The 57048-nt window shown below is 56.6% G+C and carries 58 protein-coding genes (2 of these 58 running past the window's edge); 22 read left to right on the forward strand and 36 right to left on the reverse strand.

The genetic code is table 11. The features are described 5' to 3' along the window. Together ampD and K325_RS0116600 are read right to left on the reverse strand one after the other, a co-directional pair. Window positions 1-262, reverse strand: partial view of a 1,6-anhydro-N-acetylmuramyl-L-alanine amidase AmpD gene (gene ampD, locus K325_RS0116595; RefSeq protein ID WP_029655380.1) — the start only. Its footprint begins 290 nt before the window's first position; only the first 262 of its 552 coding nucleotides appear in the window; its start codon is at window positions 260-262; the stop codon falls past the left edge of the window. A gap of 159 nt (window positions 263-421) precedes the next feature. Further along, entirely contained in the window at window positions 422-2740 is a 2319-nt protein-coding gene (locus tag K325_RS0116600; protein ID WP_029655381.1) for a DUF1631 domain-containing protein, read from the reverse strand. Between the two features lie 213 nt (window positions 2741-2953). On the opposite strand from K325_RS0116600, the gene nadC reads away from it, so the two are divergent. Then, window positions 2954-3793, forward strand: a complete 840-nt coding sequence (nadC, locus tag K325_RS0116605; RefSeq protein ID WP_029655382.1) for a carboxylating nicotinate-nucleotide diphosphorylase — start codon at window positions 2954-2956, stop codon at window positions 3791-3793. A 15-nt stretch (window positions 3794-3808) separates the two neighbouring features. Here nadC and K325_RS0116610 read toward each other — a convergent pair whose 3' ends face one another. The 5 genes from K325_RS0116610 to K325_RS0116630 are packed head-to-tail and all read right to left on the reverse strand — an operon-like array spanning window position 3809 to window position 7570. Next, on the reverse strand, window positions 3809-4150 hold the full coding sequence (locus tag K325_RS0116610; protein ID WP_029655383.1) for a YqcC family protein: 342 nt from the start codon (window positions 4148-4150) through the stop codon (window positions 3809-3811). A gap of 13 nt (window positions 4151-4163) precedes the next feature. After that, a complete protein-coding gene (locus K325_RS0116615; protein WP_029655384.1) occupies window positions 4164-4961 on the reverse strand; it encodes a ParA family protein in 798 nt (265 codons plus the stop codon). Between the two features lie 42 nt (window positions 4962-5003). Beyond that, on the reverse strand, window positions 5004-5702 hold the full coding sequence (gene hda / locus K325_RS0116620) for a DnaA regulatory inactivator Hda (RefSeq protein ID WP_029655385.1): 699 nt from the start codon (window positions 5700-5702) through the stop codon (window positions 5004-5006). Continuing rightward, the gene (locus K325_RS0116625) at window positions 5699-6259 is read right to left on the reverse strand and encodes a CDP-alcohol phosphatidyltransferase family protein (RefSeq protein WP_029655386.1); all 561 of its coding nucleotides are present in this window, start codon (window positions 6257-6259) and stop codon (window positions 5699-5701) included. The genes hda and K325_RS0116625 overlap by 4 nt, the downstream gene beginning before the upstream one ends. Window positions 6260-6280: 21 nt before the next feature. Then, window positions 6281-7570, reverse strand: coding sequence for a DUF2066 domain-containing protein (locus tag K325_RS0116630; RefSeq protein ID WP_029655387.1), 1290 nt, complete (start codon window positions 7568-7570; stop codon window positions 6281-6283). Between the two features lie 189 nt (window positions 7571-7759). On the opposite strand from K325_RS0116630, the gene purM reads away from it, so the two are divergent. The 3 genes from purM (at window position 7760) to K325_RS0116645 (ending at window position 10292) form a co-directional block, all read left to right on the forward strand. Continuing rightward, window positions 7760-8824 (forward strand): phosphoribosylformylglycinamidine cyclo-ligase, encoded by a 1065-nt coding sequence (gene purM / locus K325_RS0116635; RefSeq protein ID WP_029655388.1) that lies wholly within the window; start codon window positions 7760-7762, stop codon window positions 8822-8824. Continuing rightward, on the forward strand, window positions 8821-9483 hold the full coding sequence (gene purN, locus K325_RS0116640) for a phosphoribosylglycinamide formyltransferase (protein WP_029655389.1): 663 nt from the start codon (window positions 8821-8823) through the stop codon (window positions 9481-9483). Before purM ends, purN begins: the two co-directional genes overlap by 4 nt. 74 nt (window positions 9484-9557) lie before the next feature. Beyond that, window positions 9558-10292, forward strand: a complete 735-nt coding sequence (locus K325_RS0116645) for a DUF3108 domain-containing protein (protein WP_029655390.1) — start codon at window positions 9558-9560, stop codon at window positions 10290-10292. Here the strand turns inward: K325_RS0116645 and K325_RS0116650 are convergent. The 4 genes from K325_RS0116650 to apbC all read right to left on the reverse strand — a co-directional run bounded on the left by K325_RS0116650 (window position 10289) and on the right by apbC (window position 14067). Further along, entirely contained in the window at window positions 10289-11566 is a 1278-nt protein-coding gene (locus K325_RS0116650; protein WP_029655391.1) for a valine--pyruvate transaminase, read from the reverse strand. The two genes, K325_RS0116645 and K325_RS0116650, sit on opposite strands and share 4 nt — an antisense overlap. A gap of 64 nt (window positions 11567-11630) precedes the next feature. Next, the gene (locus K325_RS0116655; RefSeq protein ID WP_029655392.1) at window positions 11631-12230 is read right to left on the reverse strand and encodes a YjaG family protein; all 600 of its coding nucleotides are present in this window, start codon (window positions 12228-12230) and stop codon (window positions 11631-11633) included. Beyond that, complete coding sequence (dcd, locus tag K325_RS0116660; RefSeq protein ID WP_011784457.1) at window positions 12227-12793, reverse strand: dCTP deaminase; 567 nt, start codon at window positions 12791-12793, stop codon at window positions 12227-12229. The genes K325_RS0116655 and dcd overlap by 4 nt, the downstream gene beginning before the upstream one ends. A 173-nt stretch (window positions 12794-12966) precedes the next feature. Further along, entirely contained in the window at window positions 12967-14067 is a 1101-nt protein-coding gene (apbC, locus tag K325_RS0116665; RefSeq protein WP_029655393.1) for an iron-sulfur cluster carrier protein ApbC, read from the reverse strand. 182 nt (window positions 14068-14249) lie between these two features. Here apbC and metG point away from each other — a divergent pair, with 182 nt between their 5' ends. The 8 genes from metG to nth are packed head-to-tail and all read left to right on the forward strand — an operon-like array spanning window position 14250 to window position 22461. Beyond that, window positions 14250-16286, forward strand: coding sequence for a methionine--tRNA ligase (metG, locus tag K325_RS0116670; protein WP_029655394.1), 2037 nt, complete (start codon window positions 14250-14252; stop codon window positions 16284-16286). Between the two features lie 22 nt (window positions 16287-16308). Next, window positions 16309-16890, forward strand: a complete 582-nt coding sequence (rsxA, locus tag K325_RS0116675; RefSeq protein WP_029655395.1) for an electron transport complex subunit RsxA — start codon at window positions 16309-16311, stop codon at window positions 16888-16890. Window positions 16891-16903: 13 nt separating this feature from the next. Next, a complete protein-coding gene (rsxB, locus tag K325_RS0116680) occupies window positions 16904-17482 on the forward strand; it encodes an electron transport complex subunit RsxB (RefSeq protein ID WP_029655396.1) in 579 nt (192 codons plus the stop codon). Then, entirely contained in the window at window positions 17482-19311 is a 1830-nt protein-coding gene (gene rsxC / locus K325_RS0116685) for an electron transport complex subunit RsxC (protein WP_029655397.1), read from the forward strand. Before rsxB ends, rsxC begins: the two co-directional genes overlap by 1 nt. Before the next feature lie 19 nt (window positions 19312-19330). Further along, window positions 19331-20383 carry an electron transport complex subunit RsxD gene (gene rsxD / locus K325_RS0116690; protein WP_029655398.1) on the forward strand — a complete coding sequence of 351 codons (1053 nt, stop codon included), beginning with the start codon at window positions 19331-19333 and terminating at the stop codon, window positions 20381-20383. 2 nt (window positions 20384-20385) lie between these two features. Next, window positions 20386-21087, forward strand: coding sequence for an electron transport complex subunit RsxG (gene rsxG / locus K325_RS0116695; protein WP_029655399.1), 702 nt, complete (start codon window positions 20386-20388; stop codon window positions 21085-21087). 2 nt (window positions 21088-21089) lie between these two features. Beyond that, window positions 21090-21806 carry an electron transport complex subunit E gene (locus K325_RS0116700; RefSeq protein WP_029655400.1) on the forward strand — a complete coding sequence of 239 codons (717 nt, stop codon included), beginning with the start codon at window positions 21090-21092 and terminating at the stop codon, window positions 21804-21806. A 16-nt stretch (window positions 21807-21822) separates the two neighbouring features. Next, window positions 21823-22461 (forward strand): endonuclease III, encoded by a 639-nt coding sequence (gene nth / locus K325_RS0116705; protein WP_029655401.1) that lies wholly within the window; start codon window positions 21823-21825, stop codon window positions 22459-22461. 53 nt (window positions 22462-22514) lie between these two features. On the opposite strand, the gene K325_RS0116710 is transcribed toward nth, so the two are convergent. From K325_RS0116710 to K325_RS0116790, 17 genes are all read right to left on the reverse strand, one after another. Continuing rightward, a complete protein-coding gene (locus K325_RS0116710) occupies window positions 22515-23090 on the reverse strand; it encodes a chalcone isomerase family protein (protein WP_029655402.1) in 576 nt (191 codons plus the stop codon). Between the two features lie 195 nt (window positions 23091-23285). Then, window positions 23286-24281: an RNA polymerase sigma factor RpoS gene (gene rpoS / locus K325_RS0116715; RefSeq protein WP_029655403.1), complete on the reverse strand. Its 996-nt coding sequence runs from the start codon at window positions 24279-24281 to the stop codon at window positions 23286-23288. 189 nt (window positions 24282-24470) lie between these two features. Continuing rightward, a complete protein-coding gene (locus K325_RS18890) occupies window positions 24471-25214 on the reverse strand; it encodes a peptidoglycan DD-metalloendopeptidase family protein (protein WP_211218171.1) in 744 nt (247 codons plus the stop codon). Between the two features lie 310 nt (window positions 25215-25524). Continuing rightward, window positions 25525-26499, reverse strand: a complete 975-nt coding sequence (locus tag K325_RS0116725; RefSeq protein ID WP_036193749.1) for a DUF368 domain-containing protein — start codon at window positions 26497-26499, stop codon at window positions 25525-25527. Continuing rightward, entirely contained in the window at window positions 26499-27155 is a 657-nt protein-coding gene (locus tag K325_RS0116730; RefSeq protein WP_029655406.1) for a protein-L-isoaspartate(D-aspartate) O-methyltransferase, read from the reverse strand. The genes K325_RS0116725 and K325_RS0116730 overlap by 1 nt, the downstream gene beginning before the upstream one ends. Next, entirely contained in the window at window positions 27152-27922 is a 771-nt protein-coding gene (gene surE, locus K325_RS0116735) for a 5'/3'-nucleotidase SurE (RefSeq protein ID WP_029655407.1), read from the reverse strand. The genes K325_RS0116730 and surE overlap by 4 nt, the downstream gene beginning before the upstream one ends. A 20-nt stretch (window positions 27923-27942) precedes the next feature. Then, a complete protein-coding gene (gene truD / locus K325_RS0116740; protein ID WP_029655408.1) occupies window positions 27943-28998 on the reverse strand; it encodes a tRNA pseudouridine(13) synthase TruD in 1056 nt (351 codons plus the stop codon). Next, a complete protein-coding gene (gene ispF, locus K325_RS0116745) occupies window positions 28995-29474 on the reverse strand; it encodes a 2-C-methyl-D-erythritol 2,4-cyclodiphosphate synthase (RefSeq protein ID WP_029655409.1) in 480 nt (159 codons plus the stop codon). Before ispF ends, truD begins: the two co-directional genes overlap by 4 nt. Before the next feature lie 37 nt (window positions 29475-29511). Next, entirely contained in the window at window positions 29512-30213 is a 702-nt protein-coding gene (ispD, locus tag K325_RS0116750; RefSeq protein WP_029655410.1) for a 2-C-methyl-D-erythritol 4-phosphate cytidylyltransferase, read from the reverse strand. Between the two features lie 93 nt (window positions 30214-30306). Further along, window positions 30307-30579 (reverse strand): septum formation initiator family protein, encoded by a 273-nt coding sequence (locus K325_RS0116755; RefSeq protein WP_029655411.1) that lies wholly within the window; start codon window positions 30577-30579, stop codon window positions 30307-30309. A 195-nt stretch (window positions 30580-30774) separates the two neighbouring features. Then, a complete protein-coding gene (eno, locus tag K325_RS0116760; protein ID WP_029655412.1) occupies window positions 30775-32070 on the reverse strand; it encodes a phosphopyruvate hydratase in 1296 nt (431 codons plus the stop codon). A 246-nt stretch (window positions 32071-32316) separates the two neighbouring features. Continuing rightward, the gene (kdsA, locus tag K325_RS0116765) at window positions 32317-33162 is read right to left on the reverse strand and encodes a 3-deoxy-8-phosphooctulonate synthase (RefSeq protein WP_029655413.1); all 846 of its coding nucleotides are present in this window, start codon (window positions 33160-33162) and stop codon (window positions 32317-32319) included. Window positions 33163-33164: 2 nt separating this feature from the next. After that, window positions 33165-34793, reverse strand: coding sequence for a CTP synthase (locus tag K325_RS0116770; RefSeq protein ID WP_029655414.1), 1629 nt, complete (start codon window positions 34791-34793; stop codon window positions 33165-33167). Between the two features lie 88 nt (window positions 34794-34881). Further along, window positions 34882-36219 (reverse strand): tRNA lysidine(34) synthetase TilS, encoded by a 1338-nt coding sequence (tilS, locus tag K325_RS0116775; protein ID WP_029655415.1) that lies wholly within the window; start codon window positions 36217-36219, stop codon window positions 34882-34884. Continuing rightward, window positions 36203-37156, reverse strand: coding sequence for an acetyl-CoA carboxylase carboxyl transferase subunit alpha (accA, locus tag K325_RS0116780; protein WP_029655416.1), 954 nt, complete (start codon window positions 37154-37156; stop codon window positions 36203-36205). Before accA ends, tilS begins: the two co-directional genes overlap by 17 nt. A gap of 102 nt (window positions 37157-37258) precedes the next feature. Next, window positions 37259-40741: a DNA polymerase III subunit alpha gene (gene dnaE, locus K325_RS0116785; RefSeq protein ID WP_029655417.1), complete on the reverse strand. Its 3483-nt coding sequence runs from the start codon at window positions 40739-40741 to the stop codon at window positions 37259-37261. A gap of 2 nt (window positions 40742-40743) precedes the next feature. Continuing rightward, window positions 40744-41214 carry a TlpA family protein disulfide reductase gene (locus K325_RS0116790; protein WP_029655418.1) on the reverse strand — a complete coding sequence of 157 codons (471 nt, stop codon included), beginning with the start codon at window positions 41212-41214 and terminating at the stop codon, window positions 40744-40746. A 68-nt stretch (window positions 41215-41282) separates the two neighbouring features. Between K325_RS0116790 and arsC the strand changes: the two genes are divergently transcribed. The 4 genes from arsC to tfpB are packed head-to-tail and all read left to right on the forward strand — an operon-like array spanning window position 41283 to window position 44495. After that, window positions 41283-41636 (forward strand): arsenate reductase (glutaredoxin), encoded by a 354-nt coding sequence (gene arsC / locus K325_RS0116795; RefSeq protein ID WP_029655419.1) that lies wholly within the window; start codon window positions 41283-41285, stop codon window positions 41634-41636. Window positions 41637-41652: 16 nt separating this feature from the next. Next, entirely contained in the window at window positions 41653-42264 is a 612-nt protein-coding gene (wrbA, locus tag K325_RS0116800; protein ID WP_029655420.1) for an NAD(P)H:quinone oxidoreductase, read from the forward strand. Window positions 42265-42305: 41 nt separating this feature from the next. Beyond that, window positions 42306-42665, forward strand: coding sequence for a DUF2069 domain-containing protein (locus K325_RS0116805; RefSeq protein ID WP_029655421.1), 360 nt, complete (start codon window positions 42306-42308; stop codon window positions 42663-42665). 24 nt (window positions 42666-42689) lie between these two features. Then, complete coding sequence (gene tfpB, locus K325_RS0116810; protein ID WP_029655422.1) at window positions 42690-44495, forward strand: type IV pilus assembly ATPase TfpB; 1806 nt, start codon at window positions 42690-42692, stop codon at window positions 44493-44495. A gap of 11 nt (window positions 44496-44506) precedes the next feature. Here tfpB and K325_RS0116815 read toward each other — a convergent pair whose 3' ends face one another. The 8 genes from K325_RS0116815 to smrA form a co-directional block, all read right to left on the reverse strand. Beyond that, on the reverse strand, window positions 44507-45571 hold the full coding sequence (locus K325_RS0116815) for a DUF3080 domain-containing protein (protein WP_051146694.1): 1065 nt from the start codon (window positions 45569-45571) through the stop codon (window positions 44507-44509). A 10-nt stretch (window positions 45572-45581) separates the two neighbouring features. Then, entirely contained in the window at window positions 45582-46274 is a 693-nt protein-coding gene (gene mtnC / locus K325_RS0116820; protein ID WP_029655424.1) for an acireductone synthase, read from the reverse strand. After that, window positions 46274-46831 carry a 1,2-dihydroxy-3-keto-5-methylthiopentene dioxygenase gene (locus K325_RS0116825; protein ID WP_029655425.1) on the reverse strand — a complete coding sequence of 186 codons (558 nt, stop codon included), beginning with the start codon at window positions 46829-46831 and terminating at the stop codon, window positions 46274-46276. The genes mtnC and K325_RS0116825 overlap by 1 nt, the downstream gene beginning before the upstream one ends. Next, window positions 46828-47454, reverse strand: coding sequence for a methylthioribulose 1-phosphate dehydratase (locus K325_RS0116830; protein WP_029655426.1), 627 nt, complete (start codon window positions 47452-47454; stop codon window positions 46828-46830). The genes K325_RS0116825 and K325_RS0116830 overlap by 4 nt, the downstream gene beginning before the upstream one ends. Window positions 47455-47543: 89 nt before the next feature. Beyond that, window positions 47544-49739: a xanthine dehydrogenase family protein molybdopterin-binding subunit gene (locus K325_RS0116835; protein ID WP_228128479.1), complete on the reverse strand. Its 2196-nt coding sequence runs from the start codon at window positions 49737-49739 to the stop codon at window positions 47544-47546. A gap of 7 nt (window positions 49740-49746) precedes the next feature. Next, window positions 49747-50235: a (2Fe-2S)-binding protein gene (locus K325_RS0116840; RefSeq protein ID WP_029655428.1), complete on the reverse strand. Its 489-nt coding sequence runs from the start codon at window positions 50233-50235 to the stop codon at window positions 49747-49749. A 61-nt stretch (window positions 50236-50296) separates the two neighbouring features. Continuing rightward, entirely contained in the window at window positions 50297-50488 is a 192-nt protein-coding gene (locus tag K325_RS0116845; protein WP_029655429.1) for a hypothetical protein, read from the reverse strand. Between the two features lie 51 nt (window positions 50489-50539). Beyond that, window positions 50540-51121 carry a DNA endonuclease SmrA gene (gene smrA, locus K325_RS0116850; RefSeq protein ID WP_029655430.1) on the reverse strand — a complete coding sequence of 194 codons (582 nt, stop codon included), beginning with the start codon at window positions 51119-51121 and terminating at the stop codon, window positions 50540-50542. Window positions 51122-51303: 182 nt separating this feature from the next. Here smrA and K325_RS0116855 point away from each other — a divergent pair, with 182 nt between their 5' ends. From K325_RS0116855 to K325_RS0116880, 6 genes are all read left to right on the forward strand, one after another. Continuing rightward, entirely contained in the window at window positions 51304-53220 is a 1917-nt protein-coding gene (locus K325_RS0116855; RefSeq protein WP_029655431.1) for a putative nucleotidyltransferase substrate binding domain-containing protein, read from the forward strand. A 15-nt stretch (window positions 53221-53235) separates the two neighbouring features. Continuing rightward, window positions 53236-53943 (forward strand): 3'-5' exonuclease, encoded by a 708-nt coding sequence (locus K325_RS0116860; RefSeq protein WP_029655432.1) that lies wholly within the window; start codon window positions 53236-53238, stop codon window positions 53941-53943. A 211-nt stretch (window positions 53944-54154) separates the two neighbouring features. Then, on the forward strand, window positions 54155-54418 hold the full coding sequence (locus tag K325_RS0116865; RefSeq protein ID WP_029655433.1) for a DUF4212 domain-containing protein: 264 nt from the start codon (window positions 54155-54157) through the stop codon (window positions 54416-54418). A gap of 6 nt (window positions 54419-54424) precedes the next feature. Next, window positions 54425-56221: a sodium:solute symporter family protein gene (locus K325_RS0116870; RefSeq protein WP_029655434.1), complete on the forward strand. Its 1797-nt coding sequence runs from the start codon at window positions 54425-54427 to the stop codon at window positions 56219-56221. Window positions 56222-56322: 101 nt separating this feature from the next. Further along, window positions 56323-56829 (forward strand): hypothetical protein, encoded by a 507-nt coding sequence (locus K325_RS0116875; protein WP_029655435.1) that lies wholly within the window; start codon window positions 56323-56325, stop codon window positions 56827-56829. A gap of 28 nt (window positions 56830-56857) precedes the next feature. Beyond that, window positions 56858-57048 carry the 5' portion of a PAS domain-containing hybrid sensor histidine kinase/response regulator gene (locus tag K325_RS0116880; protein ID WP_029655436.1) on the forward strand. The gene runs 3328 nt beyond the window's last position, so 191 of the gene's 3519 nt are visible here — the first part of the coding sequence; its start codon is at window positions 56858-56860; its stop codon lies beyond the right edge, outside the window.

Consider the following 57048-nt stretch of genomic DNA (forward strand, 5'->3'; position numbering starts at 1 on the left):
GAAGGACAGTGCCGTCTCTTTGCACCAAAGCATGGGCCGACACCTGAAGTTCGGCGATCGTCTCGAAGTACGGGTGCACCCCGGTATCCAGGCGATTACAGAAAAAATTCTCGATATGAGGCCCGCCAAACTGGCCTGGCGGCAGGCTGATGTTATGAACCACCAGAAGTGAGATGGGCGCTCCGTCCGGGCGGGCACCAAAATTCGGAGACGGACACCAGCGGGCCCCCGGGAACCGGCCACTGGTTTTCAAAACCGACACCTCATCGGGGTCTGCCGGAAATCTTGGGCAAGGGCTGTCAGAAAGAGTGGGCAACTTGGCTCCGCAGGCTCAAGGGATTCATACCGGGGATTGAATCACAAAGTGCTCCCGGATGCCACGCAGCTCAATGATGGGTAAAGGAAACCTCAACCCGGTCAATCAGTCCTTTCGGTTGTGCCGGAGGTTATCAATAATGGACTCCAGTGCACGGTCGAAGATCAGCCCGTCGTCCAGCATGGTGATGTCCCGCTTCTGCAATGCCAGGGCGAGATCATCCCGGTGATACTCAGCCACTTTTGCTCCGCTCCGGTTCACAAAAATGTATTTCCCGGTTGCCCGGATAAAAGCCGCCAGCTTGCACCTCACCCGAGTGTCATCGCGGGCCATTTCAACCCAGGAACCCACACGAAGACTGTCAGCCTTATCCATCCATTCGGCAGAGGCTGAATCGACCAGATCAGGACTCGACGCCTGCGTCGCAGACTCCTCCACAGACGCCGGTTCGACGACCTTCTGATCTGGCTGAGCGACGTCGTGATCAATTACCTCCGGCTCAGCCGGCTCACTAATTTCAGCGGTCTCCGCAGGCTCAGGCGATGCCTGCCGTTCCGGAGCGGGATCAACCACTTCAAAGTGCTCGATGACAGACGCTTTCTCGTCAACAACAGGCGCTGTTACCAGTTTCTGGAAAACGTCGACATGAGCGAGCTCCAGGTCACGAATCGCCGCATCGGTTGCAAAGGGGTCCCAGGAAATTTCCTGAAGCGCCTTTCGGAACTCTTCCACAATGCCAGGAATCGTTCTAAGCAGTTCAGCACGTGTATCAGCAGAGACCGGCCGGGGATCAACACTCCATACCAGGCGCGCACATAAGCCCCGGGCATGCTGCCACCGTTCGCTGTCTTCCCCTTCCCGCAACACAACCCACTGCAGATAACGCGTCCAGGGCTCGTTGAGGACCTGAAGGACCGGCTCAGGAACCTCCCTGCCCGCCGTATGCTCACGCATAAGCTCTGTCGCTGCCAGACTGGCACGCTCCTGGCGGGCCCGCCCCTCTTCGGCATCCCTCAGACGCTGTTCCACCAGCTCCCGACGCCGGCGATCCAGGTCCATGAAATGCCCGAAATCACGCAACAGCTCATCAAACAGATCGACCCGGTCTGTGTATTCAGAGAGCACTCTGCCAACCACTTCCTCGATCTTATCCCTGAGCGGGTCTCTCATGCCGGCACGTTTCTCGCTCCAGCCAATTGCAGCCAGCGCCAGCTCGTTCAGCAATTTTCGAACAGGATGACCACCACGGTTAAAAAAGTTCTTGTCACTGAGCGCTACTTTCAGGACCGGAATCTGCAACCGGCCAATCAGCGCCTTCATCACAGGGTGCAGTTGCCGGTCTTCCAGAATGAAATCGAACAGCATCGATACCAGATTGATGACGTCGCTATCCACCTGGGCCACAGACAGGGACTGGCCTTCAGAACCGTTCAGGAGGGGTTTAAGCTGCTGGCGCAACGGAACCACGTCCTGACTGCCAGAGCTTGCCTGCGCAGTCCCCTGAAGCTCATTAAGCCGTGCCATCAGACGATTTGTATCCAGAACCAGACCTTCAGACCGGGCGACCGTCTCTCCTTGCTCTTCCCTCTGGTGCAACAGCGCGCTTAACTCACTGAATGTTGCTGACGGGGGCTGATCCCGCCCTTCCACGCCGGAAGGACCACCCTCGTGCTCAGTCGGTTCCACGCCCCCACCCGTTACCAGCGGCCTCTTCGCTGTGCCAGCGTCGCCAGTCGGAGGACGCTTCATGTCGACCAGCACCCCCGCTGAAATCAGCGTCTTGTTGCTGGCCTGATAGAAATCACTGAGCTTATCCACCAGCAAGCGCTCAAACAGCTTCAACACCACCAATTTTGCCCGGATGTCGATATCCAGATCCGTGCAGGCGTCTGCGATAGCGCCACAGATCACCTCGGGGCTTAACGGCATCTGATCGTCGGTTAATCGGAGCTGGGGCACCAGGTGACGAATCCGTGCCGCCAGCATCCGGACCGGCTCCTGGTAGCGATTGCGTAACCGGTTGGTGAGATTGTCGATGGCCACCTGCTGCTCAAGATCTGCATGGTCCACCAAACTGAGCGAATCCTGATCCACTTCCTCAAGAGATCCACCAGACCGGGCCGGCCTGAACTTGCCCAGTTCATTGAATGCCTGGCTGACATACTGCAACATCGACACGGTCATGGCCTTTCGGCGCAGACGCAGCTCACGCATGGCATCGAAGTAAGCCGTCTGATCCTGATTCGAGCCCGCACGATCGGCAAGCGCGAACAGACTGTCGTCAGCCTGCTCAAAGAAGCTTGCCAGAACCATTTTCAGGGACTGACCGGAGGTGTCACGCAGCCGAACCAGCTCTACCGGCAACGAGAACCGGCTTACCGGCTTCTGGCTGGCCAGGCGGATAACCTTGTTGTCGTTTGCCATGGGAACGCTCCGGAATCAATCAGCAGATGGTACGGAAACTTTTTTACGCTTACATCATACGCGCAGGCTGCGTCACCTTGTGTCAGAATTTGTCACCTTTTGTGTCATCCGGAACTGCATCACAATTCTCTCGTGAATCAGGGCATTTGGCGAAACCATCACCCTGGCAGTAGAATTGCTCACCACATCACTTCACAGCCTCTGGATGACTCAATGACCTCAGTAGAACTGCTTCGCCAGGCCCGTATCGAATCTGTTGCCCAGAGTCTGAGGGAGGACATAGGCGATGGCGACATCACGGCCCAGCTGATTCCAGCCGAAAAACATGCCAGCGGCCGCGTTATCACCCGCGAAAACGCTCGACTGGCGGGCAAGGCCTGGGTTGACGAAGTGTTCCGCCAGGTAGACCCTTCTGTCAGGCTGACCTGGAACGCCAATGACGGCGAAGACATTCCCGCCAATGAAGTTATCTTCCGCATGGAAGGCCCTGCGCGTTCTCTTCTGACGGCAGAGCGAGCAGCCCTGAACTGGCTACAGACACTATCAGGGGTCGCAACGGCCTGCGCCGGCTATGCCAGCCGGGTCGCCCACACCAAAGTCCGATTGCTTGACACCCGCAAGACCCTGCCAGGCCTGAGGCTGGCACAAAAATACGCGGTAACCTGCGGTGGGTGCGACAACCACCGGCTTGGGCTCTGGGATGCGTTCCTGATAAAGGAAAATCACATTGCCGCCTGCGGCTCTATCGCCAATGCCGTTGCAGAGGCGCACCGGGTTGCTCCGGGCAAACCGGTTGAGGTGGAAACCGAATCCCTGGAAGAACTGGATCAGGCCCTCAAAGCGGGGGCAGACATTATTATGCTGGATGAATTCTCGCTTTCAGACATGGCGGAAGCCGTCCGCCTGAATGCTGGCAGAGCCCGGCTTGAAGCATCGGGCGGAATCAACCAGCAGACGCTGGTTCCCATTGCTGAAACCGGCGTAGATTACATTTCGATCGGGAGTCTGACAAAAGACCTCCGCGCCATTGACCTCTCCATGCGCCTGGAATAACCAGGCGCAGGCCAACTACCGGCCTTTGGCCGACAGCAGACGGTCCATCTCCTCCAACGCCCTGACCAGGGACTGCCCGCTTTTTTCCCGCCCCCGGAAATGCTCCTCCGCCATCGGCGCAATACCCGACACCGCGGGCAGGGGATGCCCTCGCTCAACCAGGACTTTCATCCGGTTCAGAAAGACAAACTGCAGCCACTGCGTGAACTCCATGGTATCGAGACAGAATGGCTGAGTACTCCGAAAAGCTTCCGAAGGGGGCGGCTCAAGCTCCCAGACCCCCAACTGCCGGAGTTCTATTTCAATCCTCAGCAAACCATCCGTTACCTGATCAAGCTGCTTCGCCTTCTCGCTCACCCAACACGCCCCTTCAATCGGCCAAAGGCTCCAGCTCAACCGACTCACCATGAAGCACCCTGTACAGATCCTCATACTGGCGTGTGAGGGCGTGTTTCGGGGCCATATGAATCAACGGCTGGCGACTCTGGTGTGACTCTTTCATCTTGACGGAGCTGGACAGGCGCACAGGCAAGACAGGCAACCCCTCCTCCGTCAACTCTCTGACCAGTTGTCGCGGTAAACTTGCCCGCGGCTGGAACTGGTTCGCGATGATCCCTTCAACCACAAGCTCTTCATTATGATCCTCCTGCAACTCGCGGATTTCATGGAGGATGTTATAAAGCGCCTGACGGGAAAAATCATCGCAGTCAAATGGAATCAGGCAACGCTGAGCGGCAATCAAGGCTGAACGCGTGTAAAAATTCAGAGCTGGCGCTGTGTCGATGTAAATTTCGTCGAAGCTGTCACTCAGTTTCTTCAGAAACTCTCTGAGCTTGTAGATCTTGTGCTTTGCCTCAAGCTTGCGCTCCAGAAAATCCAGTTCCGGGCTTGAAGGCAGCACAAACAGGTTATCAAACGACGAAGCGTGTACGAATTCGTCTGGCCGGCGATTGAACACACTGAATGCAACCGTCTGCTCAAGCAGGTCGGCAACCGTATCTTTCAACCCTGCCGCCGGCTTCCCCAGCAGGTAATGGGTCGAGTTGCCCTGAGGGTCCAGGTCCACCACCAGCGTCCGTTTACCCCTGGAGGCGCTGATGGCCGCCAGATTACAAGTGATACTGGACTTGCCAACACCACCTTTCTGATTGAATACCACCCGTCTCATGTCGTCTCTCCATTGGCTTTTATCGTTATTTATTCTTGACGGTTACCACCCCATCACCGCTTTCACAAACGGAATGGTCAAGCGCCGCTGAGCCTGAAGGGAGTTTTCATCCAGTGTATCCAGCAATCCCAGGAGATCGCCCAGCTTTCTTGGCGCACGGCGCATGATAAAACTGGCGACATCCTCGCTCATCACCAGCCCTCGCTGCTCCGCCCGCGCCATCAGAATCCGTTGCCGGTCCTCGTCCCGATAGACACCCAGCTGCAGCAATAACCCGTGTGCAATTCTGGACCCCAGATCCGCCAGCTCAAAGGATAACGAAGCCGGCACTTCCGAGAGACTGATCACCAACAAGCCTCGGCGGTCCAACACACGATTATAAAGGTGAAAAACGGCCTCTTCCCAGCCGGGGTGACTCGCCACACGCTCCAGATCATCCAGACAGACCACATCATACGCATCCAGGCCCGACAAGGTCTCCGGCCCAAACGGCAGCAGCTCTTCAATGCTGATGCAGACCGCGGTCTTACCCATCTGTTCCGACTCGTGACACATCGCCTGCAACAGGTGGCTTTTACCCGTATCAGAATCACCACAGATTACAACGGCAGGGAGCCCTGCTGGCTCCCGGCACACAGACTTGAGGCGATCAGCGACAGAGCGATTGCGATCCCCGTGGAAGTTATCGAACCGGGCATCGTCCCGGAGCTTAACGCCCAACACCATCTGCGAGGCTTTCATGACCGCTTTGCCCTCCAGGCCCGCATACTCCATACCGCAACGTAATGACCACCACTAAGAACGGCAAAAACGGCAACCAACCAGGTGCCGACCTCAATCACCCATGGCTGCATGGGCAGCCCGGCCAGCAGAATGATGATGGCAAGAGCCACGAGGATCTGGACAAACGTATTGAGCTTTCCGGGAATGCTCGGTTCCATATCAAAACGGCCGATCCCGTAATGAAATGCCAACGCCCCACAGACGATCACAAGATCTCTGCCCAACACCAGAACAAACAGCCAGACGGGCAGCACGCCGGTCACCGTGAGCATCAGGTAGGCGGAAATCAACAGAGCCTTGTCCGCCAACGGATCGGCCACCGCACCCAGCCGGGAGCGCCAGTTAAAGTAACGCGCCAGAAACCCGTCAAACGCGTCCGTCAGTGCGGCAACGAAGAAGATCACCAGCGACAAGCGGTAATTCCCTTCCAGCAACGCACCGGCGAATGGCGCAATCAACACCATCCGAAGGAATGTCAACGCATTGGGAATCCAGCGCCACCGCTTAGAACTCACCAGGCCGCCTCCACCAACCGATCAGCTGCGATCACCGCCATCCACTCCGGGAGCAGGCTGCCAGCGATAATAAAGAACCTCATACAACGACTCGAAAGCTTGCTCCGAATCCTCCTCATCACCCGGCGCCAGTGGCTGATAGCTGAATCCGGCCGCCGCGCCCTCTGCCGACAGAGAGCCTTCACCAGCCGTTTCAGAAGATACCTGAGATTCGCTGGAAGGCGTCGCCGCCGCACTCTCGTCGGATGCCGACCGCGTCACCGGCTCAGAGGGCCGCTCTGCCACAACATATCTCGGGTCGAGTGCGATATGCTCCTGCAACTGATCCAGCTCTCCGGAGAAAGTCACTTCGACGGTCAGGCGCTCTCCACGCACACGGGACGCACCCACCGACATTACCGGCGTCATACCTTGCAAGGCCTGGGTGACCTGGCCATAGTCGGAGAGCGTTGAAACCCCCTCAAGAACCATAGCAACCGTGGGCGCTTCCCCCACCTCACCAGCTGTGACGGCGTAGCGGCTTGAATACTGTTCTGTCCAGCGATCAATCACCGCTTCAACCAGTTGTTCGGGGGTTCCGGCACTCACCGACTGTTCACGGGCATCCATCCCCATACCATCAATTACCCAGCCGGCACGCCACTGGCCGCCAGACCGACTGATGCGCACGAGCGCGAGCGCATCGTGAGACATTTCTTCAGAGGCTTGCTGAATACGGCCAACAAACTGACCCCAAAGATCCGAGAGCAATGCCCGATCTCCGGCAAAGGCTTCTGAGGGAAACACGATCGGGAGCCCCCGGTCTGCAGCCGCCCGGGATAACAACTGCACCCAACGATTGTCGGAGTCCGGCCCGGCCGCCCGGGTCAGTAGCTGCCGGTTACCCCGGTCCTCCACCGCTACCCAGAGCGCCGTCAGCGGTCGATTGGCACCCCAGACCGGTGCCTGAATAGACGCCAGCGCACGGTTCACACCAACGGCACCAAAACTCATCTGCAAACGGGCCGCACCGCCAACGCGGTTCACCTGATAAGACAGCAACATGGATTCCGCTCCGGACAGCACCTCGTCCAGGCCATCCAGCTTAAGCACATCACGAGTACCGGAGACCCGAACCATTACCTGTCGAAGCCCTTCCTGGTATCCGTCTTCAAGCGCCCGGCCGGACGTTCCCGAAACCGGCACATCCACCGTGTACAGTCCCGACACGGTCACCGCCGACGCCTGGCCGGCCAACAAGCACCAGAAGGCGACCGCAAACAGAACGGATACCGCTCCTCTGCGCCTGGCTGTATATACTGATTCGGTCATGAAACACCTTGCCATTCCCATGGTTGGCGCACAGGATACACCATCACCAGAGTGGAGAGTAGCAAGGGCTGATTGCAGCTTGGCAATCTGAATCGTCCAATATTGCACTATCCCGGAATTCGAGTTGGAGCGCCCGGGCGCACCTGTTAAAATCCGCGCCTTGACCCATAGGCCTAACGGTTATTTTCCATGAGCGAACAGAAGCCTTCCCTGACCTACCGCGATGCTGGCGTGGATATCGACGCCGGTAACGACCTTGTTCACCGAATCAAGAACACGGCGGCACGCACCCGCCGCCCGGAAGTTCTTGGAGGCCTGGGCGGCTTTGGCGCCATGGTCTCGATTCCCTCAGGGTATAAGGAGCCAGTACTGGTTTCCGGCACGGACGGCGTAGGCACCAAGCTTCGCCTGGCCATGCAACTTCAGAAGCACGACAGCATCGGTATCGATCTGGTTGCCATGTGCGTCAACGATCTGGTCGTTGGCGGAGCAGAGCCGCTGTTCTTCCTCGACTATTACGCCACGGGCAAACTGAATGTCGAGGTGGCTGCACAGGTTGTCGAAGGTATTGGCCAGGGCTGCGAACTGGCCGGCTGTGCTCTGGTGGGCGGTGAAACCGCAGAGATGCCGGGCATGTATGAAGGTGAAGACTACGACCTGGCCGGATTCTGCGTTGGCGTGGTCGAGCGTGAGAGCATCATCGATGGCAAACGCGCCCAGGCAGGTGATGCCCTGCTGGCACTGGCATCCTCTGGCCCCCATTCCAATGGTTACTCACTAATTCGCAAGATCATTGAAGTCAGCGGCGCTGATCTCAACCAGGCTCTGGGCGAGACCACGCTCGGTGACGCCCTGATGGCCCCCACAAGAATCTACGTCAAGAATCTTCTCCAACTGATTCGCGAAGTCGATGTCCGGGCCCTGTCACACATTACCGGTGGCGGCCTGCCTGAAAACATTCCCAGAGTCCTTCCGAAAGGCACGATTGCAGCAATCGACACCGAAAGCTGGGAAATGCCCCCGGTATTCCAGTGGCTAAAAGATGCCGGCGGCGTTGCGCAGGAGGAGATGTACCGCACCTTCAACTGCGGTGTGGGCATGCTCGTCTGCGTACCTGAGGAACAGAAAGCTCTGGCCATCGACACGTTGACTGCCATGGGCGAAAACGTCTGGCAAATCGGCGTAATGGAGTCCGCCGAGACCAGTGACGCAGAGCCGGTCGTTCGCTATGCACCGGGGCTCCTGACGGCATGAAGGCAGATCCCGCCCCCGTCCCTAAGATTCTGGTACTTGCCTCTGGCAGCGGCACCAACCTACAGGCACTGATCGAAGCCACCCGGGAACGGAATTTCCCGGGTGAACTCATCGCTGTGGGTTGCAACAAGCCTGGCGCATTTGCCCTGGAACGCGCCGCGCAGGCCAACATCAAAACCTTTGTTGTTGACCACACCAGATATGGCTCCCGCGAGGAATTTGATGCCGCGCTGCTGGCTGAAATCATGCAGCACAGCCCCGACGTAGTGGTGCTGGCCGGCTTCATGCGCATCCTCACCCGCGATTTTGTCCGGGCATTCCGGGGCAGAATGCTGAACATTCACCCCTCGCTGTTGCCCGCCTATACCGGGCTGAACACACACCAGCGGGTTCTGGACGCTGGCGACCGGACTCACGGCGTGTCGATTCACTTCGTGACCGAAGAGCTCGACGGCGGCCCTGTCATTGCGCAGGCGGAAGTGACCGTGGAAGAGGCTGACACTTCGGAGTCACTCGCCGAAAAAGTTCAGCGACAGGAACACATCTTGTATCCAATCGTCGTTCGCTGGTTCTGCGAAGGCCGGGTTCAGCTTGGCTCAGAAGGTGTTTTGTTTGACGGCGAGCCCATCAAAAACCCAATGAGACTTCCGGCGAACTGAACAGATTGTCATCCCATTGCCTCCCCGAACCAACTAAACTGTCGCTATAACCGACCGTAAACGAGGCCCTCAGGATGCAGATCAACGTGCGCCGAAAAATCCGTTGCCGGTTGCTGGCCGGCTTGATTGCCGGCCTCTCGGCTCTGCCGGCGACCGCAACGGAAAGCCCACAGCTCACACCTTACAAAGCCCACTACACCGCCGCGATGTCCAAAGGGGTCAGCCTCAATGGCGAAGGTGAGCGCGTCTTGTCCAGCCAGGGGAACAATGTCTGGCTATACCGAACGGATGTTGACTCTTTCATTGCGGATATTGACGAGTCCCTGATCTTTCGGTGGGAGGACGGCCAGGTCGTTCCGCTGCGCTACCGGTACCGCCTGTCTGGCTTTCTGATCAAGGATCGCGAGCAGTCGATCGATTTCGACTGGCAAGCTGGCCTGGCTTCCGGTAGTTATCGGGGAAAAGCGTTCGAGGTAGAACTCAGGGAAAACACTCTGGACCCGCTCGGCTACCAGTTGCAACTTCACCAGGACCTCAAAGCCGGAAAACGCGATGTCACCTATCAGGTCCTGGACAAAGGCGACTACGATGACGACCGGTTTGCCGTTATCGACGAGGACAGCCTCAACAAAGACGGCCAGAACAGAAATACCCTCAAAGCCGAGAAAGTCCGGGAAAAAGACTCCAGGCGGCAGACCCTGATGTGGTTTGACCCGGCCAGAGACTACCTCCTGGTACGACTGCTACAGGTGGAACCCGATGGCAGCGAATACGAACTAAAGCTCAAGGACGCAACGCTGGCGGACTAGGCACCCTGCCGGTGTTCGGCCCAGACGGCTTTCACTTCGTCCGCAATGATGCGCAACCCTTCCGCAACACGGTCGTCATCCTGCGAATAGGTCACCCGCAGGCACTCATGCCGGTGGCGCCAGTCGTCCTCCGGCAAACCAGGAAAGAAATAATGTCCGGACACCACCAGAACGCCCCGAGCCTTCAGGCGCTGGTAAAGCGTGAGACTCGAGACTGGCAAATCAGGGAACCAGAACCAGAGGAACATAGCCCCCTCGGGTTTATGGATGTACCAGCGACATTCATCCTCCCCCATCGCCTCATGGAAGACCGCCACAGCCCGCTCCATTTTCGCTTTATAGAACGGGCACACCACATCACGACTGAGTGACAGGATCTCGCCGGAACGAACCAAGGGCTCAGCCAGCATAGCACCAAAGCTGCCCGTTGCCAGATTCATGATGGCATTGATTCCGGACAGCGCCTTGATGACCGATTCCTCTGCAATCACAATCCCGGTTCTCGCGGCTGGCAATCCAAGTTTCGAGAGACTCAGGCAAAGAATCACCTGATCATTCCAGGTAGGCTGCGCATCCACGAATAGCAAGCTCGGGAACGGTGTTCCATACGCGCCATCGACAATCAGCGGGATGTCGTTTTGCCGGGCCAACCCCTCCAGCCGGGCCAACTCCTCATCGGTAATCACGTTGCCCGTAGGGTTGGTTGGGCGGGACACACAGATGGCCCCGGTCTCCCCCGTCACCTCTACGGCATCAAAATCTACCCGGTACTTGAATTCGTGAGCATCAGTGAACGAAATATCCGGTTGCACCGCCCGAAACAGCGCCTGCTCAATGCCCGCATCCGCATACCCGATATACTCCGGGGCCAGCGGCAACAGAATGTGCTTCCGATGCCCATCGCCGTAATCCCCGCCAAACATGTTGAAGAGCATGAAAAAAGCTGCCTGACTGCCATTGGTCAGGGCAATGTTCCCGGGCTTCAACCCCCACCCATACTCCTGATTCAACAGATCAGCCAGCGAGGCGATAAACTGTTTCTCACCCTGTGGAGGATCATAAATCCCTACCAGCCTGCGCACCTGGGCTTCATCAGCCGCCATGCCCGACAGAATCTCCTGCACCCTCTGCTGAATTTCGGGTATGTGCCCGGGATTACCGCCCCCCATCATGATCATGTCTTCTCCGGAGGCCATCGCGTTCCCCAAATCATCCATCAGGGACGTGATGCCGGCATCCGCAGTAAACTTACGACCAAAAGCAGAGAGTTTCATGATTCATTCCATTCCAGTAAAACAATTAGGCAGGTTTCAGGCACAACAGCCAAGGCACGTCGGATCAGCCTTCCAGGGAAATACCCAGATTACTGACACCACCGTTGGCAGCACCGGCTTGCAGCTCAGCAAGGAAGATTTCTGTCGGGGACCGCTGTTTTTTCAACGCCAATACAGTATCCCGCTGAAACTGCTTGTCGTCCTTAAGCAGCGGATGGTGCTCAAACACACTCACAAGCTCATTCTCGTCCAACCCTTCCCCATCAGACATCTCGACGAAGTCCATGACCGTCCGAGTCGCGAGCTGAGATGCCTCGGACGCCCGATGCTTGTTCGGGTTCAGGCGGTTCAGTAACGCCTGCTCCAGCAACTCACAGAAATCAACGGCCGGATATACGCCATAGGCATCGTATTCATCGACCGTCGGGCACAAGGATTCCAGCTTACTCAGCAACTGTGGGATGGCGGCGTCGGCAACGTCCTTCTGGAGCAGATCCCAGGCCAGATCCAGTAACTGACGCATCTTGCCACCAGTCTTCAGACCAACGGCATCAGCAAACAGCGCATAATTCGGAAATGAGCGCTCCGCCAGGGACAACAGAAAAGCGCATTCGCGCCAACCCTGTAACTGAGAGACGGCTTTAAGAAACTGGTTGGCGTTCATGTCCGGGGCAGAGTCACACCGGTTTGGCCAAGGTACTTGCCGCCGCGGTCTTTATAGCTGGTTTCACAAATTTCGTCAGACTCGAAGAACAACATCTGGGCAACGCCTTCGTTGGCGTAGATCTTGGCCGGCAGGTTCGTCGTGTTGGAAAATTCCAGAGTCACCTGGCCTTCCCACTCCGGCTCCAGCGGCGTGACGTTAACGATGATCCCACAACGCGCATAGGTGCTTTTGCCCAGACAGATGGTGAGCACGCTTCTGGGAATCCGGAAATACTCAACCGTGCGCGCCAGCGCAAAACTGTTTGGAGGGATGATGCACACGTCACCGGTGTAGTTAACGAAACTGTTTTCGTCGAAGTTTTTCGGATCAACCGTAGCACTGTGAACGTTGGTAAAGATCTTGAACTCGTTGCTGCAGCGCACGTCGTAGCCGTAGCTTGAAGTGCCGTAGGAAATGACTCGGCCTTTCTCGCTTTCCCGAACTTGCCCGGCTTCGAAGGGTTCGATCATGCCGTGCTGCTCGGACATCCGGCGGATCCACTTGTCGGATTTGATGCTCATGGGTGACTTCTCGTTATCCAGCTGGTGGGAAAATTGGGGCGTAGTTTACCCTGTCGCCCGGAGTCTGTCGAAGGCTGGGAATAGCCTTCGACAGCCTTCGCTTTAATAATCCGAAGGTATGCTGGCACCTTGGGAAAAATGCCCGGTGACACGCCGTCACCCCGCTGGCCTCCTTAGTGTTCCGCCACCGCAATACTGGAGATCGTTCCCCCAAGATTCCGCTCCCGGGTCGACAGGCCTGCGCCTACCCTTCTCGCGATATCCCGATAGCGTCTTGCCACTTCTGAATCCGGCTCAGCGACCACACTTGGGGCACCACTATCGGTTTGCTCCCGGATGGTCATGTGCAACGGCAACTGGCCCAGCAGCGTCGTGTCGTATTCTTCGGCTATCCGTTCGCCGCCGCCGTGGCCGAAGAGAGGCTCTTCATGGCCGCAACTGGAGCAGATGTGGACACTCATATTCTCGACCACACCCAGGACCGGGATGTCGACTTTCCGGAACATCTCGATGCCTTTTTTGCCATCCAGCAAGGCAATATCCTGAGGCGTAGTGACGATGACAGCGCCGGTGACCGGGACTTTCTGAGCCAGGGTAAGCTGAATATCGCCTGTACCGGGGGGCATATCGATAATGAGGTAGTCGAGTTCGTCCCACAGGGTTTGCTGAAGCAGTTGCATCACAGCACCGCTGACCATGGGGCCACGCCAGACCATCGGCGTTTTATCCGTCGTGACAAAGGCCATGGAGTTGGCTTGCAGGCCATGGGCTGCCATGGGCACAAAATACTTGTTTTCGCGCACATCCGGGCGCTTGCCTTCCGGAACCCCCAACATCATACCGATGCTGGGGCCGTAGATATCCGCGTCAAGGATTCCGACCCGGGCACCCTCGGCATGAAGAGCCAGGGCGAGATTCACAGCGGTGGTCGACTTGCCCACACCGCCCTTACCAGACGACACGGCAATAATATTTTTCACCCCAGGAACCGCTGGAAGGTCTTTGCTGACCTTATAGCTGTGGATTCGCTGACCAACGTGAACCTCGGCGCTGTCTACGCCGTCAACAAATTCCAGAGCGTTGGTCACGATCTGCTTCAGCCCTCCGGCGATGCCCTTGGAGGGGTATGGCAACTCCACCACCAAGGTGACCTTACCCTGGTCATCGGCCGTAAGGTTCTTTACCGCCCCCAGCTCATACAAGTCTTTGTTAAGGTATGGGTCCCGGTATTCTTTAATGGCCGTTTCAAGGGCCTGCTGCGAGATCTGGGTCATCAGGGTCTCCGGAATAAGTTCATAAACTTGAATGCAGGTGAAAAATGATGACTCGGAAGGTATCATCTGTGCCCGTTTCTGACCATATGGGGTCTTCACCTGGAACAAACAATTGCGATTGTCCAGACCGGCCCCATTTTGTCTTTCCAACCCGTGTCAACATTTAAGGTTCGGACATCATCATGACGCAAGCGAGCACGCAACAGCGCGATATTCTGGTTACCAGCGCCCTGCCCTACGCCAATGGGCCCATCCATCTGGGGCACCTGCTGGAATACATTCAGACCGACATTTGGGTGCGCTTCCAGAACATGCGTGGCCACAACTGCTATTACGTTTGCGCCGATGATGCTCATGGCACCGCCATCATGTTACGGGCCGAGCGCGAGGGCATTACCCCCGAGCAACTGATTGATCGTATTCGTCAGGAGCATCAGGAAGACTTTGCCGACTTCCATATCCGCTTCGACAACTATTACTCCACACATTCTGAAGAAAACCAGTACTTTTCGGAGTATATTTACCGTCAGCTCAAGGACAACGATCATATTGCTACGCGCAAGATCACCCAGTTCTTTGACCCGGAAAAAGAGATGTTTCTGGCAGACCGCTTTATTAAAGGCACCTGTCCGAAGTGCAAAACAGAAGACCAGTACGGCGATAATTGTGAAGCCTGTGGCGCTACCTACACGCCAGCCGAGCTGATTAACCCACGCTCCGCGGTCTCTGGCGCCACGCCGATAGAAAAACAATCCGAACACTACTTTTTCAAACTGCCCGAGTTCCACGACTTTCTGAGCACCTGGACCCGCAGCGGTGCGCTTCAGCCCCAGGTCGCGAATAAGCTTGCCGAATGGCTGGATGCCGGGCTTCAGGAATGGGACATCAGCCGGGATGCCCCCTACTTCGGGTTCGAGATTCCGGATGCGCCGGGCAAGTACTTCTATGTCTGGCTGGATGCGCCAATCGGCTACCTTGCCAGCTTCAAGAATCTGTGTAATCGCGAAAATATCGATTTCGAGCATTTCTGGAAGAAAGATTCCTCCGCCGAGGTCTACCATTTCATCGGTAAGGACATCATCAATTTCCACGCTTTGTTCTGGCCATCCATGCTCTACGACGCAGGATTCCGAACGCCCACCGCAGTCTGGGCTCACGGTTTTGTCACAGTGAACGGCAAGAAAATGTCCAAATCCCGGGGCACCTTCATCATGGCCCGCACCTATCTGGACCACCTCAACCCGGAATACCTCCGCTACTACTTCGCGGCCAAACTGACCGCGGGTGTAGACGATATGGACCTGAATCTGGAGGATTTTGCCGCCCGGGTGAATTCAGATCTTGTTGGCAAGGTGGTAAACATCGCCAGCCGCAGCGCCGGTTTCATCACCAAGCGGTTTGACGGTAAGCTGGGCAAAGTCACCGAACAGGACAAACTGAAAGAGTTTATCGATGCCGGCGAGCAAATTGCCGGGTTCTACGAAGCCAGAGAGTTCGGCAAAGCCATGCGTCGGATCATGGAACTGGCGGACATTGCCAATCAGTACGTGAATGATGAACAGCCCTGGGTTATTGCCAAGCAGGACGGTCAGGACGATAAACTGCAAGCCATTTGCACCAATGCGATCAACATGTTCCGCCTGCTGATGACCTATCTGGCCCCGGTCCTGCCCAAAACCGCCGAGGCAGCACAGTCGTTCCTGAACTCCCGTCTGAACTGGAACAACCGCGCCGCTTTGCTGGAAAATCATGGCATCGACAAGTTCAAACCGTTGATGAATCGTGTCGATCTGGCTCAGATTGAGAAATTGCTGGAGGCATCCAAAGAACAACTGCCCGCAGCGCAGGGTGATAATAAGCCTGCATCCACCGACAATCTGGAGCCCATTGCAGAAGAAATCGAGTTCCCGGATTTCGCCAAAGTCGACCTGCGCGTGGTCAGAATCGTCAAAGCCGAGCACGTGGACGGCGCGGATAAGCTTCTTCGCCTGACCCTTGACGTAGGACATGGCGAGCGCAACGTCTTTGCTGGTATTAAGTCCGCCTATAAACCGGAAGATCTCGAAGGCCGTCTGACGGTGATGGTGGCCAACCTGAAACCCCGGAAAATGAAGTTTGGCATGTCAGAAGGCATGGTTCTGGCCGCTGGTCCTGGCGGGAAGGACATTTTCATACTCTCTCCGGATTCCGGCGCTACGCCGGGCATGCGGGTGATGTAAACAGCAGAGGCTGAACGCTCCGATGACCGAGTATTTGCTCATTCTGGTCAGCACCATTCTGGTGAACAACTTTGTCCTGGTACAGTTTCTGGGGCTGTGCCCGTTCATGGGGGTTTCCGGAAAACTGGAAACCGCCATGGGCATGTCTCTGGCCACCACCTTTGTGCTGACGTTGTCATCGGTGTGCAGTTATCTGGCATACACCTACCTGCTGGAGCCCCTCGGTCTCGCCTTTCTGAAAACCATCACATTCATTCTGGTGATTGCCGTGGTGGTGCAGTTCACGGAGATGGTCGTCCGTAAGACCAGCCCTCTGCTGTACCGGGTTCTGGGAATTTTCCTGCCGTTGATTACCACGAACTGCGCCGTCCTCGGTGTGGCCCTGCTCAACCTGAACAAAAACAACAACTTTGTCGAGTCAGTGCTTTACGGTTTCGGTGCCGCACTCGGGTTTTCTCTGGTGCTTGTACTGTTTGCCGCCATGCGGGAACGGATTGCGGTCGCGGATGTGCCCGTGGCCTTCCGGGGCGCCGCGATTGGCATGGTGACCGCAGGGCTGATGTCACTGGCCTTCCTGGGGTTTACCGGCCTGGTCGCCGTCTGACGGAGCGGGTGTTATGTGGATGAGTTTCCTGATCGCCGTGGTGGTTCTTCTGGCCCTGGCCCTCGTATTTGGAGGTCTCCTGGGGTTTGCTTCTGAGAGATTCCGGGTGGAGGGCAACCCTCTGGTCGAGCAGATCGACTCACTCCTGCCCCAAACCCAGTGCGGCCAATGTGGCTTCCCAGGCTGCCGTCCCTACGCCGAGGCTATTGCCGATGGTGAAGCCATCAACAAATGCCCTCCCGGAGGCGAAAGCACCATCAAGGCACTTGCAGACCTTCTGGATGTAGAGCCCCAGCCCCTTGATGCCGAACATGGCGTGGAACAGGCAAAACGTGTCGCGGTGATCCGCGAAGACGAATGCATCGGCTGCACCAAGTGCATTCAGGCCTGCCCGGTAGATGCCATTCTGGGGGCCGCCAAGCATATGCATACCGTCATTGAAAGCGAATGCACAGGTTGCGATTTGTGTGTAGAACCCTGCCCCGTGGACTGTATCGACATGGTGACGATTGAGCCGGATATCCGGTCATGGACCTGGACCCCACCCGCATCTCAGATCATAGTCACCGACCGCCAGGGGGCGAGCGCCTGATGACTCAGTTGTGGGATTTCGCCGGCGGTATTCATCCACCCGAGAACAAACATCAATCCACCCTGCGCCCGATCGCCAAAACAACTCTGCCAGAGTACCTCGTACTGCCTTTGCAGCAGCATATCGGAGAGCCTGCAGAGCCCGTGGTTTCGGTGGGGGACCGGGTACTGAAGGGCCAACCGGTTGCCGAGGTAAGGAACGGCATGGGGGTTCCGGTGCATGCCCCCACGTCGGGGATTGTTGAAGCCATCGAGCAGCGGCCGGTCCCTCACCCATCCGGCATGTCAGACTGGTGTATTGTGATCCGGCCCGACCACGAAGATCAGTGGGTTGCCCTTGAGCCGGTTGAAGACTACAAACGGCTGGATCGTGAGCAGTTGCTGGAGCTTATCCGCCATGCAGGTATCGCCGGAATGGGCGGAGCAGGTTTCCCGACGGACATCAAACTCCGCCCCCCGAGAGACCGCAAAGTCGATACCCTGATTCTCAACGGTGCGGAATGCGAGCCGTATATCACCGCGGATGACATGACCATGCGCGAGCATGCCGGTGAGGTTGTCTCAGGCCTGGAAATCATGGCCTGGATTCTGAGGCCTTCCCGTTGTGTTATCGGTATTGAAGACAACAAACCTGAAGCCGTTGCAGCCATGCGACAGGCGGTGGAAGGCACCCAGATTGAAGTTCTGGTCATTCCAACCAAGTACCCATCGGGTGGCGAGAAACAACTGATCAGGATTCTGACCGGCCAGGAAGTCCCCAGTGGCGGCATACCAGCCGACATCGGCGTCATGTGCCAGAACATAGGAACAGCGGTGGCCGTCGGGCGGGCCGTGTTTGAGGGAAAGCCCCTGATTTCCCGCATCGTGACCATCACGGGCGACGCCGTCCAGGACCCCGGCAACTTTGAGGTTCTTATCGGCACCCCGGTACAAGACCTGCTGGCCGCCGCGGGCCTGCAACAAGAGCGCTTGAACCGGCTGATACTCGGTGGCCCCATGATGGGCTATACCCTCACCACCGATAACGTGCCACTGGTGAAAACTTCCAACTGCGTCATTGCTGCCACGGAAAAAGAGTTACCAGCGCCACCACCGGAACAACCCTGCATCCGCTGTGGCCAGTGCGCCGAAGCCTGCCCTATGGATCTGCTGCCACAGCAGTTGTTCTGGTATTCCAAGGCTGCCGAGTTTGAGAAAGCCGAGCACCTGAACCTGTTCGACTGCATTGAGTGTGGTGCCTGTTCTTACGTCTGCCCGAGCGCCATTCCGCTGGTTCAATACTATCGGTTTGCCAAAGGTGAGATCCGGACACAACGGGCCGAGCAGTTAAAAGCAGACCGGGCCCGTGAGCGTTTTGAAGCCCGACAGGCGCGACTTGACCGAGAGCAGCAGGAAAAAGACCAACGGCGCAAAGAACGTGCAAAGGCCGCAGCAGCAGCCCAGGCAAAGAAACAGGCCGAGGCTGACAACGCTGCAGCCGATGGGCAAGCCCCTGACGACCGCGCCGCCAAGGCCGCGCTGGTTCAACAGGCACTGGAGCGCAAGAAAGCCAAAACGGCCGCCCAGACCAGCGAGCAACCTGCACCAGCTGCTCCCGACATTGCCGAAGAGAAACCGGATGTTGACGCATTGGAGAAACAGCTTACGCAAGCTGAAGCGAAGCTGAATACCATGCAGGGTATGCTTGATGATGCCCGGGCGCAGCAAGCCGAAAATGTGGAGAAACTGGAGCGCGCCGTCGCCAAGAATCATGACCGGGTGCAGAGAGCCCGGCAAGCCCTTGAGCTGGCCCGCAAGCAGATCGCGGAACAACCCGCGTCGTCCCAATAATCTATTAGGCTGGAACTCCATGGCACTTGTTCAACAGTCCTCCCCCCACGCCCACAACGCCCGCCCGACCTCGCGGGTCATGCTCTGGGTGATTCTGGCGGCACTGCCCGGCCTGATGGCCCAGACCTTTTTCTTTGGCTGGGGCAATCTGATCAATGTCACCTGGTGTATTGCCTTGGCGCTGGTGTCAGAAGGTGCGATTCTGAAACTTCGCGGCAAGCCTGTAGCCTTTTTCCTGCGCGATAACACCGCCGCCGTGACAGGCCTTTTGCTCGGACTGTCTCTGCCCCAGTTCACCCCCTGGTGGGTATCGGCGATGGCCGTTTTCTCCGCCATTGTCGTTGCCAAGCAGCTCTATGGGGGCCTTGGGGCCAACCCCTTTAACCCCGCCATGGTGGGGTACGCTTTGGCGCTGATCTCATTTCCTGTCGCCATGACCACCAACTGGGCCGAAGCAGCCACACTCTGGGGAGACATTCCGGGCTTCGGCGACACGCTGGCCAAGATATTTACCGGCAGCCAGACCGCAGTAGATGGCTGGACCATGGCAACCCCACTGGATGAGTACAAGCACAAGATTGCCAGCCACACCTCAACGGAAGTCCTTACCCACCCGACGTTTGGCAACCTGATTGCGCTCGGGTGGGAGTGGGTAAACCTGGCGTTCCTGACTGGTGGTATTCTGCTGATCGCGCTCCGAATCATCACCTGGCACATTCCGGTCGCGTTCCTGGGCGGAATCACCGTCATGAGCCTTGCCTTCGGAAGCAACCCGGACCAGTATGCTCCGCTCCAGCTGCACCTGCTCGCCGGGGGAACCATGCTCGGCGCTTTTTTCATCGCGACGGACCCGGTATCAGCCGCCTCCAGTCATCAGGGCAAGCTTATCTACGGCGCTGGCATAGGCATCCTGGTTTATCTGATCCGCAGCTGGGGAAACTACCCGGATGCCGTCGCCTTCAGCGTTCTGCTGATGAACTTTGCGGTACCGTTCATCGACCACTACACCCCTCCCAGAACCTACGGCCATCACAAGGCCCGTAGAGGTCTGCCGGGCAGGAACGGAGGCTGAATATGAGCGCTGTGACCAAGGCGGTTCGCCGCAGTGCCATCGGGCTAGGGCTGTTTGCCATCATCACCGGTGGCACCATTGCCCTGACCCAGGGGCTGACAGAGACACGGATTCAGGAGCAAGCGGCCCGGGCCGAAGCCAGAGCGCTGTTCGAGATCATCCCGGAAAGCCGGCATGACAACAACTTGCTGAAAGACGTTGTTACCCTGCCTTCCAGCGACCGCTTGCCCATCGACGGCCCGGTCAAAGCCTGGGTCGCCCGCAAGGGCGGTAATCCGGTCGGTCTGATTATCCCGGCGCTGGCTCCCGACGGTTATTCCGGAGACATCCATCTGCTCGTTGGCCTGGATCTTGAGGGGCGGGTTCTGGGTGTTCGTGTCACTGGTCACAAAGAGACACCCGGGCTCGGCGACCGAATCGAAACCCGTAAATCTGAATGGATTCACGCTTTCAAAGGCAAATCTCTGGGTAACCCGCCCCCCAAAGCCTGGAATGTCCGAAAGAATGGTGGCACGTTCGACCAATTTACCGGAGCAACCATTACCCCAAGAGCAGTGGTGAAAGCCGTTCAGAGAACACTCGTCTATTTCCGCCAACATCACGCCACGATCCGGGAACGTGTCAACGCACCTGCAAAGCCCGGCAAACGACGTCCGACACCGGAAGCCATTGCCAGCGACACCCAACCAGCGGAGCATTCCTGACCATGAGCACGAAAACGTCCCGCGAAATCATCATGGATGGCCTCTGGCACAATAACCCGGCTCTGGTCCAGGTGCTCGGGCTCTGTCCTCTGCTGGCCGTTACCAGCACCGTCGTCAATGCAATCGGCCTTGGGGTGGCCACGCTCCTGGTATTGGTCGGCTCCAACCTGTCTGTGTCCATCATTCGAAATTTCGTCAGTGAATCGGTTCGGCTACCGGCCTTCGTGATGATCATTGCCTCTTTCGTGACTTGTGCGGAATTGCTGATGCAGGCTTTTACCTATGAGCTCTATCAGATTTTGGGCATCTTCATCCCGTTGATCGTCACCAACTGCGCTATTCTTGGGCGTGCCGATGCCTTTGCCTCCAAGAATCCCCCTTTACCAGCAGTCCTGGACGGCGCCATGATGGGGCTCGGTTTCCTGGCGGTACTGGTAACGCTGGGAGCCATGCGGGAGCTGATAGGGCAAGGCACACTGTTCACCGACATGCACCTGCTGTTCGGCCCCGGTGCGGCTGACTGGGTTTTCCGCCCTTTTGATCAGTATCCCGACATGTTGTTTATGGTGCTTCCTCCCGGTGCGTTTGTCGGCCTGGGGCTTTTGATCGCCCTGAAAAACAGCATCGATAATCACCTGAAAGAAAGGCAAAAGGCCCGGGACACGGCCCCTGTAAGCGCTGGTAACAAGCGCGTGCGAGTGACCGGAAATATTTCCTGAACCACACCTGGCAGATATGAACAAAGAAAAGCGTACCGAGATTTTTACCCGGCTGAGGGATGCCAATCCCAATCCGACGACCGAACTCAACTACACATCGCCATTTGAGTTACTGATTGCCGTAATCCTTTCTGCCCAGGCAACCGATGTCGGCGTCAACAAAGCGACAGACAAGCTGTATCCAGTCGCCAACACCCCTGAAGCCATCCTGGCGCTCGGTGTGGAGGGACTGAAGGAATACATAAAGACCATCGGCCTGTTTAACAGCAAAGCCGAAAATGTTATCAAAACCTGCCGCTTGCTGATCGAGAAACACGGCAGCAAAGTGCCGGACAATCGGGAAGACCTGGAAGCCTTACCAGGGGTGGGCAGAAAAACGGCGAATGTGGTGCTGAATACGGCGTTTCGGCAACCCGCCATGGCGGTCGATACTCATATTTTCCGGGTGTCCAACCGAACCGGTATCGCCCCCGGTAAAAACGTACTGGAAGTCGAGAAGCGATTGCTTCGACTGGTGCCCAGAGAGTTCCTGATGGATGCTCACCACTGGCTGATTCTTCACGGTCGTTATACCTGCACCGCCAGAAAACCCAAGTGCGGGGCCTGCATGATTGAAGATCTCTGCGAGTTCAGGGAAAAACGAGACTACCAGTAACCCGGAGACAAGAAAAAGCCGGCAAACGCCGGCTTTTTAGCTAAACAGACGACTTAACGCTGTCCCAGCATCTTTTCTTTCAGGTCTTCCTGAGCGGGTTTATCTGACAACCAGATACCAAACAACGCTTTTTTAAACTCAAGATCACCCACGGTATCTTTCTGCTCGCCATTTTTCAGAACGCGGACTCCCTCACCCGGCAAGTACACCAGATCGAAGACATCGCCTTCTTTGATCTCTTCCTTGAAAACCGACATAAACTGGTCAACATCTGACTGAATGGCGGAGAGATCTCCTGCAGTCGCGGCTTTGAAGCCATCCATCGTCGCGTCGGTCATCCGCTCGCTGGTAATCATGCCGGAGGTAATGTGCAGAGTAATCGCCTGTGGCTCATCCGCATTGATAACGGCCTCGCCATCGCTGACCTCTTCAGGAACATACAATCCCCCCACATAGAGGTCCATAAACCACTTGGAGCGGGTACCAGCGCCATTGAGCTGGAGTTCCTGCCCCATGGCCGAATACGTTTCCGGCACTTCAACATCGCCCACAGTAAGAGCCGACGCTGGCGCAGCCAGAAAACCGGTCAATACCAGGGATGCAAATCCTGCGGTCAGAGTCTTCTTCATAGTCCTTTCCTTCCGATCGTTATTATTGAGTGTTTCATTCGACACCGGAGCGATCCCCTGTCGCCGCCCGGTGGCCCATTTTAACAACGAACTTTACAGGCGGATCGCCACTTGGTTCTCATTTGCCAGTTCATTAAACAAAAAAGCCGACCACGTCACCATGGCCGGCTTTCCCTTCGGGGTTGTCAGCCCGGTCTATTTGAACAACAGACTTCCGGACAACCCCTCTTTCTCAAGAATTTCTCTCAGGCGCCGCAGTGCTTCCACCTGAATCTGTCGCACCCGTTCGCGAGTCAGACCGATCTCCTGACCAACCTCCTCAAGAGTACTGATAGGATACCCCCGCAAACCAAAGCGCCTCGACAACACTTCCTGCTGCTTGTCACTGAGCTGGTCGATCCACTTCTCCAGGCAGGAACACATATTGTTATCCTGCAGCAAGTCCGCAGGATCCGAGGCCCCCTCGTCCGCGACGGTGTCCATTAATGATTTGTCGCCACCCACACCGATTGGCGTGTCCATTGAAGCCACTCGTTCGTTGAGCCCGAGCATGCGCTTAACATCATCAACGGGCTTGTCGACCATACGGGCAATTTCTTCCGCCGTCGGTTCGTGGTCCAGTTTCTGTGTCAGTTCACGGGCTGCCCGCAGGTAAAGGTTCAGCTCTTTCACCACATGAATGGGTAACCGGATGGTACGGGTCTGGTTCATGATGGCCCGTTCGATGGTTTGGCGAATCCACCAGGTGGCGTAGGTTGAAAAGCGGAACCCTCGCTCCGGATCAAACTTCTCGACTGCGCGGATCAGGCCCAGGTTTCCCTCCTCAATCAGATCCAGCAGTGTCAGCCCCCGGTTTACATAGCGCCGGGCAATTTTGACAACCAACCGCAGGTTGCTTTCGATCATCCGCTTGCGGCCGCTCTCTTCTCCTTTACGGGCAAGACGCGCGAAATAGACCTCTTCTTCCGGGGTCAGCAAAGGGGAAAAACCGATTTCGTTGAGGTAGAGCTGGGTCGCATCCAGCTGTTTTTGACTAGAGTAATACTTTCCCTGTGCGGGAAATTCATCTTCTGCGCCTGAGGTATCACCGGCAGAAGCTTTTTCAGGCTTGTCTTCGGCTAACAGATGGTCTTCGGCCTCTTCCATATCGGCCACACGATCAATGATGATTTCTTCCTGTTCTACTGACATTGTTCACCCCGCCTCTCAATTATCCTGTTGTCCCCGTTACTTCTTGTTATTCCGGGTGTGTTTCAATTGTGATTTTCTTCAGGACATTTAGTTGTTGGCTGGCAATTACCGTTGCCGTTCTTGTTTTTCTGTTTCGCGGTTTCAGTCAGGCTGTTGTGGTAAACATCCGAGGGGTTGGAAGCGTCTGTTTTAACGCCTCGGCAAATACCGTGATGGATCCACCGGGTTGCCGTTCTTGCGTATTTCAAAGTGCAGTTTCGGCTTATCGGTGCCGGTATTCCCCAGTTCGGCGATTACCTGCCCAGCTTTTACACCCTCCCCTTCCTTTACGAGAATTTTCCGGTTGTGTGCGTAGGCGCTCAAATAATGTTCGTTGTGGTTCACAATAATCAGATTGCCGTAACCTAGCAAGCCGTTTCCTGCATACACCACGCTGCCATCAGCCGCCGCCTTGACCGAATCACCAGGCTTACCGGCGATATCGATCCCTTTGTTCACCTTTCCGGATGATGAAAAACCAGCAATTACAGTGCCAGAGTGCGGCCAGTGCCATCGAACATTAGCCACAACCTGGCTACCCGATGCTCTGCCAGTTGACACCTTCGCCGTTGGTTTCGCGCTCGGTCTCGAGATTGATGACCCTGCGTTTGTACGAGGAGGGGGGGACGTTTTGGGTCTGGTAGGCCTGGAGGCCTGTGCAGTCTGGCGGATGGTCCCCTTGCGGTCCAGGCGTAGAACCTGGCCAGGACGTATATTCCAGGGGGGGGAAATTCCATTGGCATCACCCAGTTCCCGGTAGTCTCGCCCGTAACGCCAGGCTATGCGGTAAAGGGTTTCACCTTCCTTGACGACATGGGTTCCCCAGTAGACCGGGGGGTTGTAGAGGTTATCCTGATACAGTGCGCTGGTGTTACAACCGGCCAAAGCCATCATGCTTGCCACCAGAGTAAGGATCGCCAGCGCCCTGAACGTAGCAGGGCTAAAGAAGCCGGAAGCAGGAACTCCAGACCGCCGAACGGGGTGATGCTCAGATTTAGTGCGCCCGTTAGATTGAGTCACGTATTAAAAGCTGCCCGGTTATGAAATATCTATCTTAAGAGTGATCCTGATCTTACCCTGCTTCCTATCATTCAGGACTAACTTACTAATATATTGCACGATTACGGGGCAATTCCAAGTTACTCTGAGCACAGGAATGTTACCGCCCGAAACAGTTTTTTTGTGCGCCAGGTAACATTTCCCGTCACACGGAGCGATTCGCCAGGCGCTGAGTTTTCTTCCCGGCGACTTCAAGCCCCAGCACCAGAGCCAGACCGATCACGGCCATCACCAGCGCCAGCAGCACCTGGGGATCCTGCCCGTATAGCGAAGCCCAGGCATCCGGCATGACGGGGGTCTGGCTCAGCGGTACCTGATGGCCTGCACTACTGGTCCGCCAGCTCAGGGTTTCCTGCCAGGGCCAGACCTTGCTGAGAGCCCCCACCATGAATCCCGTCAATAACGCGAGCACGAGGTCGTGAAAATAGCGGAACGCCAGAGTAATCAGGCGGGCCACCGATAGCAGGCCCACCAAACAGCCCACCATGAACAAACCAAGCGGAACCAGCTCCACTCCTTTAATGGCAGCCAGAACAGGCGCGTACATCCCTATAATCAGGAGCAGAAAACTGCCGGAAATACCCGGCAGGATCATCGCAGAGATTGCCAGGGCACCAGCCCCCAGGAAGGCCAGTGCAGAGGGCGCGAGTTCGCTGGCCGGCAAGGTCGTCACCCACCAGGCAAAAATGGCCCCGGCGACGAACGGAAGAAACAAAACCGGCGCCCACCGCCGGATCTGCTGGCCCACATGCCATACGGAGGCCACGATCAAACCAAAAAAGAAACTCCAGATCAGAATCGGATGTGCATCCAGTAACCAGGTAATCACAGAGGCCAGACTGACCACACTGGTGATAATGCCCGCCAGAAGCGTGACGAGGAAGGTGCCATCAATATCGCGCCAGAAACCGGCCACCTGGCCACGGAGCAACTGGCGTACAAAAGCCACAGGGGCTGCACTGATAGCCGCTAGCAAACGGAAATAGATTCCGGTAATAAACGCAATGGTGCCACCGGAAACACCCGGCACAATGTCAGCCGCCCCCATCGCCATGCCACGCAGAAAAACACCGGCCATCCTATGAGAACGATCATTTCCGTTCTGGCTCTGCTCAGACATCAACGGACCACTCCACCAAGCAGCGGAACAAAGTGCACCGGCTCAAGATCACGACGTTCAAACTGGTCTCCTTTACGCGTAATCTCGACCAGCACCTGTTTTTCTTCCCCTACCGGCGCAATAAGAACACCGCCTTCTGCCAGTTGCTCCAGCAATTCTTGTGGCACTTCCACAGGCGCTGCCGTCACGATGATGCCATTAAAGGGCCCCCGGTCCGGCCATCCCATTCCGCCATCCGCATGTTTTAACAGCACGTTCCGGACATTCAGCTGTCGCAGCCGGTCACGGGCACGATCCTGAAGCGGTCGAATACGCTCTACGCTGTAGACTTCCGAAAACAACTGCGACAGCACCGCAGTCTGGTATCCGGAACCGGTTCCCAGTTCAAGGACACGCTCCGGGGCGTGGGCCAGCAGCAATTCCGTCATTCGAGCCACGATATACGGCTGAGACAATGTCTGGCCATGACCTATCGGCAAAGACGTATCTTCATAGGCCCGATGTGAAAGCGCCTCATCCAGAAAAATGTGCCTCGGAACCTGCCCCATCACATCCAGCACCCGGTCCGATTCGATCCCGCTCTCCCGAAGACGCTGAACAAGCCGCATGCGAGTTCGACGGGAGGTCATACCAATGCCTTCAAGCTGGGCACTCATGTCAGACCTCCTGCCATGGCATCCAGGCCGTCGACCCACTTACGGAGTTCCGACAGAGACTCATGCCGGGTCATATCAATATGCACCGGCGTGATGGAGACGTAACCTTCCCGGATCGCGTGAAAATCTGTGCCCGGGCCGGCATCCCCCCCCTTACCAGCGGCACCGATCCAGTAACGCTGTTTACCGCGGGGGCACGTCACGGGGACCGCCCCCTCAGCGCGCTCCCGATGACCTAGCCTGGTTACCCGAAACCCATTCAGGCGCTCCCAGGGCAAGTCCGGCACATTCACGTTGAGAATAGACCGCGGGCCCAACTGGAGCGCCAGCTTGTTTTCTAGCAGTAGCCGGACAACCCGGGCTGCCGTCTCATAATGAAAATGTCCATCGTTGACCAGCGACACTGCGATGGCGGGTAGCCCCAGATGCCGCCCTTCGGTCGCCGCAGCGACCGTACCCGAGTAGATGATGTCATCGCCAAGGTTGGCATGAGTATTGATGCCTGAAACCACACGATCAAAGCCCCGATCAAACAAACCGTTCACCGCAAGGTGAACACAATCCGTCGGGGTCCCATCCACCGATCGGAAGCCATTAGGGTGCTCCTCTACGGTCAGTGGACGGTTTAACGTCAGCGCATTGCTGGCGCCGCTGTGGTCCCGGTCCGGAGCCACCACTTCCAGCTCCCCGAGTCCCTGCAGGCCCTCATACAGCGCCACCAGACCTGGCGAGTGCACGCCATCGTCGTTGGACAACAGAATTCGCACAGTATTCTCCGCTAGCCATACTACTTGTTATCACGGCCGAGGCTCATGTCCTCAAGCTCGAAAAGATCACCCAATACCGTCGTGGCGTATTGCCCGGGGGATAACTCAAACTGCAATCGCAGAGTTGTCTCATCCAACCACTGCCAGGACAACGCTTTCGGGCTAGCCACCAGCATACGGCGCTCTGGTTTCATCCGGGTGGCACTGAACAGCTTTGCCAACTCAGGGCAGGACTCAACCACGCTCCGTTCCAACACTTCCTGATCTCCGGTGGCCAACGTTCCGCCATCGCCCCAGAGGGGGCCAGACGGCACATTCCCGGATTCCACGGGCTCACCCGGCAACCCGGTCGTCCAGGAACCCTCAGCAACTCGTCTGGCCAGAACCTGGTTGAACAGCCAGGAGCGCGCAGCCGAAAAGTACAATACGTTTTTCGACGCGCTTCTGCCAGCACGCCCGCGCTTACGATTCATTCGCGATGGATCTAACCGGGCGGCACGATCAAGATTTGAACCATTAAAACCGAATCGCTGCGGGCCAAAGTAATTCGGAGCCCCCTGAAGCGCCAGCCGCTCCAAAGCCGCATTCACAGACCCACGCTGACCGTCCACGTTGCGTAAAACAATATCGAACCGGTTGCTCTGATGATCTCCCCGGCGCAGCTTACGGGAATAGCGGACCGCCGCCAGCACAGGCCAACGGGCACAGACCTCCGCCATCAGTGCCTCGTCCTCATACTCCCGGCCAGGCCGGTAAAGGCTGAACCACTGTATTGTCACCGCATGCCGATCTTTCAGGCCACAAAACCCGATGTCGAAGGAGCGGCACTCTGCCAGCGACGAGAGCTCGCGGGCCACATACTCCGTGTTATCCCCGGTTTTCTCCAGCCGCAGGCATAAGTGTTCACCTTCACCGGCAACGCTTATATGCTCATCCGTCGCCGGGGGCAACTCCCTTGAAGGCCAGAGCACCTCGGTAACCCGGAAATCTGCCGGAGAGGTTTTCAGCTGTGCCCGCGCGACACGAACACCTCCGGATACGGGCCAGTCTAATCGCCAACGTGAATCCTCTGTCACTGCGTCAAAACCTCAAGCAGACAGACCGCCTGACAGGCAATGCCTTCGCCACGACCGGTGAACCCCAGATTTTCCGTTGTGGTTGCCTTTACGCTTACACGATTCACCGACACCCCCAGGTCCTCAGCAATGTTCATCCGCATAGCCTCAATGTGGGGAGCCATTTTCGGTGCCTGAGCAATAAGGGTGGTATCTACATTCGTAACCGAATACCCCTCTTCTGACACCCGCTGCATAACACGCCGCAACAGCTCGCGACTGTCCGCCCCGGCCCACTCCGCACTTGTGTCGGGAAAGAGGTGACCGATGTCCCCCAAAGCAGCAGCTCCCAGGAGCGCATCCGCCAGAGCATGAAGCAACACATCCCCGTCAGAATGGGCTTTGAGCCCCTGATCGTAGGGAATCGTCACACCACCAAGAATGACAGAATCGCCCTCACAGAAGGCATGGACATCAAAGCCCTGACCAATACGCATGATCATCTCCGGTAACTGAACAGAACAAAGGGCTGAGTCACTGGCGGCTGAGGATAAACTCTGCCAGTGCAAGATCCGAGGGAACCGTGATCTTCAGGTTGTCGGGCCGCCCTTCTACCAATACCGGCATGTTACCGGAAAACTCCATGGCAGAGGACTCATCCGTCACGGTCTGAGCTTTTTCAAGGCAGTCCGACAGGGCTTTTTTCAAAGCACCAAACCTAAACATCTGCGGCGTCAGTGCACGCCATAACTGGCTCCGGTCAACAGTTTCGCTCACGACCGGCAACGGCCCGGCCTCTGCAAGTTTCAACGTATCCGCCACCGGTGCCGCCAGCAAACCACCCACCGGGTGCTCCGACAGCATCGAAATTAACCGGGCCAGATCCTCACGATGCACACACGGCCGCGCAGCATCATGAACCAGTACCCAGTCATCTTCGGTCGCCAGCCCTTCCAAAGCCACCAGCGCCGACAGCACCGAGTCCGCCCGCTCACTGCCTCCGGTACAGGTCTGCACCCGGGCATCCCTCGCCGACTCACTATCCGGCCACCAATGATCCTGAGCATTCAGCGGCACCATACAACCTTTAAACGGGGCGCTGTCCAACAGGCGGGACAGGGTGATATCCAGAATAAAACGGTTATTGATTTTGAGGTACTGCTTGGGGCATTCGGCTTTCATACGCTGACCGATGCCAGCAGCAGGAACGATAAGCCAAAGATCTACTTTTTTCATGGAAGGTACGTCAAAGGTCAGATGAGCGCCGGGGAGAGCCTCTCCGGAAATTTCGAAGGCAAGGGATGGCTGGCAAGAAGTGCACGCCTGAACTCAGTTTTCAACAACGAGAAAAAAAGTCTCATCTTCACGAATCAGGCCAAGATTCATTCGGGCCCGCTCTTCCACGGCCCCCTGCTCGTTCCGAAGATTGCGCACTTCCGCATACAACCGGTCATTCCGGGTAGCCAGTTCGGCATTCTCCGAACGCTGCTCGGCAATCGACTGCTCCAAGGCCCAGACCTGTGCAAAGCTGCCCTCTCCTATCCACAGGCGAACCTGCAACAGGAGTATCAGCACTACCAGTATGGCCCAGAGAGATTTCATTCAAAACCCGTGCGAAAACAGAAAATATAATAATGTCGAAGGTCAATTATAGACCTTATAGTAGATTAGCAACAATTTTACGTAACTGATTGTATAAAAAGGCCATCGTGTCTGAACTTTCATCCAGAACGCGATGGCCTTAACATTTTGTTACCTGCCAGGCCTGCCTGGCAAGTTAAAAAATGCGCTCAGGGATTAACCCTGACCTTTGATTTCACTCAAACCACGGTACGGCGCTTTGCCTTCCAGAGCATCTTCAATGCGCAGCAACTGGTTGTACTTGGCAACGCGGTCGGAGCGGCACAAAGAACCGGTTTTGATCTGGCCGGCGCAGGTTGCAACGGCCAGATCGGCAATGGTGGTATCCTCAGTTTCACCGGACCGGTGAGAAATTACTGCCGTGTAACCTGCATCCTGCGCCATTTTGATAGCGTCCAGCGTTTCGGACAAACTACCGATCTGATTGAACTTGATCAGAATGGAGTTACCAACGCCCTTCTCAATCCCTTGCTTCAGGATCCTGGTGTTGGTTACGAACAAATCATCACCCACCAGCTGCACTTTGCTACCCAGCTTGTCGGTCAGGATTTTCCAGCCGTCCCAGTCGCTCTCGTCCATGCCGTCTTCGATCGACACAATCGGGTAACGCTCACACAAACCGGCAAGGTAGTCCGCGAAGCCTTCAGAATCGAAGCTCTTGCCTTCGCCAGTGAGCTGATACTGGCCGTCCTTGTAGAACTCGGAGGAGGCGCAGTCCAGAGCCAGGGTCACATCTTTACCCAGCTCGTAGCCGGCATTCTCAACTGCCTGCTTAATCGCGGCCAGGGCTGCCTCGTTCGACGGCAGGTTCGGCGCAAAACCACCTTCGTCGCCAACGGCTGTGTTCAGGCCCTGAGCCTTGAGAACCTTTTTCAGGCTATGGAAAATCTCGGCACCGACACGCAGAGCCTCAGCGAAACTTTTTACAGAGACCGGCTGAACCATGAATTCCTGAATGTCGACGTTGTTATCGGCGTGCTCACCACCGTTGAGAATATTCATCATCGGCACCGGCATGGAGAAGTTGCCAGAAGTGCCGTTTACATCGGCAATGTGCTCATACAACGGCTTGCCCAGTGAAGTAGCAGCGGCTTTAGCGGCAGCCAGAGATACAGCCAGAATGGCATTAGCACCAAGGTTGGCTTTGTTCTCAGTGCCGTCAAGATCAATCATGATTTGATCAAGGCCACGCTGGTCGGCGGCATCTTTACCCATCAGGGCATCACGGATTTCGCCGTTGATGGCTGCAACAGCTTTGCGAACACCTTTACCGAGGTATCGGGAGGCATCACCATCACGCAGCTCCAGAGCTTCACGGGAACCGGTTGAGGCTCCGGACGGCGCGCAGGCGCGGCCCAGGGTACCGTCTTCCAGGATGACGTCTGCTTCTACGGTGGGGTTGCCACGTGAATCCAGAACCTCACGGGCTTTGATGTTGGCAATCTTGGTCATTCGGTTGATTCTCCAGGTTTTATCTTCTTACCACTATACAAGCTTTGAATGATGGTGCCGGGCGATCAACTGGAAGAGCCTGCCGAAAACCGCTACAAGCACTTCCCTGTGTACTTCTTTCCGGCCATCCCTGACCTCCGAAATGTTCGGCAGGCTCTTCCAGTCGCTCGCTCTCAAAGTTCGCACTATGCCTTCATTCTGAAAAGTGATGGGGCATGCGACCTTTCAAAACACCAACACCGCCAATCAGGCGGTGTCGATAGGTTTAAAACTTTTTACCAGATCGTCGACAGCTTTCACTCGCTGCAGGAACGGCTCCAGCTGGCTCAGGCGCAAGGCACAGGGGCCATCACATTTAGCGGCATCCGGGTCCGGGTGGGCCTCCAGAAACAGGCCGGCCAGCCCCTGAGACATTCCCGCCAGGGCCAGGTCAGTGACCTGAGCCCGGCGCCCTCCGGCGGAATCGGCGCGGCCACCGGGCATCTGTAGCGCGTGGGTCACATCAAAGAATACCGGCACGTTCATCCGCTTCATGATGCCGAAGCCGAGCATGTCAACCACCAGGTTGTTGTAACCGAAGCTGGTACCACGCTCACAGAGAATAATCTGGTCGTTACCGGCTTCCTCACACTTGGCAATGATGTGCTTCATTTCCTGAGGCGCCAGGAACTGGGCTTTCTTGATGTTGATGACCGACCCGGTTTTGGCCATAGCCACCACCAGGTCGGTCTGACGACTCAGGAACGCAGGCAACTGGATGATATCGCAGACTTCTGCCGCCGGTGCCGCCTGCTCCGGTTCGTGAACATCAGAGATGATCGGCACACCGAACTTGCTTTTGATGTCTGCAAGGATCTGCAACCCCTTCTCGAGGCCCGGGCCGCGGAAGGAAGTGACCGACGAACGATTGGCCTTGTCAAAGGAAGCTTTGAATACGTATGGGATGCCGAGACGATTGCAGACATCCACGTATTTCTCTGCCACCTCAAACGCCAGTTCCCTGGACTCGAGTACGTTCATACCACCGAACAGCACAAACGGCTTATCGTTGGCAATGTCGATGCCCGACACGTTCAGGTTGCTGCGCGCCATAATCAGGACCCTTTCTTGTTAGCCAGCGCGGCCTCAACAAAACCTTTGAACAGCGGATGGCCGTCGCGGGGTGTGGAGGTGAATTCCGGGTGGAACTGGCACGCCACGAACCAAGGGTGATTCGGTGCCTCGACCACCTCAACCAGTTTGCCATCGGCAGAACGGCCAGAAATCTGAAGGCCAGCGTCTTCCAGCTTCGGCAGGAAGTGGTTATTGACTTCGTAGCGATGACGGTGGCGCTCACGAATGGTTTTCTTACCGTAGCAACCTACGATGGTAGAACCTTCCGCCAGCACACAATCCTGTGCGCCCAGGCGCATGGTGCCACCCAGGTCGGATTCTTCCGTACGCTCTTCTTTCTCACCGGTGGCATCAAGCCATTCGGTAATCAAACCAACCACCGGCTCCGGCGTATGCTCACGGAACTCGGTACTGTGGGCGTCACTCAGACCGGCAACGTTGCGCGCGTACTCAATCACCGCCACCTGCATGCCCAGGCAAATCCCCAGATAAGGAATCTTATTTTCACGGGCGTACTGAACCGTGCGGATCTTACCTTCGACACCGCGCTCACCAAAGCCACCCGGTACCAGAATAGCGTCGGCGGACTCCAGCACCGAAGTGCCGTCGCGTTCGATATCTTCAGAATCGATGTAGTTGATGTTGACCTTGGTGCGGGTTTTGATACCCGCATGCAACAAGGACTCAATCAGGGATTTATAGGCATCCAGAAGCTCCATGTACTTGCCAACCATGGCAATGGTCACTTCATGCTGCGGGTTGAGCAGTGCATCGACAACGGCGTCCCACTCACCCAGATCGGCTTCCCGGGCGTCAAGATTAAAGCGCTCGATAACCAGTTGGTCCAGGCCATGCTCATGCAGCATACGCGGAATGGCATAGATAGACCGGGCATCCTGCAACGGAATTACCGCACGTTCTTCCACGTTGGTAAACAGCGCGATTTTGCGACGGGAGCTGGCATCCACTTCGTGCTCGGAACGACACAACAGAATATCCGGCTGAAGACCGATAGAACGCATTTCTTTTACAGAATGCTGGGTCGGTTTGGTTTTGATCTCTCCAGCGGTCGCGATATACGGCACCAGTGTCAGGTGCATGAACAGCGCGCGCTGGGAGCCAACTTCGACTTTCAGCTGGCGACAGGCTTCAAGGAACGGGAGTGACTCGATATCACCTACCGTGCCTCCGATCTCAATCATAGCAACATCTGCACCGGCCGCACCTTCCACAACCCGGCGTTTGATCTCGTCGGTAATGTGAGGAATCACCTGGACGGTACCGCCAAGGTAATCGCCGCGACGTTCCTTGCGGATGACTTCTTCGTACACACGGCCGGTTGTAAAGTTATTACGCTTGCTCATCGGCGTGCGAATGAAGCGCTCATAATGGCCGAGGTCAAGATCGGTTTCCGCGCCATCTTCGGTGACAAAAACCTCACCGTGCTGGAACGGGCTCATGGTGCCGGGGTCCACGTTGATGTACGGGTCCAGCTTGAGAATAGTGACCTTCAGGCCGCGTGCCTCGAGGATGGCTGCCAGTGAGGCAGACGCAATACCTTTTCCCAAGGAGGACACGACACCGCCGGTGACGAAAATATAACGCGTCATGCAGATTCCGTGATTATCTGGTTCGGTGAAGGAGGGAGATTGTTCATCTCAAGATGGGACGCCAGACTACCAGAAAGCCCCTCTCTACTCAATCACAATCCCGCTCGACAATCAGCCGCCAACCGGCGGCATGGGCGCTTCCGGAGTATCGGCCAGAAGTCCACAAATCGCCAATGGCAACCCACTCGTCATGACCGTCACGAATCTCTGAAACCAGCGGCAGAACGGGCCTTTCCCATGGAGGAACCCCTCGCTCCTGCAACCAGGTTTTCAGCGATCTGGAAGGGCCATTTTCGGTGAACCGGACTCTTTCACCCCCTTGCCTCGTAGATACCCTTATTTCCGGATGCGAGGTTTCCGTTGTATTTCCATCATTCGCGGGTACCAGCCGTAACGACCAATACCCCCAACGCAACGTGCGCCCGACAGTCAACACCTCTGAGCCCGATGGCACCTCGACCTCCGGGACCAGATACAGGTGATGGCGATATCTCCGGATGTAAAAACCGTCCCCCACCAACTCTGGATTCCGGTCTGGCGCAGCATGGACCAGAGCGCCGAGCACAGCGTCCCAGTCAGATACACCCGGCAAAGCAAACCCGTTGCTCCGAATCCACCAACACACCAGATTTTTCCGTTCAAGGCCAGTCAATGAAGAAAAACGTACGAGCCGGACCCGCCCCTCATCATCACCGCAATCCGCCCACTGCATTTCTGCGAGCCGCCGGTTCAGTGCCTCACTCTCAGCGCATGCGCGTGCGCTGTAGGCGATGCGCTTTAACAGCCCTGGCCACCGCTCTGAGAGGCGGGGCATCACCGAATGCCGGAGAAAGTTGCGGTCGTGCACCTCACTGACATTGCTGGGGTCTTCCACCCAAGGTATCCCCCGCTCGCTGGCCACCTGAAGCAGCCGCGCCCGGGAAATACCCAGCCACGGACGAAACAGATGCCCTCTCCAGAGAGCCCGGGTACGCGGCATTCCCGCCAACCCACGAACGCCGGAACCGCGCAGCATCCTGAACAACACCGTTTCAGCCTGATCGTCTGCATGATGAGCCATCAACAACAGGTCCCCGGGGCCGATCACGCTATGGAACACTTCGTAACGCGCCTCTCTCGCCGCGGCTTCAATACCCCCGTCCTCAGCGTCTACAGAAACCCGATGTACATTCAGCGATACACCCAGCCGTTCACAGACCTCTCGGCAGGTCCGCTCTGTGTCTTCATGATTGGGTTGCAACTGATGATTGATGTGCAGCGCTCTGACAGCCGGATGGGCCGCAGCAACGACTTGCAAAAGCAGCGATGAGTCCAGGCCTCCGCTAAAGGCAACCCAGAGCTGGTGATAATCGGGGAGGTTCAGTATCGGCCCGAGCAAGTCCTCGGGCCACTCTGTCCCGGCGGTGGTGTTACCGCCCGCCTTCATAACGAGTCAAACGTTCATACCGACGGGAAACCAGCTCTTCCAATGGAAGCCGGTTCAATTCAGCCACGCCTTTCGAGAGCTGCTGCTTGAGGCTCTCCGCCATTTTCTCAGGGTTGCGGTGAGCACCACCAAGCGGCTCATCGATCACATGATCGGCAACGCCCAGTTCTTTCAGGCGACCGGCGGTTACGCCCATGGCCTCCGCGGCCTGCGCCGCGTATTCCGCGCTTTTCCAGAGAATGGACGCACAACCTTCGGGTGAAATGACCGCATAGGTTGAATACTGCAACATGTTAAGCTGGTCACAAACCCCAATGGCCAGAGCACCGCCAGAACCCCCTTCGCCAATCACCGTGGAGATGATCGGGGTTTTCAGACGGGACATCACCGCCAGATTGAAGGCAATCGCCTCACTCTGGCCTCGCTCCTCCGCGCCAATTCCCGGATAGGCACCCGGCGTATCAATAAAGGTAAGGATCGGCATTTTGAAGCGCTCAGCCATCTCCATCAGGCGCAGGGCTTTGCGATACCCTTCAGGACGCGGCATACCAAAGTTACGCTTAACCTTGTCTCTGACTTCTCGCCCTTTCTGGTGACCAATCACCATGACCGGCTGATTATCCAGCCGCGCGGTTCCGCCAATGATAGAGAGATCATCCGCGTAGCGGCGGTCGCCATGCAACTCGTCAAAATCTTCGAAAATCAAGTCGATATAGTCCTGCGTGTAAGGACGACGCGGATGCCTTGCCAGGCGGGCGATATCCCAGGACTTGAGATCTGAAAAGATCGACTCAGTCAGACTGATACTTTTCTTTTTCAGACGACTGATTTCATCGGTAATGTTGATATCGGTGTCGTTACCCACCATACGAAGCTCTTCAATTTTGGCTTCCAGGTCGGCGATCGGCTGTTCGAAATCCAGGTAGTTAGGGTTCATGATGTTCCATCATTTTTTTGCCAGGCGAGCCGAAGCCCGCCAAAACCAGAATTTGGGGTAAAGATAGCAGCGCTGATGGTAAGGCTAAAGCGGACATTGGTCTTAATCATAGACCAGTTCCACCGACTGGTCGCCCACCAGATGCTTCAGCTCAAACAACAACGTATCGTCTGGCTGAACTCGCCAGGACTCGCCCAGCTCAATGCGGGTACTCGCATCCGCACTTTGATATTCAATCCAGACCGGACTTCCCTCACTCCGAAAAGGCCGAAGCGTGTCATCCAGCCTGTCCAGAAGATCATTCTGCAACTGCTCCGAGCGCAACGCCAGCCTGATACCACGACTGAACTGCTGCCGGGCCGTGGCCACATCCATTACACTGCTGACTCGCATTTTCATCTGGCCCGAGTAATCATCATGGCTGACCTGCCCCTCCACCACGATAACCTGATCGGACTGCAACAGTTCGCGGTTCTCAAAAAAGGCTTCAGAGAACAGTGTCGCTTCAATACGGGCGCTACGATCGTCCAGCGTAATGAAACACATGGTAGAACCGGTTCGGGTCTTCATCGTGCGCTGCGCCACCACCAGCCCAGCCACCCGCTGAGGTGATTTGTTCGGTTTGAGATCTGCAATCGAGCAGCGGACGAAGCGACGCACCTCCCGCTCATACTCATCAAAGGGGTGGCCCGTCAGGTAGAGGCCCAGAGTGTCCTTTTCACCTTTCAGGCGTTCTTTTTCGGGCCACTCCCGAACATTCGCCACGTCCGCATACGTATCGCCGTCGTCACCACCGCCCTCAAGCATCTCGCCGAACATGTCGACCATACCCGCGGCGTCATTACGAGACTGTTGATCCGCCTGCTGGATCGCTTTGTCGATACTGGCCATCAGTTTTGCCCGGTCTGCCCCAAGCTTGTCCAAAGCACCTGAGCGGATCAAGGCTTCCATCGCCCGCTTATTGACCTTTTTCAGGTCCACACGGCGACAGAAATCGAAAATATCCTGGAAGGGACCATCTTTCGCGGCCTCGACAATACTCTCAATCGGCCCTTCCCCAAGGCCTTTGATCGCCCCAAGCCCATACACGATCTGCCCCTGATCGTTGACGGTGAAGGTATAGGCCGACCGGCTAACGTCCGGGACAAGCAGATCCAGCTTCATATTCCGGCACTCTTCCACCAGCGTGACCACCTTATCGGTGTTCTGCATATCGGCAGTGAGTACCGCAGCCATGAATTCAGCCGGGTAATGGGCTTTAAGCCACAGTGTCTGATATGAGACCAGTGCGTATGCAGCCGAATGGGACTTGTTAAAACCGTAGCCGGCGAACTTTTCTACCAGGTCGAAAATGTTCTCAGCCAGGGTTTTATCAATACCGTTATTTTCGCAACCTTCCAGGAAGAAGGCCTTCTGCTTTGCCATTTCCTCGGGCTTTTTCTTACCCATGGCCCGGCGTAGCATGTCCGCGCCCCCAAGAGTATAGCCCGCCATCACCTGGGCGATCTGCATGACCTGTTCCTGGTACAGGATGACCCCGTAGGTAGGCTCCAGAACCGGCTTCAGCCCGGCATACTGATAATCCGGGTGCGGATAGGACAACGGCTGCCGGCCATGCTTCCGGTCGATAAAGTCATCTACCATGCCGGATTGCAAGGGGCCCGGTCGAAACAGAGCCACCAAGGCGATCATATCTTCCAGAGAGTCTGGCTGCAGGCGCCGGATCAGATCCTTCATACCACGGGATTCCAGCTGGAACACCGCGGTGGTCTCGGCCTTTTTGAGCATATCGAAAGAGGGCTTGTCATCCAGAGGAATGGCACTGATGTCCAACTCCCCTTCCCCACGCTGCTGCCTACGCGGGTTGATCATGCCCAGGGCCCACTTGATGATGGTGAGGGTCCGCAACCCCAGGAAGTCAAACTTCACCAGACCAGCGTCTTCGACATCGCCCTTGTCGAACTGGGTAACCAGGCTTCCGCCCTCATCGTCGCAGTACAGCGGCGAGAAGTCGGTAATCTTTGTGGGCGCAATCACCACACCCCCGGCGTGCTTACCAGCGTTACGGCACACACCTTCCAGCTTGAGGGCCATCTCCCAGATTTCCTGGGCCTCTTCGTCCTGCTCCAGGAATTCCTTGAGCTGAGGCTCCTGCTCAATCGCTTTGTTAAGCGTCATCCCCACTTCAAACGGGATCAGCTTCGAGAGCTTATCGGCCAGCCCATAGGACTTACCCTGCACCCGAGCCACATCCCGCACCACCGCTTTGGCGGCCATGGTACCGAAGGTGATGATTTGGGAAACGGCTTCCCGCCCGTATTTTTGTGCGGTGTAGTCGATCACCCGATCCCGGCCTTCCATACAGAAGTCAACGTCGAAGTCGGGCATGGATACCCGTTCCGGGTTCAGGAACCGCTCGAACAGCAGGTCGTACTCCAGGGGGTCAAGATCGGTAATCAACTGGGCGTAGGCCACCAGCGAGCCAGCACCAGACCCCCGGCCAGGCCCTACCGGCACACCGTTGTTCTTGGCCCACTTGATGAAGTCCATCACGATCAGGAAGTAGCCGGGGAACCCCATCTGGATGATGATATCCAGCTCGAAGTTCAGGCGCTTGTAGTAGGCCTCGCGTTTGGCATCGTATTCCGGATCGTCCTTGCTCAGGGTCTTGGCCAACCGCTCTTCCAGCCCCTCCTCGGAGACCTTCCGGAAATAGTCGTCCATGGTCATGCCATCGGGAATCGGGTAATTGGGCAGGAAGTACTCGCCCATCCGGACCTTCACCGAGCAGCGCCGGGCAATCTCAACGGTATTCGTGACGGCCTCAGGAATGTCCGAAAACAGCTCAATCATTTCCTCGGCACTGCGGAGGTACTGCTGATCGCTGAATCGACGATCCCGCCTGGGATCATCCAGCGTTCGGCTTTCACCGATACAGACTCGGGCCTCGTGGGCCTCGAAATCGTCCGCCGTCAGGAAGTGCACATCATTGGTGGCCACCACAGGCACGCTCAGTTCGGAGGCCAGCGCTACACTCATGTGCAGACAATCTTCATCACCGGCTCGCCCCGTCCGTTGTAACTCCAGGTAATAGCTACCCGGATACAGATTCATCCAGTAACCGGCCCGCTCACGCGCCAGGTCAGGCTTACCGGCCAGCAACGCCTTGCCGACATCCCCCATTTTCGCGCCGGACAGAACAATCAGTCCGTTTGCTCGGGCTTCCAGCCAGGACTTCTGAATGATCGGTTTACCGTAGCGCTGCCCTTCGGTATATCCCAACGAAATGATTTCCGTCAGGTTCAGATAACCACCGTTGTCCCGGGCCAGCAGGGTCAGACGGAACGGATTTTCAGGCTCATCCGGGTTTTCAAGCCAGATATCCGCACCGATGATGGGCTTTACCCCCGCCCCCAGCGCCGCTTTATAAAAACGCACCAGCGAGCACATGTTGGATTGCTCGGTCAGCCCAACGGCGGGCATTCCGAGTTCAGCAACGCGACCAATCAGGGGTTTGACCCGGACCAGACCATCCACCATGGAATATTCGGAGTGAACTCTCAGATGTACAAAAGTGTTTGCCATGGTCATTCGCCAATCATTGCCCGGATGTCTTCTTCAGTCTGCGGCCCGAACCGCGCCTCGATCAGCGCCCCGTCAGGATCCACAACGAACGTAGCGGGCAGAGCCATAGGCACCTGCCAGCCCAGATCTGGCCCTGGGTCCGCTGCCAGCAGCGTAAACTCAATACCCATACGCTCACCCAGCTCAAGCAGTGGGGCACCGGAGACCCCATCAAAGTTCACTCCCAGCACCGCAATGTCCGGCGCTTTGTCGAGCTCATTCAATTCCGGAATTTCCTCCAGACAAGGCTTGCACCACTCTGCCCAGTAGTTAACGAGCACCCATTGGCCCCGGTACTTGTCCCAGTTTGAAGGGGTACCGTCGGCTCTCTCCAGCTCAACTTTCTCACAACCTGAAATAAACACGATCAGCAGTATGAGTAACAACAGCGATCGCTTACGACTGCAAAAGAGCCCGGCCTGAGGGTACTGCAAGGGTTATCCTCCTGTTAGACTAACGTTTTCATTAAAGACGGCAAACACTACGTAAAACGGTCAGGACCATGACAGAAGCTCCCCGCATATTCCACAACCCTAGGTGCTCAAAATCCCGCCAGACCCTCGAGCTGTTGCAGCAGAAGGGTATCGAACCGGAGATTATACGCTACCTGGAGACCCCACCAACAGAGCAGGAACTTCTACACATTCTTGATCTGCTTGGATGTGAGCCTCGCGAGATCATGCGCACCAAGGAAGCCGAGTATCGAGAACAGGGGCTGGACAGCCCGGAACTGAACCGGACAGACCTGATCCAGGCCATGATAAAAACCCCCAAACTGATTGAACGGCCGATCGTGCTCGCCAATGGCAAAGCCGCCGTTGGCCGCCCACCTGAAAACGTTCTCAATATCCTTTGATCAGTCAGAGCAAGCCATGACCGATACCACCAAACCCTATGTTCTGGTTCTGTATTACAGCCGGAGTGGCCAGACCGCTGAGATGGCGACGCAGATAGGTCGCGGCGTCGCCCGCGTCTCTGGCATCGAAGCCAGAATAAGGTCGGTGCCCCCTGTCTCTCCGGATACCATCGCTTCACTCCCGGCAGTGCCGGACACCGGAGCACCTTATGCCAGCAAGCCAGACCTGGCCAATTGTGCCGGCCTGGTGCTCGGCAGCCCGACCCGATTCGGCAATATGGCAGCACCGTTGAAGCATTTTCTTGATGGCACCGGAGACCTTTGGCTCAACGGCAAACTAGTGGGCAAACCAGCCGGCGCGTTCACGTCTACAGGCAGCCTTCACGGTGGCCAGGAAACCACCCTTCTCACCATGATGCTGCCGCTCCTCCACCATGGCATGGTGCTTTGCGGCCTGCCCTATTCCGAGAGCGCCTTGAGCGAAACCTCGACCGGCGGCACGCCTTACGGCCCGTCACACTGGGCTGGCACCGGAGAACAACAAGCCCTCAGCGAACAAGAGAAAACCCTGTGCCAGGCTTTCGGCGAGCGTATTGCCAAACTGAGCCTGAAACTGGCTGATGGATAAGCCTCAACATCATCAACCTCACCAATTGCCCGGAATCTTCCATGCTCCATAACGATAAAGCCAGACACACAGCCCGGCTGACCATCGCACTCTATGCTGCCGTGCTCCTAACCCTGCTGATCACAACCTTCTGGCCGGCTCCGGTGGAGGGCGTTTCCATCCCACTGATGCTTTCCGTAAAGCTCCTGCCGCTGCTTGCTTTTGCGGTGCCCGTATTCCGCGGCCACAACCGGGGTTATATCTGGATGGCATTTGTCGTGATCTTTTACTTTACCCAGGCAGTTGTTTCCGCCTGGCTGTCCGAAGGTGCCGCGGGCCCGGTTATTCTGACCATTCTGACCTTTCTGCTCTTCAGCGTTGCGATGGTCCACCTAAAGGTCAACCGGCCAATTGCAGGCTGATTCACCGACCCGGAAGGCCCCCTGATGACTGAAGACAGCGTTTCCATGCCAGCACCGCCAGCCCGCCAGACTCTGACGCTGAGGGATCTTTGTTCAGCCCTGGTGCAAAGCGGCGAGATTCTCCAGGAGGATGCAGAGAAAGTTCTGACAGCCAATCTGGGCGCAGCGTCCGGCATCGGCCAGACTCCCCAACGGCATCCGCTGGAACTCGTTGCCATCGCCGCCCTCACCAGCCAGCGTGACAGCAGGACACTGGATCTCGAACGCCTGACCCACTGGCTTGCCCGCTGGAGTGGTCAGGCGTATTACCATATCGATCCCCTGAAAATCGATACGCCGGCCATTGCCCGCGTTATGTCCTATGCCTTCGCTCAACGGCACGACATCCTTGCCGTTGAGATCAGCACCGATGAAGTGGTCATCGCCAGCTCGGAGCCCTTCAGGCGGGAATGGGAGAGCAACCTGCGACAAGCCGTCCGCAAAGACATCCGAAGGGTGGTGGCCAACCCGGAAGACATCCGCCGGTACACTGTCGAGTTCTATCAACTCGCCAGTTCAGTCAGTAAAGCCGGTGGCGACCAGGCTCCCTCTGGTAAAGGAAACCACAACTTTGAACAACTGCTGGACCTGGGGGCAAGCGACAACCCCGACGCCAACGACCAGCACGTTGTCAAAATCGTCGACTGGCTGCTGCAATACGCATTTGACCAGCGGGCCTCAGACATCCATATCGAACCCAGGCGCACGGTCACCCAGGTCCGGTTTCGAATCGACGGCGTGCTGCATAATGTCTATGAGTTCCCGGAACAGGTCGGCATGGCAGTCACCAGCCGCCTGAAAATTCTCGGGCGCCTGAACGTGGCGGAAAAACGCCGGCCCCAGGATGGTCGTATCAAAACCCGCAAGCCGGATAACCGGGAAGTAGAGCTCCGCCTGGCCACCATGCCAACCGCCTTCGGCGAAAAAATGGTCATGCGGATTTTTGACCCGGAAGTGCTGCTCAAATCATTTGAGCAGCTGGGCTTCAGTAAGGAGGACCGGGAACGTTGGCAGACCATAACATCCCGCCCACACGGTATTGTTCTGGTTACCGGCCCCACCGGTTCCGGTAAAACCACCACACTATACTCCACCCTGAAACAGCTAGCCTCGCCGGAACTCAACATCTGCACGATCGAAGATCCGATTGAGATGGTGGAACCGGCGTTCAACCAGATGCAGGTACAGACCAACATTGATCTGACATTTGCCCATGGCGTCCGGGCACTGCTGCGACAAGACCCGGACACCATCATGATCGGTGAAATCCGGGACCTTGAAACCGCTGAAATGGCGGTACAGGCCGCCCTCACCGGGCACCTGGTGCTATCAACCCTGCACACTAACGACGCTCCAAGCGCAATCACGCGCCTGATGGAACTGGGCATTCCGCCCTACCTGATCCGCGCTACCGTGCTCGGGGTAATGGCTCAGCGGCTGACCAGGACTCTTTGTCCCCACTGCAAGCAGGCCGGCGAACCTGATGCTCAGGCGTGGCAAACCCTGACCCGCCCCTGGAAGGCCCCGCTCCCTCGTCAGTTCTATCACCCTGCCGGCTGCCTGGAATGCCGGAACACCGGATACCAAGGCCGGGCCGGCGTCTACGAAATCATGACGTTGTCTGACAAACTCACCCGTCAGATCACGGACCGATGTGAGCTCGAATCACTCCGACTGGACGCGTACAAGGAAGGCATGAAATCGCTGAGACTCAGTGGCGCCCAGAAAGTAGCGGCCGGCCTCACAACCGTAGAGGAAATCCTGCGGGTGACGCCGGAGAGTCAGCGCTGAGAGCTGAGCCCTCAGGCCCCTGGTCGCAGCCCACACTGCTCGAGCAAATCCTGCCAATGGCGGGTATGCAGCATCATGGCCTGGTCGAGTTCATGCCAGAGGCTGCTGCTCTCAGCGCCATCCGACAAATGCCTCTGGTACCAGGAAGTGAACGATTCAGGCATCACCGCCTCTTGCTGCCGGGCCAACTCTGAGAATCCGGAAATCAGGGAGTCCCGGGCACGGCTGACACTGCTCATGTATGGCTGAATTTTCCCGATATAAACGCTGAAAAAGAAACTCTGAACAATGTCGGACTGATTGTTTGGCTTGCCATTCAGGCACAACGGGCGACCCTCTACCCGCCTGCGAAGCATCATCGAGCCTGCATTCAGCGTGCTGACCAGCAGACGGGCACTATTGATGGTCTGTCCCGCCAGCACATCCGCCTGCCAACGCTGGTGCACTTCGCCAAGATCCTTCAGGGAAACCTCAAGATCCCCGGCACGCAGGGCTTCTACCTGTCGGTTTACGCGTTGCAGATCGCGCACCAGATCAGAAGCGGGGTTCCCCACTTCAGCCACCGGAAAATAGCCTTTCGACAGCGTAAACTGGCGTTCTATCTCCTCAGAACCCCAGGTCGCATTCCACACGGCCAGAGGCAGACTTTCCATTTTGCTGGCAATGGCCGCCTCCAGAACGCCGGTAAGATCCTCATCACTGATCTCTGAAAGACAGCCCCGGGCAGCTCGAATGAACCGTATCTCATAACGCAGCTGATTGATCGGCTGCATCACCTTGCCCATCACGGAGTTACGCTCGCCCACCACATACTGAAGCTCACAACCGTACAGGGACAGGAAGTCCAGCATTCCCAGATCCAGTTCCGGCAAGGGTAAAGTGCGCTCCCGGCGGCGAGGAGGAATAGCGGCTTCGGGCAAGTCCGGCAGGGAAACCAACTCGGTATCGAGTACCCGGGCCAATCTCACCAGGTACTCCTCCGCCATGGATTCTGCATCGGAAAAAGGGTTGCACCCCCCTAAGGCCAGCGCACAAAGACCCGGTAATAGCCACGAAATCCAGCGATACCCGGGCACGCCTCACCCCCTACCGTTTCCGTAACAGAGCATCCACCTCCGCGAAATCCCTGGCAACGAAACGCCCGGTCTCCGGCAACTCGCCGTCACGCACCAACCAAGCCGTTTTAAGCCCGGCCGCCTCGGCCGCTTCCAGCTCAGCTTCAACGTCTGAAAGGAACAACACAGTACCAGCATCAACCCCAAGCTCCGCCAGTATATTGTGATAAGACTGAGCGTCTTTCTTGCCTCCAACCTCGGTATCAAAATAGCCGGAGAAAAAGCCAGTGAAGTCGCCTTCATTGCTGTGCCCAAAGATCAGTTTCTGCGCTTTGACGGACCCGGAAGAATATACGAACAATCTCAGCCCCCGATCATGCCAGCGCTGCAGATAATCTGCTGCATCCCGGTAAAGGTGCCCTTTCAACTCTCCGGAGCGATAACCCTGCTCCCACACCATACCCTGCAAGGCCTTGAGTGCACCGTCTTTCCGATCTTCGGACATCCACCCCTGCAACACCTCAATCAGCCCGTCAATGTCCTTTGGGTCGGTTCCACTTGCCTCCGCCACCCGGGCCAACTGTTCGGCAACGGCTGGCATGATCCGGTAGTTATCCCGGATATACATTGGCAAATGTTCACTGGCGTAGGGAAAAAGAACATCATGCACAAAGGAGATCGAACTGGTCGTCCCTTCAATGTCCGTCAGAATTACCCGAATCATCAGACCTCTCCTGCCAGCGCTTCGTAACGCGGTAAACGGCTCGCAATATCTGCACCGGTAAAATCCGCCACCCAGCCTTCAGGGTTGGTAAACAGGCGAATGCAGGTAAACTCCGGCTCCGGCCCCATATCAAACCAGTGACGTGTGCCGTCAGGCACGCTGATCAGGTCATTCATCTTGCACAACAGGGCATAAACCTGATCGTCGAAGTGGAGGTAGAAAACCCCCTGACCACGAACAAAAAAGCGCACTTCGTCTTCACTGTGGGTATGCTCGTCCAGAAACTTCTGGCGAAACACCTCTTTCTGAGGATGGTCTGCCGTCAGGCTCACCACATCTGCCGCCTGAAATCCCCAGTCCTGCCTGAGCCGGGCCACTTCATCGGCATAGGCCTCCAGAATCTCATCCTGAGACGCTTCCACCGAAAGTTCCCGGGTTGCCCAACGATCGAAATGCACGCCGTGTTCAGCCAGTACGTTCTGAATGACCTCAGGATCAGTGACAACCGTGTGCGCTTGCTCAGGTTTGCTCTGATGAAAAATACTCAACGTGGTCATGGGCGGACCCTCATGGTTTCAAGTTCACATTCAAGAAGGAATTCAAAGGCTTCAATATGACGCAGGCAATCATCCATGGTCTGGCCCCAGGTATACAAACCGTGACCCCGGATCAGGTAACCTGGCTGAGCCCGGTGCTCGTCAAACCAGAGACGGGTCTGCTCAGCCAGGGCAGGAATGTCCTGCGTGTTGTCGAACACGGGAATCGTAAGCCTGCCTTCATGGGTCTGAACCCCATTGAAGGCTTTCTGCAGCTCATAACCCTCAAGCTCGAGCGCCTCGCCTGGCGGCACAAGGCGGCTGAGAACCGTGGCCTTTACAGAGTGTGTATGCAGAACCGCACCAACGTCGGGAAATAACCGGTAAATCACGGTATGCAAAAGGGTTTCAGCCGAAGACTTGCACTGACTCTGAACCGCCCGCCCGTGCAAATCAACCACCATGACATCATCTGTGGCCAGTTTCCCTTTGTGACGGCCAGACACCGTGATTGCAACATGCTCCGCATCGATACGGGCGGAGTAGTTACTGCTGGTGGCCGGTGACCAGCCACGATCGTAAAGAAAGCGGCCAGCCTCAATGACAGACTGTGCCGCCGTGGCGTATCGGGTTACATCAAACACAGGCATCCTCCGGGTTGGTACGAGCCCTGCCCGGGCGCGAATCTGGCGCCATTATAGAACCACCTGTGTCCGGGTAAAACCGATTCCGGTCAGGCTTTCAGGGGCAGCTTGCGCTGGCGCCTGCCCGTCAACGCGAACAACGCATTGCCCAGTGCCGGTATCACTGGTGGAACGCCGGGCTCCCCTACCCCCGTGGGCGACTCCTCACTGTTGATGATATCGACGACCATCTCCGGCGTCTGGTGCATCTGCAGTATTCGGTAGTCATGGAAATTGCTCTGCCGGACTTCACCGTTGTCGAAAGTAATGTCGCCGTAAAGAGCTGCCGACAACCCAAACAGAATGCCTCCGGTCATCTGATCTTCCACGATCGCCGGGTTCACCACCTGCCCGCAATCGACACTGCAAACGACTTTATAAACCCGGATTTCTCCGTGCTCAATGCCAGCCTCAACCACCTGAGCGACGTAGGTTCCAAAACTCTTGAACAGAGCAACGCCCCGGGCTCTCCCCTCAGGCGGTGGCTGCCGCCAGTCCGCCAGCTCGGCCGCCCTCTCGAGCACCCGACGATGCCGGGGCTCTTCCGCCAGCATCCTTAGCCGGAAATCCAATGGGTCCTCACCTGCCTTGTCGGCCAGCTCATCCATAAAGGTTTCCACGGCAAACCCGTTGTGGGAATACCCTACGGATCGCCACCAGGTAATGGGCACCCCCGGGTCGGTATGAGTATGACGAACCCGGATATTAGGCACGTTATAGGGGTAGCCGACCGCTCCTTCAATGGCGGAGATGTCTTTCGGCGTGGCAATGCCCTCAACCAGAAGCCCGACCCGACCCAACGTGCTGTATAGGAATTTGGGCGCCCAGGGGTACTGGGCAGGGGCGGCGTTTCGAACGTACCAGTCCAGAACCTGAGGCCCTGCAATCTGATGATCCCACCCGGTCAGTTGCCCGCCACTCAGACTGCCAGTCATACGGTGCAACATGGCCGGCCGGAAAAATCCATGGCGCGTATCCTCTTCCCTTGACCAGATCAGCTTGACCGGCACCTTGACCTGATAGGCCACCAGTGCCGCTTCCTCAACAAAGTCCTGAGTCAGACGCCGGCCAAACCCTCCGCCAAGAAAAGTGGTGTGAACGGTGACCTGGTCCGGTGACAGATCCGTATGCCGGGCAGCCGCGATGCGCCCCAGATCCGGCGCCTGTGTCGGTGCCCAGACCTCCATCATGTCCTTTCGATACCAGGCCGTTGCGTTCATAGGCTCCATGGTTGCATGGGCCAGGTAGGGTTGCTCGTACTCGGCTTCAACCAGCACCTCGGCGTTTGCCGTAACCCCCTCTACATCCCCTTCTACCCGCTCATTCTCGCCAGGGTCATCGTTGGTTGCCCTGCGATAGTGCTCGAATACGTCCTCATTCGACAGCGCGATGGCGTCAGTAAAATCCCACTCCACGTCCAGAGCCGCCTGCGCCTTCCTTGCCCGCCAGTATCGGTCCGCCACCACAGCCACGCCGCGCTCAGTCACGAAGGCGTCTACAACACCCGGCATCGCCCGGATCCGGTCACGATTAAAGCGAAGAGCTTTTCCGCCGTATCGGGGACTACGGGTCATCGCGGCGTACACCATACCCGGCAGCTCAACATCTATACCGTAAACCGCCGTCCCTGTTGATTTGGCCTCTGCGTCAAGACGCGAACCAACCTGCTGACCAATGTACTTCCACTGGGCGCGAGGCTTCAGAGGCACATCCCCCCGGATAACCTCCCTATTCGCCAGCTCAACCAGCTTGCGATATGGCATGGAGTCCAGCCCATTCGGGTGCTTCACGTAACCATCCTGGGTACTGCATTCCGCGGGCTCGACCCGCCAGACCCGGGCAGCCGCCATCACCAGCATCCAACGGGCAGAAGCCCCCGCTTCACGCAGCGGCTGCCAGCCAGCCGCCATACTGGTACTTCCACCTGTAAGCTGAAGCCCAATCAATGGGTTACGATATTCTGGCGCCACCGGGGCAAACCGGACCTGAATGGTTTCTGGCCGGACATCAAGCTCTTCCGCAATCAGTGTTGTGAGCCCGGTGTAGGTCCCCTGCCCCATCTCAACACGATCAAGAGTAAAAGTGACGTCTCCCTCAGTTGTCAGCTCAAGCCACGCATTAGCCTTCCATTCACCCGTTTCCTCCTCATAGCCCGTCTGCACAGACGCGCAGCCCGGAAGATTCAGGGCCAGCATAAGCCCACCGGATGCGGAGGTACTTACTTTAAGGAAATCCCGTCGATTCATGGACACGTTACGCCCCCTCCCCAGCTGGCTGGTACTGCCCGACACCGCCCGCGACAGACTCAACCGCCGCCACAATGCGCGGGTAGGTACCACACCGGCACAGGTTGCCAGTCATGGCCGTAACAATCTGCTCACGGTCTGGCGAAGGGTGAGTCGCCAGGAGATGCGCCGCCGTCATAATCTGGCCGGACTGACAATAGCCGCACTGCGGCACCCCCTGCTCAATCCACGCCTGCTGCAGCGGGTGAAGTTGTCCATCACTCGACAGCCCTTCAATGGTGGTAATCTCGCCTCCGTCAGCCATTTCCACCGGCGTGGAACAGGATCGGGCCGGCTGGCCGTTCAGATGCACGGTACAGGCACCGCACAGCCCGGCACCACAACCAAACTTGGTTCCTTTCAGACCCAGTTCATCCCGCAGCACCCAGAGCAGCGGGGTGTCAGGCTCGACATCCAGCGTATGCTCGCGGCCATTGACGATCAGCTTGAAGGGCATGCAGTACTCCTCATCATCATTTTATTATCGAGTTATTGGGCAATCCCTCGCACCGCTTTACTTACTTGACCACATCCTGGCCGTCTTTGTTAACCCAGATCTTGCGCTCACCGCTTTCGAGTTTGCCATTGCTATCCCAGACCTCACGATTCTGGGTGGCGCTTTCAACCTTGCCGTTATCGTTCCAGATCACACGATCCTTACAACCGGCCAATACAAACACCGACAACACAGCCAAGAATAATACTCGCATAGACATTCTCCCGGTTTTCACATCCCTGATTTGGTACGCGCCAGTGCTCCGTCATCTGGCTCCATGAATCTCACGATTATGCTGCTTTTCCCGATCATTTTTCCTGACCATTACGTAAACCGCGCCGGTGCCGCCGTGATGTTTCCGGGCCGAATGGAAGGCCAGTACGGGCTCCAGCTCTGGCAACCATTTCGCCAGATAGCTCTTCAACTGGGCAATACCATCAGGGTTTCGCTCCCCTTTACCATGCAGGATAACAACGGAACGCAAACCGTAATGCACACAGTCATTGATGAAGCCAAACACTTCTCTCCGGGCTTCTTCCACCGTCATCCGATGCAGATCAAGCCTGGCCTCAATCGGATACTGGCCGAGGCGCAGTTTACGAAATACCCCGTGCTGAACACCCGGCCGTTGCCAGCTCAGAATATCGTGTGACGTCAGCGGCTCTACCATATCCGAGGTTAATGGGTTCAGGTCACGGACAGGTTTTTCCACCGCCGCCCGCTGACGCTCCAGATGTCCTGGCGTCAACTCTTTCGGTACCGACACCTCTGCCCGGTTCGGCTTTCGAATTCGCTTTACGTCCTTCATTTCTTCAAGGAAGGCCAGGCGCTCATCTTTACTGGTCATGACACGTACAGATTCCGGATTGACGAATATCAGAACTCTATCACCGGACCGGTCTACCATAAAGAAAGCCCTGCGACGAAAATCGTAGAGCGCCTCTGGCTTCTGCTGAACTACACTACCAGCGGAAGAATAATAACGAACGAGCAGCCCCTTGCTTGGGGCCCAGGCATACGGATTGCGATATGGCCGCAGCAAACGAGGACGCAACGCGCCCCCAGAACACCCGTGCAATTATGTCATTCCTGAGGGAACATGCACCGTTCTCCAGCATGGACGACACACATCTGGCCCATTTTGCCGAACACGCAACGCTACGTTTCTACGCAGACGGGGACGAAGTGCTCTCACCCAATGACGGCGTGGTGAAACGGTTTTTTGTCGTCAAACAGGGGCGAATACGGGGCGAACGCCACAATGAGAAAGAAGACCGGGCAGAGACCACCTTCGAGATCAGTCAGGGTGAATGCTTCCCCCTTGCGGCGTTGATTGGTGAACGCCCCACACGAACCATACACCGGGCTGCCGGCGACACGTTCTGCCTGAGCATCGAACAGAAGGCTTTCATTACCCTGTTTTCGGAGAGCGAGCCCTATCGCGATTTTTGCCTGCGGGGGGTGAGCAGCCTGCTGGATCAGGTTAACCAGCGCATCCAGTCCAGGGCCATGGCCTCCATCGGCTCCAGCAACAGTCTGGACACGCCGCTTGAGCGCTATGCGTTGCGAAACCCGATTGTCTGCACGCCGGATCTTCCTGTACGCAAAGCCATTGCCCGAATGCACGAAAACAACGTAGGCAGTATTGTCATCACAGACGACCAGCGCCATCCGACCGGCATTTTCACACTCCGGGATTTACGCACTCTGGTGGCACAAGACAAAAGCTCCCTGGAAACACCTATCCGCCTGGTCATGACAACCAACCCCTGTCGGCTGCCATCTTCTGCCCACGCCTTTGAGGCAGCCATGCTGATGGCGGAGCACCATTTTGCCCATTTGTGTGTAGTTGATGATGAGGGGCGCCTAATCGGCATGGTCTCCGAACGGGATCTGTTCTCACTGCAACGGGTCGATCTGGTCAATCTGGCCAGAACCATTGGTACTGCAACTCATTTGCGAACTCTGGTTAGCCTGCGCAGCGATGTGTCACGCCTGGTGGATGCGATGCTCGCCCACGGCGCAGATTCCGGCCAGGTGGTCAAGATTATTACCACGCTCAACGACGTTACCGTTCGCCGGGTACTGGAGCTCAACCTGCAAAAACATGACCCGGGCATTCCCTTCACCTGGCTCACATTTGGCAGTGAAGGTCGCCAGGAGCAGACCCTCCTGACGGACCAGGACAACGGCATACTCTTTGAAACACCGGAGGGCATGACCGAAGACCAGGTTCGGGAAAAACTGCTACCGTTTGCCCGCAAGGTCAACGACGAGCTTGCCGAGTGCGGCTTCACCCTTTGCAAAGGCAACATCATGGCCAGTAACCCAAAACTGTGCCTGAGCCACCAGGAATGGGACGACTGGTTTGTGCGTTTTATCGATGCGTCCACCCCTCAAAACCTGGTTTATTCCTCCATATTCCTCGATATGCGCGCAGTTTTTGGGTCAATGGAGCCCCTGCACCACTTGCAGGAAAGCGTCCTTCAACGAATCCAGAAGAACGCCCTGTTCCAGAAAATGCTGGCTGGCAATGCCCTCCAGCGCAAGCCGCCGCTCACCATGTTCAGGAACTTCCGTTACCTGAATGACGAGAAAAAACATTCTCTGGACCTGAAGCGCCAAGGGCTGGCACCGTTCGTCGAATCAATCCGTGTGTTAGCCCTGGCCCACGGCATAGAAGCAGCCAACACTCTGGAACGTATCGATGCCCTGGCCAGGAAAGACGTGTTCGACGCAAAAGACGCCAACGCCTGGAAAGAAGCCTACAGCCTGATACAGGCTATCCGGATGCGGGCACACCAGGAAATGCTCGATAAAGGGGAAGAGCTCACCAACTACATTGATCCGGACGACCTGAACCCGCTGGACCGCCGCATACTCCGCGAGTCTTTCCGCCAGGCCCAACGACTTCAGCAGAAGCTCGAAGTTACATACCAACTATAGGCCCGCCAAATCATTATGCTGGAATACATCCGACAATGGCTGACCCAGAGGCGCGGCAACCGCATTGGTGAACATGACACCGACAACCTGCCCACCCCAAAATCTGCCAGCGACCAGCTACTGTCGCGTGCCAGAGTAATTGTACTCGACCTTGAAACAACCGGCCTGAATCCGGCGAAGGACGAGGTGATCGCCATCGGAGCCGTAGCGATTGAAGGCGGCGCCATCCACCTGAAGGACCAGTTTGATCTCATCCTCCGCCGCCCCGAACTGGATATCCGGGAAACGGTTCTCATCCACGGCATCGGCCCCGAAGCTCTCACTCAGGGCCACGAAACCGAAGACGCCCTTCTGCACTTGCTGGAATGGATGAATGGCGACCCGATTCTCGCCTATCACTCCGCGTTTGATCAGAAGTTTCTGGAAAAAACCCTGAAAAAACAGCTCGGCTACACACTGCCTCACCTCTGGATGGACGTTGCAGAGTTAATGCCAGCCTTCTTTCCAAAAGCACCATTGAAGGGAAAAGGCCTGGATGACTGGGCCGATTTCTTCGGCCTTGAAGTCAGTGAACGACATCACGCGGCCGCCGATGCCCTCGTGACAGCAGAACTGACGTTGATTGCCATGAATAAAGCCAGAAAACAGAACGTAAAAACCGTGAAAGACCTGACGGAAAAGCTGCATTACCAACGCCGCTTACAGAGCATGCACCGCTACTAGCCCTCCCCCTTCCGCACCGGATCTCTTTGACCAAATGCGAGGCAAGTCACTGAGAGTTAGACCATTTGCCAATATCCATAAATCTGTTGACAGGTAAAGTCAGAGGGGACAACTAGTCGGAGAAGTACCTATATGAATAATAAATTCTCTATCCGCGACACCTCGTCAAAAAAATACTCAATCTCCACAAAAACAATACAGGAGTGATTGTATGTCAGGTCATAGCTACGATGCTGAAAACTACTGGAAAGCAAACCTACGCCTGATTCTCGGCAGCCTGGTTATCTGGGCGCTGGTATCTTACGGCTTTGCGATTCTGTTGCGCCCGATGCTTGCAGGTATTGCCGTTGGCGGCACCGACCTCGGCTTCTGGTTCGCCCAGCAGGGTTCGATCCTCACGTTTATTGCGCTTATTTTTCATTACTCATGGCGCATGAACAAAATCGACGAAAAATTCGGCGTACACGAGGAGTAAGACCACATGGACCAGTTTTACATTAACCTGATTTTCGTCGGTGCATCTTTCCTTATCTATATTGGTATCGCAGTCTGGGCGAAAGCCGGAAGCACCAGTGATTTCTACGTTGCCGGTGGCGGCGTTCACCCAATCACCAACGGCGCCGCCATTGGTGCAGACTGGATGTCTGCGGCATCCTTTATCTCCATGGCGGGCCTGATCGCCGCCGGCGGCTACTCCAACTCTACCTTCCTGATGGGTTGGACAGGCGGCTACGTGCTGCTGGCGATGCTACTCGCACCTTACCTGCGTAAGTTCGGCAAGTTTACCGTTCCCCAGTTTATCGGTGACCGCTACTACAGCGAGAACGCCCGACTGGTTGCGGTTATCTGTCTGATCGTCGCTTCAGTAACCTATGTTATCGGCCAGATGGCCGGTGCCGGCGTGGCCTTCTCCCGCTTCCTGGAAGTAGACTCCACCATGGGCCTGATCATCGCTGCGGTCGTAGTCTTTGTGTACGCGGTTCTCGGCGGCATGAAAGGCATCACCTACACCCAGGTTGCTCAATACTGCGTCCTGATCGTGGCCTACACGATCCCAGCGGTATTCATATCCCTGCACCTGACCGGCAACCCGATTCCCGGCCTTGGCATGTTCTCTACTCACACTGAATCCGGTGTCCCCCTGCTGGCTAAGCTGAACCAGGTGATCACCGATCTCGGCTTCAATGAATACACCGCCGATGTGGACAACAAACTGAACATGGTGCTGTTCACCCTATCTCTGATGATCGGTACTGCGGGCCTGCCCCACGTTATCATCCGCTTCTTCACCGTTCCGAAGGTGGCTGACGCTCGCTGGTCCGGCGGCTGGGCACTGGTGTTCATCGCCCTGCTGTACCTCACAGCTCCAGCCGTTGCCTCTATGGCACGCCTCAACATCATGACCACCCTGTACCCGGAAGGAACTGCCGCACAGCCCATCGAATGGGCCGAAATCGAAAACGAGCTTGATGAAGACGGCAACCGCCACTGGATCAAGGAATGGGAAATCACCGGTCTGATTTCATTTGAAGACAAGAACGGTGATGGTCGTGTTCAGTACTACAATGACAAGAACCCCGAGTTTGCAGCTGAAGCAGAAGCCCGTGGCTGGAAAGGCAGCGAGTTCTCCTACAACCGGGATATTCTGGTACTGGCTAACCCTGAAATCGCCAACCTGCCCGGCTGGGTTATCGGCCTGATTGCCGCCGGCGGTCTGGCAGCTGCGCTGTCAACGGCAGCGGGGCTGTTGCTGGCGATCTCCTCCGCAATCAGTCATGACCTTATCAAGAGCAGGATCAATCCGGAGATCTCCGACAAAGGTGAGCTGTTAGCGGCCAGGATATCCATGGCCGTCGCCATCGTGGTGGCAACCTACCTGGGGGCCAACCCGCCAGGCTTTGCGGCGCAAGTGGTGGCACTGGCCTTCGGTATTGCCGCGGCTTCCCTGTTCCCGGCTCTGATGATGGGCATCTTCTCCAAGCGGGTGAACAATGTGGGTGCCACACTGGGCATGCTGTCTGGCCTTATCTTCACCTTGGTCTATATCTTTATATACAAGGGCTGGTTCTTCATTCCGGGAACCAACAACCTGCCAGACACCCCGGAAAACTGGATATTGGGAATCTCTCCCCTGTCTATCGGTGCGGTTGGTGCTCTGGTTAACTTTGCGGTAGCCTTCATGGTCTCTAAAGCGACTGCAGAGCCGCCCGTTGAAATTCAGGAACTGGTCGAGAGCGTCCGCTACCCTCGTGGTGCCGGTTCTGCCCACGATCATTAACCTGAAACACAACTCTGGCCATTGCCTGCCGATGGCCGGTTGATTCCTGAACGGGCTTCCTCAACAGAGGGAGCCCGTTCTTGTTTTAAGGATTCGGAAATATGTTCTGGACATTTATTGCAACTGTGTTTTGTGGTCTGGGTGCGGCCGGTATCGCTTTGGCAATTCGTACCGCCACCGCCAAAAGGGCCCCACGCTGGATCATTCCGGTGTTTGCCGGGCTCGGCATGCTGGCCTACCTGATCCATGGTGAATATACCTGGTACGACCATAAACGTTCACTGTTGCCAGAAGAAGCGGTCGTGGTGAACGAGGAACAGCAAGGGTTATTTTTCCGCCCCTGGACCTTTGTATTTCCGTATGTCACCGCGTTTTCTACGGTGGATCTGAAGAGTGTAGAAACAGACACAGCCGACCCGGATATTGTCCGCTTTACTCTTTACCGATTTGATCAGACCGTGACCGATGCGGTCTCACACCGGATTCACCTGATTCATTGCGGAAAGCGTGAACTGGTTCCCCTGACGTCTGATGGCTCCCCCGCCATCGATAATATGAAGGTATTGTCAGCCAGTGATCCGCTGTACGAAATCGTTTGTGATGCCTGAACAGCCAAGAAGGGATAGCTAGACCACCATGATCAGCCCCTGGTTGCTTGTACCCATTTCCATCGCTTATATCTCGCTTCTGTTCCTTATTGCATGGGCAGGGGACCGGCATCCGGGGTTATATCGCAAGCGGTTCGCCCGAACGCACATCTACGGTTTATCGCTGGCAGTTTACTTTACCTCCTGGACGTTCTACGGCGCCGTTGGCCGGGCAACGCA

Source organism: Marinobacter daepoensis DSM 16072 (assembly GCF_000421165.1).
GTDB lineage: Bacteria > Pseudomonadota > Gammaproteobacteria > Pseudomonadales > Oleiphilaceae > Marinobacter > Marinobacter daepoensis.

What these genes read in the sequence shown, in the direction of transcription:
- K325_RS0116700 (WP_029655400.1), top strand. Translation starts at nt 21,090, where the DNA reads ATGAGCACGAAAACGTCCCGCGAAATCATCATGGATGGCCTCTGGCAC.
- K325_RS0116655 (WP_029655392.1), bottom strand. Translation starts at nt 12,230, where the DNA reads ATGAACGCCAACCAGTTTCTTAAAGCCGTCTCTCAGTTACAGGGTTGG.
- K325_RS0116855 (WP_029655431.1), top strand. Translation starts at nt 51,304, where the DNA reads ATGGCCGCAGCAAACGAGGACGCAACGCGCCCCCAGAACACCCGTGCA.
- K325_RS0116835 (WP_228128479.1), bottom strand. Translation starts at nt 49,739, where the DNA reads ATGAATCGACGGGATTTCCTTAAAGTAAGTACCTCCGCATCCGGTGGG.
- K325_RS18890 (WP_211218171.1), bottom strand. Translation starts at nt 25,214, where the DNA reads ATGATGGCTTTGGCCGGTTGTAACACCAGCGCACTGTATCAGGATAAC.
- apbC (WP_029655393.1), bottom strand. Translation starts at nt 14,067, where the DNA reads ATGACCCAGATCTCGCAGCAGGCCCTTGAAACGGCCATTAAAGAATAC.
- rpoS (WP_029655403.1), bottom strand. Translation starts at nt 24,281, where the DNA reads ATGTCAGTAGAACAGGAAGAAATCATCATTGATCGTGTGGCCGATATG.
- tfpB (WP_029655422.1), top strand. Translation starts at nt 42,690, where the DNA reads ATGACTGAAGACAGCGTTTCCATGCCAGCACCGCCAGCCCGCCAGACT.
- rsxB (WP_029655396.1), top strand. Translation starts at nt 16,904, where the DNA reads ATGTGGATGAGTTTCCTGATCGCCGTGGTGGTTCTTCTGGCCCTGGCC.
- dcd (WP_011784457.1), bottom strand. Translation starts at nt 12,793, where the DNA reads ATGAGCATCAAATCCGACAAGTGGATCCGCCGGATGTCCGAGCAGCAC.
- K325_RS0116755 (WP_029655411.1), bottom strand. Translation starts at nt 30,579, where the DNA reads ATGAAATCTCTCTGGGCCATACTGGTAGTGCTGATACTCCTGTTGCAG.
- K325_RS0116725 (WP_036193749.1), bottom strand. Translation starts at nt 26,499, where the DNA reads ATGTCTGAGCAGAGCCAGAACGGAAATGATCGTTCTCATAGGATGGCC.
- hda (WP_029655385.1), bottom strand. Translation starts at nt 5,702, where the DNA reads ATGAAAGCCTCGCAGATGGTGTTGGGCGTTAAGCTCCGGGACGATGCC.
- K325_RS0116600 (WP_029655381.1), bottom strand. Translation starts at nt 2,740, where the DNA reads ATGGCAAACGACAACAAGGTTATCCGCCTGGCCAGCCAGAAGCCGGTA.
- K325_RS0116840 (WP_029655428.1), bottom strand. Translation starts at nt 50,235, where the DNA reads ATGCCCTTCAAGCTGATCGTCAATGGCCGCGAGCATACGCTGGATGTC.
- nth (WP_029655401.1), top strand. Translation starts at nt 21,823, where the DNA reads ATGAACAAAGAAAAGCGTACCGAGATTTTTACCCGGCTGAGGGATGCC.
- nadC (WP_029655382.1), top strand. Translation starts at nt 2,954, where the DNA reads ATGACCTCAGTAGAACTGCTTCGCCAGGCCCGTATCGAATCTGTTGCC.
- tilS (WP_029655415.1), bottom strand. Translation starts at nt 36,219, where the DNA reads ATGAAGGCGGGCGGTAACACCACCGCCGGGACAGAGTGGCCCGAGGAC.
- K325_RS0116645 (WP_029655390.1), top strand. Translation starts at nt 9,558, where the DNA reads ATGCAGATCAACGTGCGCCGAAAAATCCGTTGCCGGTTGCTGGCCGGC.
- K325_RS0116710 (WP_029655402.1), bottom strand. Translation starts at nt 23,090, where the DNA reads ATGAAGAAGACTCTGACCGCAGGATTTGCATCCCTGGTATTGACCGGT.
- K325_RS0116875 (WP_029655435.1), top strand. Translation starts at nt 56,323, where the DNA reads ATGTTCTGGACATTTATTGCAACTGTGTTTTGTGGTCTGGGTGCGGCC.
- ispF (WP_029655409.1), bottom strand. Translation starts at nt 29,474, where the DNA reads ATGCGTATTGGTCAGGGCTTTGATGTCCATGCCTTCTGTGAGGGCGAT.
- K325_RS0116730 (WP_029655406.1), bottom strand. Translation starts at nt 27,155, where the DNA reads ATGAGTGCCCAGCTTGAAGGCATTGGTATGACCTCCCGTCGAACTCGC.
- eno (WP_029655412.1), bottom strand. Translation starts at nt 32,070, where the DNA reads ATGACCAAGATTGCCAACATCAAAGCCCGTGAGGTTCTGGATTCACGT.
- K325_RS0116865 (WP_029655433.1), top strand. Translation starts at nt 54,155, where the DNA reads ATGTCAGGTCATAGCTACGATGCTGAAAACTACTGGAAAGCAAACCTA.
- arsC (WP_029655419.1), top strand. Translation starts at nt 41,283, where the DNA reads ATGACAGAAGCTCCCCGCATATTCCACAACCCTAGGTGCTCAAAATCC.
- K325_RS0116615 (WP_029655384.1), bottom strand. Translation starts at nt 4,961, where the DNA reads ATGAGACGGGTGGTATTCAATCAGAAAGGTGGTGTTGGCAAGTCCAGT.
- K325_RS0116770 (WP_029655414.1), bottom strand. Translation starts at nt 34,793, where the DNA reads ATGACGCGTTATATTTTCGTCACCGGCGGTGTCGTGTCCTCCTTGGGA.
- kdsA (WP_029655413.1), bottom strand. Translation starts at nt 33,162, where the DNA reads ATGGCGCGCAGCAACCTGAACGTGTCGGGCATCGACATTGCCAACGAT.
- K325_RS0116630 (WP_029655387.1), bottom strand. Translation starts at nt 7,570, where the DNA reads ATGACCGAATCAGTATATACAGCCAGGCGCAGAGGAGCGGTATCCGTT.
- K325_RS0116845 (WP_029655429.1), bottom strand. Translation starts at nt 50,488, where the DNA reads ATGCGAGTATTATTCTTGGCTGTGTTGTCGGTGTTTGTATTGGCCGGT.
- purM (WP_029655388.1), top strand. Translation starts at nt 7,760, where the DNA reads ATGAGCGAACAGAAGCCTTCCCTGACCTACCGCGATGCTGGCGTGGAT.
- ispD (WP_029655410.1), bottom strand. Translation starts at nt 30,213, where the DNA reads ATGAAAAAAGTAGATCTTTGGCTTATCGTTCCTGCTGCTGGCATCGGT.
- rsxD (WP_029655398.1), top strand. Translation starts at nt 19,331, where the DNA reads ATGGCACTTGTTCAACAGTCCTCCCCCCACGCCCACAACGCCCGCCCG.
- purN (WP_029655389.1), top strand. Translation starts at nt 8,821, where the DNA reads ATGAAGGCAGATCCCGCCCCCGTCCCTAAGATTCTGGTACTTGCCTCT.
- smrA (WP_029655430.1), bottom strand. Translation starts at nt 51,121, where the DNA reads ATGACCAGTAAAGATGAGCGCCTGGCCTTCCTTGAAGAAATGAAGGAC.
- rsxG (WP_029655399.1), top strand. Translation starts at nt 20,386, where the DNA reads ATGAGCGCTGTGACCAAGGCGGTTCGCCGCAGTGCCATCGGGCTAGGG.
- wrbA (WP_029655420.1), top strand. Translation starts at nt 41,653, where the DNA reads ATGACCGATACCACCAAACCCTATGTTCTGGTTCTGTATTACAGCCGG.
- K325_RS0116870 (WP_029655434.1), top strand. Translation starts at nt 54,425, where the DNA reads ATGGACCAGTTTTACATTAACCTGATTTTCGTCGGTGCATCTTTCCTT.
- rsxA (WP_029655395.1), top strand. Translation starts at nt 16,309, where the DNA reads ATGACCGAGTATTTGCTCATTCTGGTCAGCACCATTCTGGTGAACAAC.
- K325_RS0116805 (WP_029655421.1), top strand. Translation starts at nt 42,306, where the DNA reads ATGCTCCATAACGATAAAGCCAGACACACAGCCCGGCTGACCATCGCA.
- rsxC (WP_029655397.1), top strand. Translation starts at nt 17,482, where the DNA reads ATGACTCAGTTGTGGGATTTCGCCGGCGGTATTCATCCACCCGAGAAC.
- K325_RS0116650 (WP_029655391.1), bottom strand. Translation starts at nt 11,566, where the DNA reads ATGAAACTCTCTGCTTTTGGTCGTAAGTTTACTGCGGATGCCGGCATC.
- metG (WP_029655394.1), top strand. Translation starts at nt 14,250, where the DNA reads ATGACGCAAGCGAGCACGCAACAGCGCGATATTCTGGTTACCAGCGCC.
- K325_RS0116860 (WP_029655432.1), top strand. Translation starts at nt 53,236, where the DNA reads ATGCTGGAATACATCCGACAATGGCTGACCCAGAGGCGCGGCAACCGC.
- mtnC (WP_029655424.1), bottom strand. Translation starts at nt 46,274, where the DNA reads ATGATTCGGGTAATTCTGACGGACATTGAAGGGACGACCAGTTCGATC.
- K325_RS0116825 (WP_029655425.1), bottom strand. Translation starts at nt 46,831, where the DNA reads ATGACCACGTTGAGTATTTTTCATCAGAGCAAACCTGAGCAAGCGCAC.
- accA (WP_029655416.1), bottom strand. Translation starts at nt 37,156, where the DNA reads ATGAACCCTAACTACCTGGATTTCGAACAGCCGATCGCCGACCTGGAA.
- dnaE (WP_029655417.1), bottom strand. Translation starts at nt 40,741, where the DNA reads ATGGCAAACACTTTTGTACATCTGAGAGTTCACTCCGAATATTCCATG.